At 73.9% G+C, this 57,671-nt stretch carries 42 protein-coding genes (2 of these 42 only partly in view); 29 read left to right on the top strand and 13 right to left on the bottom strand.

The genetic code is table 11. From position 1 onward, the window contains the following. On the top strand, positions 1-1,357 hold the 3' portion of the coding sequence (locus tag GSY65_RS11485) for a DUF1254 domain-containing protein (RefSeq protein WP_159767245.1). Its footprint begins 179 nt before the window's first position; the window shows 1,357 of its 1,536 coding nt (coding positions 180-1,536); its start codon lies beyond the left edge, outside the window; the stop codon is at positions 1,355-1,357. 61 nt (positions 1,358-1,418) lie between these two features. On the opposite strand, the gene GSY65_RS11480 is transcribed toward GSY65_RS11485, so the two are convergent. From GSY65_RS11480 to GSY65_RS11470, 3 genes are read right to left on the bottom strand one after another with little or no spacing between them, the layout of a single operon-like run. Further along, positions 1,419-2,186: an enoyl-CoA hydratase-related protein gene (locus GSY65_RS11480; protein ID WP_159767244.1), complete on the bottom strand. Its 768-nt coding sequence runs from the start codon at positions 2,184-2,186 to the stop codon at positions 1,419-1,421. 35 nt (positions 2,187-2,221) lie between these two features. Continuing rightward, positions 2,222-3,514 (bottom strand): hypothetical protein, encoded by a 1,293-nt coding sequence (locus tag GSY65_RS11475; protein ID WP_159767243.1) that lies wholly within the window; start codon positions 3,512-3,514, stop codon positions 2,222-2,224. Further along, a complete protein-coding gene (locus tag GSY65_RS11470; protein ID WP_159767242.1) occupies positions 3,511-5,121 on the bottom strand; it encodes an amino acid adenylation domain-containing protein in 1,611 nt (536 codons plus the stop codon). Before GSY65_RS11470 ends, GSY65_RS11475 begins: the two co-directional genes overlap by 4 nt. Positions 5,122-5,615: 494 nt before the next feature. Here GSY65_RS11470 and GSY65_RS11465 point away from each other — a divergent pair, with 494 nt between their 5' ends. From GSY65_RS11465 to GSY65_RS11430, 8 genes are all read left to right on the top strand, one after another. After that, positions 5,616-6,299, top strand: coding sequence for a TetR/AcrR family transcriptional regulator (locus GSY65_RS11465; RefSeq protein ID WP_236579747.1), 684 nt, complete (start codon positions 5,616-5,618; stop codon positions 6,297-6,299). A 263-nt stretch (positions 6,300-6,562) separates the two neighbouring features. Further along, the gene (locus GSY65_RS11460; RefSeq protein ID WP_159767241.1) at positions 6,563-8,143 is read left to right on the top strand and encodes an ABC transporter substrate-binding protein; all 1,581 of its coding nucleotides are present in this window, start codon (positions 6,563-6,565) and stop codon (positions 8,141-8,143) included. Between the two features lie 168 nt (positions 8,144-8,311). After that, positions 8,312-9,739: an amidase gene (locus GSY65_RS11455; protein ID WP_159767240.1), complete on the top strand. Its 1,428-nt coding sequence runs from the start codon at positions 8,312-8,314 to the stop codon at positions 9,737-9,739. Further along, on the top strand, positions 9,736-10,767 hold the full coding sequence (locus GSY65_RS11450) for an ABC transporter permease (RefSeq protein ID WP_159767239.1): 1,032 nt from the start codon (positions 9,736-9,738) through the stop codon (positions 10,765-10,767). The genes GSY65_RS11455 and GSY65_RS11450 overlap by 4 nt, the downstream gene beginning before the upstream one ends. Beyond that, positions 10,757-12,637: a dipeptide/oligopeptide/nickel ABC transporter permease/ATP-binding protein gene (locus tag GSY65_RS11445; RefSeq protein WP_159767238.1), complete on the top strand. Its 1,881-nt coding sequence runs from the start codon at positions 10,757-10,759 to the stop codon at positions 12,635-12,637. Before GSY65_RS11450 ends, GSY65_RS11445 begins: the two co-directional genes overlap by 11 nt. Beyond that, positions 12,637-13,461 (top strand): ATP-binding cassette domain-containing protein, encoded by an 825-nt coding sequence (locus GSY65_RS11440; protein WP_159767237.1) that lies wholly within the window; start codon positions 12,637-12,639, stop codon positions 13,459-13,461. The genes GSY65_RS11445 and GSY65_RS11440 overlap by 1 nt, the downstream gene beginning before the upstream one ends. A 256-nt stretch (positions 13,462-13,717) precedes the next feature. After that, positions 13,718-14,158 carry an Lrp/AsnC family transcriptional regulator gene (locus GSY65_RS11435; protein ID WP_159767236.1) on the top strand — a complete coding sequence of 147 codons (441 nt, stop codon included), beginning with the start codon at positions 13,718-13,720 and terminating at the stop codon, positions 14,156-14,158. 68 nt (positions 14,159-14,226) lie between these two features. Continuing rightward, a complete protein-coding gene (locus GSY65_RS11430; RefSeq protein WP_159767235.1) occupies positions 14,227-17,208 on the top strand; it encodes an aminotransferase in 2,982 nt (993 codons plus the stop codon). A gap of 135 nt (positions 17,209-17,343) precedes the next feature. Here the strand turns inward: GSY65_RS11430 and GSY65_RS11425 are convergent, their stop codons facing one another. Further along, complete coding sequence (locus tag GSY65_RS11425; protein WP_159767234.1) at positions 17,344-17,580, bottom strand: hypothetical protein; 237 nt, start codon at positions 17,578-17,580, stop codon at positions 17,344-17,346. A gap of 275 nt (positions 17,581-17,855) precedes the next feature. Between GSY65_RS11425 and GSY65_RS11420 the strand changes: the two genes are divergently transcribed. From GSY65_RS11420 to GSY65_RS11355, 14 genes are all read left to right on the top strand, one after another. Next, positions 17,856-19,799, top strand: coding sequence for an HAD-IIIC family phosphatase (locus tag GSY65_RS11420; protein WP_159767233.1), 1,944 nt, complete (start codon positions 17,856-17,858; stop codon positions 19,797-19,799). An 11-nt stretch (positions 19,800-19,810) separates the two neighbouring features. Further along, a complete protein-coding gene (locus GSY65_RS11415; protein ID WP_159767232.1) occupies positions 19,811-20,128 on the top strand; it encodes a DUF6059 family protein in 318 nt (105 codons plus the stop codon). Positions 20,129-20,293: 165 nt separating this feature from the next. Further along, positions 20,294-22,108, top strand: a complete 1,815-nt coding sequence (locus GSY65_RS11410) for a fatty acyl-AMP ligase (protein ID WP_159767231.1) — start codon at positions 20,294-20,296, stop codon at positions 22,106-22,108. A gap of 3 nt (positions 22,109-22,111) precedes the next feature. Then, positions 22,112-24,004 (top strand): acyl-CoA dehydrogenase family protein, encoded by a 1,893-nt coding sequence (locus GSY65_RS11405; RefSeq protein ID WP_159767230.1) that lies wholly within the window; start codon positions 22,112-22,114, stop codon positions 24,002-24,004. Continuing rightward, entirely contained in the window at positions 23,998-25,797 is a 1,800-nt protein-coding gene (locus tag GSY65_RS11400; protein WP_159767229.1) for an acyl-CoA dehydrogenase family protein, read from the top strand. Before GSY65_RS11405 ends, GSY65_RS11400 begins: the two co-directional genes overlap by 7 nt. Before the next feature lie 45 nt (positions 25,798-25,842). Continuing rightward, entirely contained in the window at positions 25,843-26,151 is a 309-nt protein-coding gene (locus tag GSY65_RS11395) for an acyl carrier protein (protein ID WP_055511768.1), read from the top strand. Further along, positions 26,148-29,201, top strand: coding sequence for a type I polyketide synthase (locus tag GSY65_RS11390; protein ID WP_159767228.1), 3,054 nt, complete (start codon positions 26,148-26,150; stop codon positions 29,199-29,201). The genes GSY65_RS11395 and GSY65_RS11390 overlap by 4 nt, the downstream gene beginning before the upstream one ends. A gap of 123 nt (positions 29,202-29,324) precedes the next feature. Next, on the top strand, positions 29,325-30,383 hold the full coding sequence (locus GSY65_RS11385; RefSeq protein ID WP_159767227.1) for a 3-oxoacyl-ACP synthase III family protein: 1,059 nt from the start codon (positions 29,325-29,327) through the stop codon (positions 30,381-30,383). A gap of 37 nt (positions 30,384-30,420) precedes the next feature. Further along, positions 30,421-30,648: an acyl carrier protein gene (locus GSY65_RS11380; RefSeq protein ID WP_159767226.1), complete on the top strand. Its 228-nt coding sequence runs from the start codon at positions 30,421-30,423 to the stop codon at positions 30,646-30,648. Continuing rightward, positions 30,645-31,508 carry a 2-oxo acid dehydrogenase subunit E2 gene (locus GSY65_RS11375; protein WP_159767225.1) on the top strand — a complete coding sequence of 288 codons (864 nt, stop codon included), beginning with the start codon at positions 30,645-30,647 and terminating at the stop codon, positions 31,506-31,508. Before GSY65_RS11380 ends, GSY65_RS11375 begins: the two co-directional genes overlap by 4 nt. Further along, positions 31,489-32,334, top strand: a complete 846-nt coding sequence (locus GSY65_RS11370) for a 4'-phosphopantetheinyl transferase family protein (protein WP_236579745.1) — start codon at positions 31,489-31,491, stop codon at positions 32,332-32,334. The genes GSY65_RS11375 and GSY65_RS11370 overlap by 20 nt, the downstream gene beginning before the upstream one ends. Before the next feature lie 327 nt (positions 32,335-32,661). Beyond that, complete coding sequence (locus GSY65_RS11365; RefSeq protein ID WP_159767223.1) at positions 32,662-33,870, top strand: alpha/beta fold hydrolase; 1,209 nt, start codon at positions 32,662-32,664, stop codon at positions 33,868-33,870. Between the two features lie 112 nt (positions 33,871-33,982). Then, complete coding sequence (locus GSY65_RS11360; RefSeq protein WP_159767222.1) at positions 33,983-34,264, top strand: hypothetical protein; 282 nt, start codon at positions 33,983-33,985, stop codon at positions 34,262-34,264. A 3-nt stretch (positions 34,265-34,267) separates the two neighbouring features. Beyond that, on the top strand, positions 34,268-35,302 hold the full coding sequence (locus tag GSY65_RS11355) for an alpha/beta fold hydrolase (RefSeq protein ID WP_159767221.1): 1,035 nt from the start codon (positions 34,268-34,270) through the stop codon (positions 35,300-35,302). Positions 35,303-35,760: 458 nt separating this feature from the next. Here GSY65_RS11355 and GSY65_RS11350 read toward each other — a convergent pair whose 3' ends face one another. From GSY65_RS11350 to GSY65_RS11330, 5 genes are all read right to left on the bottom strand, one after another. After that, positions 35,761-38,484, bottom strand: coding sequence for an AfsR/SARP family transcriptional regulator (locus tag GSY65_RS11350; protein ID WP_159767220.1), 2,724 nt, complete (start codon positions 38,482-38,484; stop codon positions 35,761-35,763). A 69-nt stretch (positions 38,485-38,553) separates the two neighbouring features. Continuing rightward, positions 38,554-39,597 carry an AfsA-related hotdog domain-containing protein gene (locus GSY65_RS11345; RefSeq protein WP_159767219.1) on the bottom strand — a complete coding sequence of 348 codons (1,044 nt, stop codon included), beginning with the start codon at positions 39,595-39,597 and terminating at the stop codon, positions 38,554-38,556. A gap of 204 nt (positions 39,598-39,801) precedes the next feature. Beyond that, positions 39,802-40,122 carry a ferredoxin gene (gene fdxA / locus GSY65_RS11340; protein ID WP_159767218.1) on the bottom strand — a complete coding sequence of 107 codons (321 nt, stop codon included), beginning with the start codon at positions 40,120-40,122 and terminating at the stop codon, positions 39,802-39,804. 76 nt (positions 40,123-40,198) lie between these two features. Then, positions 40,199-41,263, bottom strand: coding sequence for a 2-oxoacid:ferredoxin oxidoreductase subunit beta (locus GSY65_RS11335; RefSeq protein ID WP_159767217.1), 1,065 nt, complete (start codon positions 41,261-41,263; stop codon positions 40,199-40,201). Next, complete coding sequence (locus tag GSY65_RS11330; RefSeq protein WP_159767216.1) at positions 41,253-43,166, bottom strand: 2-oxoacid:acceptor oxidoreductase subunit alpha; 1,914 nt, start codon at positions 43,164-43,166, stop codon at positions 41,253-41,255. Before GSY65_RS11330 ends, GSY65_RS11335 begins: the two co-directional genes overlap by 11 nt. Before the next feature lie 381 nt (positions 43,167-43,547). Here GSY65_RS11330 and GSY65_RS11325 point away from each other — a divergent pair, with 381 nt between their 5' ends. The 6 genes from GSY65_RS11325 to GSY65_RS11300 all read left to right on the top strand — a co-directional run bounded on the left by GSY65_RS11325 (position 43,548) and on the right by GSY65_RS11300 (position 51,875). Beyond that, positions 43,548-44,579: an SMP-30/gluconolactonase/LRE family protein gene (locus GSY65_RS11325; protein WP_159767215.1), complete on the top strand. Its 1,032-nt coding sequence runs from the start codon at positions 43,548-43,550 to the stop codon at positions 44,577-44,579. 70 nt (positions 44,580-44,649) lie between these two features. Beyond that, positions 44,650-47,025: an MMPL family transporter gene (locus GSY65_RS11320; RefSeq protein WP_159767214.1), complete on the top strand. Its 2,376-nt coding sequence runs from the start codon at positions 44,650-44,652 to the stop codon at positions 47,023-47,025. Positions 47,026-47,643: 618 nt separating this feature from the next. Further along, complete coding sequence (locus GSY65_RS11315) at positions 47,644-48,390, top strand: HAD family hydrolase (protein WP_236579744.1); 747 nt, start codon at positions 47,644-47,646, stop codon at positions 48,388-48,390. Beyond that, entirely contained in the window at positions 48,387-50,030 is a 1,644-nt protein-coding gene (locus GSY65_RS11310; protein ID WP_159767213.1) for an FAD-dependent monooxygenase, read from the top strand. Before GSY65_RS11315 ends, GSY65_RS11310 begins: the two co-directional genes overlap by 4 nt. Positions 50,031-50,097: 67 nt before the next feature. After that, a complete protein-coding gene (locus tag GSY65_RS11305) occupies positions 50,098-51,171 on the top strand; it encodes a ScbA/BarX family gamma-butyrolactone biosynthesis protein (protein WP_159767212.1) in 1,074 nt (357 codons plus the stop codon). Between the two features lie 98 nt (positions 51,172-51,269). After that, positions 51,270-51,875, top strand: coding sequence for a response regulator transcription factor (locus GSY65_RS11300; protein ID WP_159767211.1), 606 nt, complete (start codon positions 51,270-51,272; stop codon positions 51,873-51,875). A 92-nt stretch (positions 51,876-51,967) separates the two neighbouring features. Here GSY65_RS11300 and GSY65_RS11295 read toward each other — a convergent pair whose 3' ends face one another. From GSY65_RS11295 to GSY65_RS11280, 4 genes are all read right to left on the bottom strand, one after another. Further along, positions 51,968-53,221, bottom strand: coding sequence for a sensor histidine kinase (locus tag GSY65_RS11295; protein WP_159767210.1), 1,254 nt, complete (start codon positions 53,219-53,221; stop codon positions 51,968-51,970). Positions 53,222-53,342: 121 nt separating this feature from the next. Further along, positions 53,343-54,923 (bottom strand): SagB/ThcOx family dehydrogenase, encoded by a 1,581-nt coding sequence (locus GSY65_RS11290; protein ID WP_159767209.1) that lies wholly within the window; start codon positions 54,921-54,923, stop codon positions 53,343-53,345. A gap of 58 nt (positions 54,924-54,981) precedes the next feature. Continuing rightward, on the bottom strand, positions 54,982-57,366 hold the full coding sequence (locus GSY65_RS11285; protein WP_159767208.1) for a TOMM precursor leader peptide-binding protein: 2,385 nt from the start codon (positions 57,364-57,366) through the stop codon (positions 54,982-54,984). Next, positions 57,363-57,671, bottom strand: partial view of a TIGR04351 family putative TOMM peptide gene (locus GSY65_RS11280; protein WP_236579743.1) — the 3' portion only. It continues 60 nt past the right edge of the window; the window shows 309 of its 369 coding nt (coding positions 61-369); its start codon lies off the right edge, out of view — the gene reads right to left on this strand; the stop codon is at positions 57,363-57,365. The genes GSY65_RS11285 and GSY65_RS11280 overlap by 4 nt, the downstream gene beginning before the upstream one ends.

The following is a 57,671-nucleotide window of genomic DNA, read 5'->3' as shown; positions in this document are numbered from 1 at the left end:
CTGGCAGTCGATGAAGCCCGCGCTGACCGGGCGGGTCGACGACTGGCGCCGCGAGTACGCCTACACCCTGGGTGAACAGGCATTCATCTACGGCTTCCCGTACATCTACAACGCGGGGCTCCGCCACCGCTGGGTGACCCAGAAGCCGGAGACGGACTCGACGCCCTACATGGCCGTCAACCACTTCTGGCACGCGAGCAAGCTCTGGGACGTCTCGGACCGGGAGGGCGTGTCCCCCAACATCGACACGCTGTACTCCTGGGCGTGGGTGGACCTGAGCGAGGAACCCCTCATCCTGTCCCACCCGGACATGGGAGACCGCTACTTCACCTTCGAACTGGTCTCCTTCACCTCCGACAACTACGACTACGTCGGCATGCGGGCGACCGGCTCGAAGGCGGGTGACTTCGCCCTCATCGGCCCGGACTGGAGCGGGGAACTCCCGAAGGGCGTGCGCCGCACGGCGAACGCCCCCACCCCGTGGGTCCTCGTCGTCGGGCGGACCCTCGTCGACGACGAGGAGGACCTGCCGGCCGTCCACGCGCTCCAGCAGCAGTACCGGCTGACACCGCTCCACCTGTTCGGCGAGAAGGACGTCACACTGCCGGAACGCCGCGACGTACCGGCACCGGTCGACCCCGCCGAGGACCCGCTCGGCCCGTGGAAGACACTCAACGCGATGCTGGCCGAGAACCCCCTGCCCGAGCACCACGCCGTCCTGCTCCGGCAGTTCGCGGAGATCGGCATCGGCCCGGGGCTGGACGTCGAGGCGCAGCCGGAGCCGGTGAAGGAGGGCCTGATCCGGGCCGCCGCCACCGCCGTGCCGATGCTCGAACAGCAACTGCTCAGCGGCCAGTGGGCCGAGCTGATCAACGGCTGGCGCTACGCCCCCGGGAAGGTCGGGCACTACGGGGACGACTTCCTCAGGCGGGCCGCGGAGCAGTCCCTGGTGGGCATCGCCGTCAACGACCCCGAGGAGGCGGTCTATCTGACGGCCTTCACCGACGACGCCGACCGGACGCTGACCACCGGCCGCTACGAGCTGCACTTCGACGCGGGGTCGCTGCCCCCGGTGAACGCGTTCTGGTCGATGACCGCCTACGACGAGAGCCGCAACCTGATCCCCAACCCGATCAACCGGTACGCCATCGGGGACCGCACCCGGGGACTGGTCAGGGACGACGACGGCGGTCTGACCCTCTACCTGCAGCCGGACCCGCCGGGGCCCGAGCGGGAGTCCAACTGGCTGCCCACGCCGCAGCAGGGCATCTGGTACGTCGCGCTGCGCATGTACCTCCCGCGTCCCGAGGTGATCGACGCGCGGTGGCACTGCCCGCCGATCACCCGCGTCGGCTGACGGAGGGGCGGCGGCGCCGGATACCGTCCGCCGCCCCCCCCGTGCCGTTCGGCTCGGCCCGTCAGCGTCCCTTGAAAGCAGGTGTCCTCTTCTCCAGGAACGCGTTCATCCCCTCCCTCTGGTCCTCCGTCGCGAACAGCGCGTGGAACACGCGCCGTTCGAAGAGCAGGCCGTCGCGCAGACCGGTCTCCAGGGCCCGGTCGACCGACTCGCGGGCGGCCGTGACGGCCGGACGGCCGTAGGAGGCGACGGTCGCGGCGGCTTCCGTGCTCTCGGGCAAGACGCGGTCGTCCGGGACCACCCGTGACACCAGGCCCGAGGCCTCCGCCTCGCGGGCGTTCATCGTGCGGCCCGTGAGGATCAGGTCCATGGCCTTGGCGCGGCCGACCAGGCGGGTGAGCCGCTGGGTGCCGCCGATGCCGGGGATCACGCCGAGCTTGATCTCCGGCTGGCCGAAGACCGCCGACTCGCCCGCGATGATCAGGTCGCACATCATCGCGAGTTCGCAACCACCGCCCAGCGCGTAGCCGTTGACCGCCGCGATCTTCGGTGTGCGGAACGCGGCGAACTCCTCCCAGCCCGCGAAGTAGTCCTCCGCGGCCATGTCCACGGCCGACTTCCCGGCCATCTCCTTGATGTCCGCGCCGGCCGCGAAGACCTTCTCCGAACCGGTGACCACGAAGCATCCGACGCCCGGATCCCGGTCCAACGGACGCAGCGCGTCCAGGAGTTCGGCCAGCAGTTCGCCGCTGAGGGCGTTCAGGACGTGCGGCCGGTGCAGCCGTACCGTGACGACGCGGTCATGACGTTCGATCTTGAGGGTGTTCATCGACTCTCCCTCTGTCCCTCTCTTCCGACGGTCCGCTACGAGTCCCAGATCGCGCCGTACGCGGGAATCCCGCGCCGTTCGAGACCGTGCACGACCTGCCAGGTCAGCTTCTTGTTGGAGATGCAGATGACGGCTTCGGCGCCGAAGTCCCGGTACGCGGTGTACGCGAGCCGCACCATGTCCGGCTTGCCGTGCCGGGAGGTGTCCCAGACCAGTGCGTCCGGCTGGACGGCGAGGATCTCGTCGACCAGGTCGTCGCCGTAGGTCCTGCGAGGGTCACGCGTCGCCCACACCAGCCGGGAGGGCACCTCGGCGGCCAGCAGATGGGGCAGGCAGGGGCCGATACCGCTGCCGGTGGCGACGTAGATCACCTTGCTGAACAGGGTCTCGATATTGGCGACCCCGGCCGTGGTGATGCCCTTGACCCAGACCCTCGTCGGCGCGTCGTCGATGAACGAGCCCGTCCAGTCGCCCGCGCGGGAGATGGTCAGCCGGAAGCCGGGTTCGCCGGGTGAGGGCACGTTGGCGAAGGAGTGCCACTCGGTGAGCGGACTGCGGCTGATGGCGGTGGAGGACCCCGCGAACGGGGTCACTCCATGGTCGAAACGGGCCAGCACGACGTGCGGGGAGGGCCTTTCGATCCGTACGTCCACCTTGCGCAGCCGCAGCCAGGGCAGGGCGACGCTGAAGGTGACCACGGCCAGCACCCCGAGGGCGACCGGCCCCTGCCCGCCCAGCACCGTGTGCGTCCAGAACAGGACGAGGGCGCTCCAGCCGCCGAAGCGGTGGATCTTCTCGAAGTGGTCGTGGAAGCGGGAGCGGAAGGGCGGCAGGGCGGTGGCGACGATGACGGCGAGCAGCGTGACCAGCGTCCAACTCACGGCGATGAGGGGGCGGTTGGTGCCGTCGCGGGTCGCGGCGACCGTCCCGGCGAGGAACCACGCCGATCCCGCCAGTGCCCCGCCCACATGCAGTCCACCGAAGTGGTACACCTTTGCGAGCGTCCACCGGATCTTCAGTGGCCAGCTCGTCGGAGCCGAGGTCGCCAGGCGGAAGAAGAGGTTGATGACGTACTGCTGGCGCACCACCACCGCGAGCGCGAGGTTCCCGAGGGCCGCGTAGCCCATCGCCTCGGTGCCGGGTGTGCCCCTCGCCGCCGCCAGCAGGCCGATGTTGGCCAGGACCACCAGGGCCGCCAGGCGGTTGTAGTGCATCAGGCGGGGGTGCTTGAGGAGGCGACGGGGCGCGGACGTCAGCGGCGGGAGTTCGGCGAGAGCGGCGGTCGGCGATGCCTGCCGGGTGTCCTCCCGCTCGATGGACGACGTCATCGGACCGCCCCCTCGCGTGCCGTCGCCATCGGCAGCAGGGGCGGTCCCTCGGCGGGGACCGTCAGCGCCCGCGCGGCCTCCTCCCGTTCCGCCGCCAGCCGCAGCAGTGCCCCCCGGTCGACCTTGCCCCGGTCCGTCTCCGGCAGCACGGCCACCGGGAGGACCGTGGCCGGTACGCAGTAGTACGGCAGGACGGCGGCCACCGCGCGCCGGGCCGTGTCCGGGTCGACGTCGGCCGGGCACACGAAGGAGATCAGGCTGCGGGCGTCCCGTTTGAGGGTGACGGCGCGGGAGCAGCCCGCCACCGACTCCAGCACCGCGGACACCGAGTCGAGTTCCACGCGGAAGCCGCGGACCTTGACCTGGTCGTCGGTACGGCCCAGGTGCTCCAGTTCGCCGTCCGGTGTCCAGCGGCCGAGGTCGCGGGTGCGGAACATGCGGCGCCCGCCGCCGAGGAAGGGGTCGGGGGCGTACCGCTCGGCGTTCAGCGCCTCGTTGTTCAGGTAGCCCGCCGACACGCAGTCGCCGCCGGCCCACATCTCGCCGACCTCGCCGATGGGCAGCGCCCGCCGGTGCTCGTCGAGGACGTACACGGTGTTGTTGGGGGTGGGGCGGCCGATCGTGAGCAGCGCGTCGTCCACGTGGTGGCGGCGCATCGTGTTGACGATCGTCGTCTCCGTGGGGCCGCAGGAGTTGTGGAAGGCGGAGCGCCGGGCCCAGGTGTCCGCGAGCGGGCGGGGGCACGGCTCGCCCGCGACCGCCACCGTCCGCACCCGGGGGCAGTCCGCCGGGTCGATCCCGGACAGCACCGTCGGCGTCGCGATCAGCACGTCCGCCGTACGGGCCGCGGCGGCGACGTCCTTGCCGCGGACGACGAGGGTGCCGCCGTGGGCGAGGCAGCCGAGGATCTCCCACGCGGCCATGTCGAAGGCGATGTTGAGGAGCTGGGCGACCCGGTCACCGGGGCGGATGCCCAGGTCGCCGGGGGAGGTGAGGAGGATGTTCGCGACGTTGCGGTGGGTGACCTTCACTCCGTTGGGCTTGCCGGTCGTGCCGGAGGTGAACAGGACGTAGCACCCGTCGTCGGGGCGTAGGGGCCGCGCGAGACGGACCGGCCCGTCCGTGGCGGGACCGGTGAGATCGTCGTCGTCGAGCGTGATCAGGCGCTGTCCCGCGTCGGCCGGAGGCACCCGCAGCGTGTGCTCCGACTGAGTGAGGACGACCCTGATGCCGGCGGTGCGGACGACGTGCCGCAGTTGGGCGGCGGGGGTGAGGCCGATGTCCTGCGGGACGTACGCGGCGCCGGCCTTCAGCGTGCCGAGCAGCCCGACGAGCATCGGGACGGAGCGGCGCACGAAGAGGCCGACGTGGTCGCCCGGCCGTACGCCTTCCCGTACGAGTCGGGCCGCGAGCCGGTCGGCGCGGCGGTTCAGTTCGCCGTACGTGATCGTGGTGCCCAGGTGCTCGGCGGCGACCGCGTGCGGCGCGGCCATGGCCTGCCGTTCGACGGCCTGGTGGACGAAGGGGTCGGGGACGAGGACCTCGGGGCCTTGGCCGAACTGCCGGAACAGGGCCCTGTCTCGAGGGGACAGATGGCTCAGGGGCATGCTTCACAGACCTCCTGGCTGTGTGGGGAGAAGATGCCTCGGGCTACTGAACGCTGACGTGCCTCGATCAAGTGGAGAGGTCGAGCATCGTGCGGAGGAGCGGAGGTGCGGAGGTGCGGAGCGGCGGCACCGACGTGCGGTGGCGGCTGAATCATCTTCAACGTTCAACGTGGTCTGCGTCACTGTCAAAACAAGTCACATGGCTGTACTGGCGGCACACGGGCAGCTTCCGCACGGGCAGACGACTGGAGCCTCACATACCGCTTGTACAACGGGGCGTGGGGCGGTCACGTGGTCGGCTGTCGCCGGGGGCCGGGGGCCGGGGGCCAGGGGCCCGGGGGGAAGGTGGGACCGGAGGCGTCCTGACCTGGGAGTGACCCGGTCCAGGGTGACCCGCCGGAAACCGGTCGCATAGGCTGGGCCCCGGTTTCGCCGGTGTGGCGGCGCAGGCAGCGGCGGCGTGGGCTCGCCGCCCGTCCCAGGGAGGCGTTCGAGTGGCAGCGGCTGGGGGCCGGTCGACGAAGCGGCTCCAACGGGGGACCCTCTCCCAGGGGCTCATCGTGGCGACCGCGCTGCGGATCCTCGACGAGGACGGTCCGGACGCGCTGACCTTCCAGCGGCTCGGCAAGGAGCTGTCCTCCTCCGCGACCGCGGTCTACCGGCACTTCGCGAGTCGCGACCACATCATGGTCGCCGTGGCGGAGGAACTCGACCGGCTCTCCCTGGAGGGGTACGAGCCGCACGAGTCGTGGACGGAGTCGCTGCGGGACCTGGCGGTCCGGGCCTGGAACACCGCGCTGGAGCACCCGGCTGCCGCCGCCCTGTGCATGGGGCGGGTCACCCGGGGCGTGCACGAACTGCGGGCCGTCGACGCCGTCCTGGAGGCGTTCCACCGCGGCGGCTGGCGCGGCCGGGCTGCCGTCCAGCACTACCAGGCGTACGCGAACTTCATCCTCGCCATGGCGAGCAACAACGCCTGGCGGCTCGTCAACCAGCGCTACGGCGCCGAGGTCAACTGGGTGCAGGAGTACCAGCCGGCGGACCCCGCCACGTACCCCTACGCCGAGGCGGCGAAGGAACACCTGCGCAGCATCGACATGACGGACGTCTTCCACCGGCAGATGGACATCCTCCTCACGGCCCTGGAGGCCGAGGCGGCGACGCTCCCGCGCGACTGACACGCGTCACTCCCCACGGTCGCCGGCTGGCGGCGCTCTCGCGGCCGGTAGCGGCGGCGGCCGTGGCGCGCGGAAAGATAGTGAACGCTATTGACTACGTCATTCACTAGCTGCATCCTCTCCCACACGAGTGCTCCACGGTTCGCTCCCCACGGCGTCCACCGAGCGCCGCGCGCACCGCCTCCACCACGAACTGCTCTCGCTCGTCCCGCCCGATCCGGCGCGATCCCGCGCAGAGCGCGACACCCTCCCCAGGAGCACCCATGCGCCACACCCGTACCCGCGCGCTCCCCGTGACCGCGGCCGTAGCCATGACGGCCGTGCTCGCCGGCTGCACCACCACGGGCGCGACGTCCAAGGACCCGGGCGGCGGCGACGCCGCCGGCACGACCACGATCCGGACGACGATCGACGTGCCGGCCGGCTTCGACCCGGCCAAGGCGCTGTCGCTGCCCGACTACCTCCTCGCCCGGAACAGCTACGACACCCTCGTACGCAAGGACGACGGCGGGCTCGTCGGCGGTCTGGCCACCGACTGGAAAACCACGCCGACCTCGGCCACGTTCACCCTGCGCACCGACGCCACGTGCGCCGACGGGACGCCGATCACGCCGACGATCGTCAAGGCGTCCCTCGACCGCTACACCGACCCCAGGACGGCGGCACCCGACCTCCCCACGGTCTTCGGCCCCGGCAACAAGGTGAAGGTGACCGCCGACGACGACACGAACACCGTGAAGATCGCGCTGGCCAGGCCGTGGGGCGACATGGTCACCGGCCTGTCGGTCGCGAGCACGGGCATCGTGTGCCCGGCGGGACTCAAGGACCTCAAGGCCCTCGCCGCCGGAAAGGCCGAGGGCTCGCAGTCCGGCCCCTACCTCCTCAAGAAGTCACAGTCCGGTGTCTCGTACTCCTACACGCTCCGCCCGGAGTACAAGGCGTGGCCGGCCTGGCGCACGAAGATCCCCGGCAAGGCCGCCACGACCGTGGAGTACCTGGTCTCGCCCGACCCGACCGCGACCGGCAACCTCGTCGCCAGCGGCCAGCTCGACATCGGCAAGATCGACGCCTCCGGCGTCCCGCGCTTCGACGGCGTGAACGGCCAGAGCGTCAGCATCAGCCCGTTCTCCGACTTCTACCTGCTGTTCAACGAGCGCCCCGGCACGGTCTTCGCGGACGCCGCCACCCGCCGCGCGGTCGCCCAGGCCGTCGACCGCGCCGCCTTCACCAAGGTCGTCTCGAAGGACACGGGCGAGCCGTCGACGATGTTCGTGCAGAGGGGCGTCCCCTGCAACGACCCCGACTCCTCGTTCCTCGTACCGAAGGACAAGGCCGCGGCGGCCGCCGTGCTCAAGGGCAAGAAGATCCGCCTCGTCGGCCCCCAGGTCGTCGGGCCCGCCGGCGCCGGCAACCAGTACGTCCAGGAGGCGCTGCGGGCCGCGGGCGCGGACGTCACCCTCGCCAACGTCGACCTCGGCGCCTGGGTCGGGACCGTGTTCGGCAAGCCCGACGCCTGGGACCTCACGGTCTTCGCCGACCTCAACTTCCTCGGCACCCTCGCCAACCCGCTCGGCCACTTCGTGGGCCCGACCGTGCCCGAGGGCGGCGGCAACCTCGGCGCGGTGAAGAACCCCGCCGTGAACAAGGCCTTCGCCCAGGCCGCCGAGGCGACCAACGAGGGGGCCCGCTGCGCCGCCTACCAGAAGGCGGCCAAGGCCCTGATCTCCAAGGCCGACGCGGTGCCGCTGGTCAACGACCCGTTCATCTACGCACTGCGCAAGGGATTCAGCGCACAGATGCTCGGCGGCTCGCTCGACGACCCGATCCTGCGCATCACCGGCTGACGGACACCGGCTGACGGACGAACCCTCCGCGCTCGCTCCGCGGAGACCCACGCGGCCGGGCCCGGGCCGGACCCGGCCGCCGCGTACCGAGCAGCCCGTGCCGCTTCCGACGCCCCTCGCCCCCTGGCACACCCCCCCGTGCACCCTTCCCGACACAGGAGCCCCCTGGTGATCGATCCTTTCAGCACCGCCCAGCAGATCGCCGACCTCATACGCGCCAAGGAGGTCAGCCCGGTGGAGGTGGCCGAGACCTATCTCGACCGCATCGAGCGGATCAACCCCGCCGTCAACGCCGTCGTCTGGCTCGACACCGACGCCGTGCGCGCCGCGGCCGTCCGGGCCGAGCGGGCGGTGCTGAGCGGCGAGCCGCTCGGCCCGCTGCACGGCGTCCCCGTCCCCATCAAGGACCTCAACTCCCTGGCGGGGCAGCCCAACACGATGTCCTCCCTGGCCATCCGGGACACCCCGCGGACCGTCACGGACCCCGACATCCAGCTCCTCCTCGACGCCGGCGTGATCCCCCTCGGCCGGACCAACTCGCCCGAGTTCGGCGCGCTGACCGTCTCCGAGAACGCCCGGCACGGCAAGACCCGCAACCCGTGGAACCCGGCCCACACCTCCGGCGGGTCGAGCGGCGGCGCGTCGGCGGCCGTCGCGGCCGGACTCGCGCCGGTGGCGCACGCCTCCGACGGCGGCGGATCGATCCGGGTCCCGGCGTCCGTCACCGGCCTCGTGGGCCTCAAGCCGAGCCGGGGACGCGTGCCCGCGCTCGTGCGGGGCTGGGAACACTCGACGACCGAGGGCGCGATCACCCGCACCGTGCGCGACGCGGCCCTCATGCTCGACGTCATGGGCCGCGCCGACCGGCTCGCCTGGTACAGCGCGCCCGAACCGGTGCGCCCCTTCCTCGACGAGGTCGGTGCCGACCCCGGGCGGCTGCGGATCGGCCTGCTCCTCGACGCGCCGACCGGGCTGCCCGTCGACGAGGAGTGCCGCACGGCGGCGCTGACGGCCGCGCAGGCCCTGCGCGACCTCGGGCACGACGTGTTCGAGGCCCGCCCGACCATGTTCTCGTACGAGGCGATCATGGGCTTCACCTGGACGATCATCAGCGCCTCCACGTACGCCATCGACCTCGACGACCCCGACGCGGTGGACCCCTACATCCGGCGCCGCCGGGAGACCGCCCTGGAGGTCACCGCCGGCGACTACGCCCGGACGGCGGCACGCCTGCAGGCCGAGTCACGCGACGTGGTCGCCCAGTGGGGCCGGGACTTCGACGTGCTCCTCACCCCGACCACGGCGGTCGTGGCGCCGCCCGTCGGCCCCGTCTACGACGAGGCGAACTCCGACCCGGACGGTCCGCGGGCCACCGAGACCCGGATGGTCTCGTTCACCGCGTTCGTCAACATCGCCGGGCTGCCCGCGATCTCGCTGCCCGTCCACACGACCGCGGACGGGCTGCCGGTCGGCGCCCAGCTCATCGGCGCACCCTACGACGAGGCGACGCTGCTGCGGCTGTCCGCGCAGCTCGAACCGGGGTTCCGCTGGCACGAGCGGCGCCCGGACGACGCGGCGCTCGCGGGGGCGTCGTGAGTGCCGGGCCCTCGGCCGCGACGGGGCGGCTGCCCGTCGCGGCCGTCCGGCGGGCTCCCGGACTGCGGCTCGGCGGCGGCTGGGCGGGGTTCGCCGTCCGCCGGGCGGGCGGCCTGCTGATGTCCATGCTGCTGCTCGTCGTCGTGACGTTCCTCATCGTGCCCCTGCTGCCGGGGGACCCGGCCCGCGCCATCGCCGGCACCAACTCGTCCCCGGCCACGCTCGCGGCGATACGCGAACGACTGGGCCTCGACGAGCCGATGACGACGCGGTTCGTCCACTACCTCGGCGACATCACGTCCGGGCGCCTCGGCACCTCGTTCCGGTTCGACACCCCGGTCGCGGACATCGTCTCGACCCGGCTGCCGTACACCGTGCAGCTCGTCATCCCGGCCGTCCTGCTCTCCCTGCTCGTCGCCGTCCCGCTGGGCATGGCCGTCGGCGTCCTCACCCGCGACGGACGCCGCCGCCGGCTCGGCGTCGCCTTCGGCACGATCGCCGGACTCCTCGCGTCGGCGCCGGTCTACGTCGTCGCGACCCTCCTCGTCGTCCTGTTCTCGATCAGCCTCGGCCTGCTGCCGTCCGGCGGCGCCACCACCCCGAGCGCGCTCGTCCTGCCGATCACCGCGCTGTGCATCGGCCCGGCCTTCGCCATCGCCCGGGTCGTCCGGCAGGAGACGGCCTCCGTCCTCGCCCAGGACTACATGAGGACCGCCCGCGGCCACCGCCTGGGAACGGTGCGCCTCCACCTGCGCCACGCGCTGCCCAACCTGGTGACGAGCGTCCTCACCCTCAGCGGACTCGTCCTCACGTCGCTGCTCGGCGGCACGATCATCCTGGAGAACGTCTTCACCTATCCGGGGCTCGGCACCGAGGTCGTGCAGGCGATCATCTACAAGGACTATCCGGTGATCCAGGGCATCATCCTCGTCGTCGGCATGCTGGCCCTGCTCGTCAACCTCCTCGTCGACGTCGTCCTCGGCATCGTCGACCCCCGCACTCTCGACGGAGGCCGACGTGGCCACTGACCCGACCGTGCGCCGACGGCGCCGCAACCCGTCGCTGCTGGCCGGCGCCGTGATCCTCGGACTGCTCGTGGTCGTGGCCCTCGTGGCCCCGCCGCTGCTGAGCGGTTCCGCCGAGACCCTCACCGACGACGCCCGGCTGGGGCCCGGCGCCGGGCACCTCCTCGGCACCGACGCCTTCGGCCGCGACGTCCTGGCCCGCGCCCTCGTCGCGACCCGCCTGACCCTCCTGATGGCCGCCGCCGCGACCGCCGCCTCGTTCGTCGTCGGCGTCGCGATCGGCGCGCTCGTCCACCTGGCCCCCGGGTGGCTGCGCGAGACCTGTCTGCGGCTCATCGACTCCGCGGTGGCGTTCCCGTCGCTCGTGCTCGCCCTCGTCATCGCGGCGGTGCTCGGACCGGGCACCGGGTCCGCGATCGTCGCGATCGCCGTCGCCGGCGTCCCCGGCTTCGCCCGGCTGACGGCGAACCTCGCCGCGACCGTCGCGGACAAGGACTACGTGCTCACCGCGCGGCTGCTCGGCGTGCCCGGACCGCGCATCCTGGCCCGGCACGTCCTGCCGAACATCAGCGGGCCGCTGCTGGTGCTGCTCAGTTCGAGCTTCACCCTGTCCCTGCTCGACATCAGCAGCCTGTCGTTCGTCGGCCTGGGTGTGCAGAGCCCGCAGTACGACTGGGGGCGGCTCCTCAACGAGGCGCTGCCGTCGATCTTCGCCCAGCCGTCGGTCGTGCTCGCGCCGTCGCTCATGCTCATCGTCACCGGTGTGGGCGCCATGCTCCTCGGGGACGGCGTGGCCTCGCTCGTCGACCCCCGCACCCGCGGCACGGCACCCGCACCGACCGCGGCGCCGGACGCGGCGGACGCGGCGGGAACGGCCGCCCCGGCCGTGGTGTCCCGCCCGCCGGGCGCCGCGGGGGCCGACGCCGAGCCGGACGGGCTGCTCACCGTCGCCGGGCTGACCGTGCGGGCCGGTGACCGGACCCTCGTCGACGACGTGTCGTTCACCATCGGGGCCGGCCGGATCGTCGGCCTCGTCGGGGAGTCCGGCTCGGGCAAGTCCACCATCGCCATGGCGGTCGCGGGCCTGCTCCCCGAGGGGGTGCGGGCCGACGCGTCGCGCCTGGCCCTCGGTGACCTCGACCTGCTCGGAACACCGCCGGGCCGCCGCCTCGCCACCGAGATCGGCATCGTCTACCAGGACCCGATCGGCACCTTCAACCCCGCGCTGCGGCTCGGCACCCAGCTCACCGAGGTGGCCCGGACGCACCTGGGGACGCCCCGGCGCCAGGCCCGGCGGGACATGGCCCGCGCCCTCGCCGACATCCGCGTCACCGAGCCCGAGCGGCGGCTGCGCCAGCACCCGCACGAGCTGAGCGGCGGCATGCTCCAACGTGCCTCGATCGCCTCCGCGATGACGACGAACCCGCGGCTCCTCATCGCCGACGAGCCGACGACGGCACTCGACGTCACCGTCCAGGCGGAGGTGCTGCGGCAGTTCCGCCGCATCAACCGTGAGCACGGCACGGCGATGCTGTTCATCTCGCACGACATCGGCGTCGTCGGCGAGCTGTGCGACACCGTCCTGGTGCTCCACGGCGGCCGGGTCGTCGACCGGACGACGGGCCGCGACCTGCGCCGGGGGACGGTCACCCACCCGTACACCCGCGCGTTGCTCGCGGCGACGCCCGCCGCCGTCGAGGCCGGCGCGACCCTCAGCGCGGTCCGGTGGACCGCCGACACGCCCCCGGCCCAGCCGGCCGGAACGCCGCCGTACGAGGCACCGCTGGACGGAACGCCGCCGGACGGCCTGTCGCCGGACGGCCTGTCCGACACCGCCGCGGACCGCCCGCCGGCCGCCGAAGGGAGCCGCTGATGTCCGCCACAGCCACCGCACCGGACACGGGGACCGCCGACCCGCTGCTGCGGGTCGAGGACCTCACCGTCGAGCTCGGGCGCGGCGCCGCGGCCCGCAGGGTGCTCAAGGGAGTGTCGTTCGACATCCCCCGCGGCAGCACCCTCGCCCTCGTCGGCGAGTCCGGGTCGGGCAAGACGACCCTCGCGCGGACCCTCGTCGGTGTCCACCGGCCGTCGGGGGGCCGGATCCTCGTGGACGGGGCCCCGCTGCGCGCCGCACGCGGCCGGGAGGGAGCCGCGACGGTCCAGATGATCCCGCAGGACCCGTACTCCTCGTTCGACCCGCGGCGCACCGTCGCCCAGTCGCTCGCCGAGGCGCTCGACCCGGTCCGGGCCAGGGTCGGACCGGTCCGGACCCGGATCGCCGAACTGCTCGGCCAGGTGAGCCTCGACCCGGACGGCATGGACCGCTACCCGCACGAGTTCTCGGGCGGCCAGCGGCAGCGGCTGGCCATCGCGCGGGCCCTCGCACCGCGCCCCCGGTTCGTCATCGCCGACGAGATCACCTCGGCCCTCGACCTGACGACCCAGGCCGAGATCCTCAACCTGCTCGCCGACCTGCGCCGCAGGCTGTCGCTGACGATGCTGTTCATCTCGCACGACCTGGCCGTCGTCCGGCACGTCAGCGACACGGTCGCGGTCCTGCTCCACGGCGACCTCGTCGAACTCGGCCCGACCGCGGCCACCTTCGCCGAGCCGGAACACCCGTACACCGCGCGGCTCCTCGCGTCCGTCCCGGGCGACCCGAGGTTCCGCCTCGACGGCGAGCCCGCCCCGGCCTGAGCCGCCCGGACGCCGCCCGGACGCCGCCCCGCTCCCCGCCCGCGTCCGGATTCCCGGCCCGCCGACCCCTGCCCGGTCGGCGGGCCGATTCCTGTCGTGCGCTCGATGGCGTGTGCTTGATGGCGTGCGCTTGATGGCGTGCGCTTGACGGCGTGCGCTCGATTCTGTCGTTCGTACGCTTGAATCGAGCGCGTGAATCGGGCAAGGTGCTCGAAACAAGCATCATGCTTGCCGTTCGTTCAGGGGAGAGGTCCGTATGGACGACATCGACCGGGCCATCCTGCGGGAGCTGCAGGTCGACGGCCGTATCCCGTACGCCGATCTGGGGCCCAAGGTGGGGCTGTCGCCCTCGGCCGCCAGGCTCCGGCTCCAGCGGCTGATCGACGCCAAGGCGGTCCAGGTCGTCGGGGTGACCGACCCGATGACCATGGGCCAGCAGGCGATGGCCCTGCTCGGTCTGCGCGTCGACGGCGATCCCCGCGCGGTCGCCGACGAACTGTCCCGGCACGACGAGGTCGTGTACACGGTCCTCACGTCCGGCGGCTTCGACCTGTTCGCGGAGGTGGTGTGCGCCCGGCCCCGGGACCTCCTGGACTTCATCAACGACGTCGTACGGCCAGTCGAGGGTGTCGCGGCCGTGGAGAACTTCCCCTACTTCGCGATCCACACCCACCGCTTCCTGTGGCACGTCGACTGACGGCCCCGCCGACCGAGGCACCCGAGCGCCCGAGCCCCGTCCCGCCCGCACCAGCCGAGGAACACCCCATGCCGCCCGACGAGCACCGCACCGTCGACTTCTTCACCGAGGACGCCCTCCCCGCGCCCCGCCTGACACCCGCCGAGGCCGAGCGCATCGCCGCCGAACACCTCGGCGTCACCGCCCGCGCGCAGGCGCTGGGCAGCCAGCAGGACGCCAACTTCCTGATGCGCGCCGACGACGGGACGCCCACGGCGATCCTGAAGATCGCCAACCCCGCGTTCGGCGCGGTGGAGGTCGAGGCCGCCGACGAGGCCGCCGACCTCATCGCCTCGGCCTGCCCGGACCTGCGGATCGCCACGGTCCTGCGCCGCCCCGACGGCACCCCGCGGCGCGCGACGGTGGACACCGGCCACGGCCCGGCCGTCGCCCGCCTGCTGCGCCACCTGCCCGGCGGCGCGCTCTCGGGACCGCGGCACCTGTCCCCCGGCACCGTCGCGGCCATGGGCACGCTCGCCGGGAGGGTCGGCGCAGCCCTGCGCGACTTCCGGCACCCGGGCCTCGACCGCGTGCTCCAGTGGGACCCGCGGCACGCCGACCGCGTCGTCGCCAGGCTCGCCGGGCACATCGCCGAACCCGACCGGCGCACCGCCGTCCTGGCCGCGACCGAGGAGGCATGGGCCCGGGTCCGGGCCGTGGCCGCCGCGCTGCCGTCGCAGGCCGTGCACATGGACCTCACCGACGACAACCTGATCCGCCGTCCCGACAGCCGGCCGCCCCTGCCCGACGGGGTCATCGACTTCGGTGACGTGACCACGAGCTGGGCCGTCGGCGAACTCGCCGTGTCCCTGTCCTCGATGCTCCACCACGACGGCGTCGAGCCCCACCACGTGCTGCCGGCCGTCCGCGCCTTCCACGCCGTCCGGCCGCTCTCCGCCGAGGAGGCCGAGGCGGTGTGGCCGATCGTGGTGCTGCGCGCCGCCGTCCTGGTGGTCAGCGGGCGGCACCAGGCCGCCGTCGACGAGGACAACGCCTACGCCAAGGACGCGCTCGACCGCGAATGGCGCATATTCGAAGAGGCCGTTGCCGTGCCCCTGCCGGTGATGACCCGCCTCGTCAGGGACGCCGTCGGCCTCGCCGGCCCGTCCGCCCGGACCGCGCGCGCCGACGCGCCCGAGCGCCCGCTCCTGCGGGACGTCGCCGCCGCCGACATCGCCCTCCTCGACCTGTCCACCGACGCCGACGCCCTGGACGGCGGGGCCTGGACGGACCCCGCCACCGAGGACCGGCTGACGGCCGCCGCCCTCGCCGACGGAGCGGCCGCCGTCGTCCTTCCGTACGCCCGTCCCCGCCTCACCCGGACACCACCGCTGTCGGCGCTGTCCCCGGCCACGGTGCCCACCGGGACCGACCTCCGGCTCGGCCGGGACGCCGTGCTGCAGGCCCCCGCCGCGGGCAAGGTCCTCGCCGCGGCGCCGGGCCACCTGGAACTCACCCACGGCACGCGGGTCCTGGCGCTGTCCTTCCCGCCCGCCGACCGGCCCGTGGTCACCACCGGCGCGACGGTGCGGGCGGGCGAGGACCTCGCCCACCTCGGGCCCGGCACCCCGGTCCACATCGCGCTGCGCGAGGCCGGCAGCCCCGCCGCCCCGCACCTGGTCCGTCCCGAGTACGCCGCCGGCTGGCTCGGACCGACCGCCGACCCGGCCCCGCTCCTCGGGCTCCCCGCCCGCGCTCCGGCCGCGGACGACCGTACGGACGAGGGGGACCTGCTCGACCGGCGTGACGCCGTGTTCGCCACCGTGCAGGAGCACTACTACGCCGACCCGCCCCGCATCGAACGGGGGTGGCGCCACCATCTGCTGTCCACCGACGGCCGGTCGTACCTGGACATCGTCAACAACGTCACCCCGCTGGGCCACGCCCACCCCCGCGTCGAGCGTGCGGTGTCCCGGCAGCTGCGGCGGCTCAACACCAACTCGCGCTTCCACTACGCCTCCGTGGTGGAGTTCACCGAGCGCCTCGCCGCCCTCCTGCCCGACCCGCTGGACACGGTGTTCCTCGTCAACTCCGGTTCGGAGGCGGTGGATCTGGGTCTCCGGCTCGCGATCGGCGCCTCCGGGCGGCACGACGTCGTCGCGCTGCGCGAGGCGTACCACGGCTGGACGTACGCCTCCGACGCGGTCTCCACCTCGCTCCAGGACAACCCGAACGCCCTGGCCAGCCGCCCGAGCTGGGTGCACACCGTGGACTCGCCGAACTCCTACCGCGGCCGCCACCGCGGCCCGGACGCCGTGCGCTACGCGCCCGAGGCCGTCGCGGTGATCGACGGACTCGCCGCTGCGGGCCGCCCCGCGGGCGCCTTCGTCGGCGAGACCTTCTACGGCAACGCCGGGGGAGTCGCCCTCCCCGACGGCTACCTCGCCCAGGTCTACGCGGCGGTACGCCGCCACGGCGGCCTGGCCGTCGCCGACGAGGTGCAGGTCGGATACGGCCGCCTCGGACACTGGTTCTGGGGCTTCGAGCAGCAGCAGGTCGTCCCCGACATCGTCTGCGTCGCCAAGGCCATGGGCAACGGCCACCCCCTCGGCGCCGTCATCACGTCCAAGGCGGTCGCGGACCGGTACCGCGACCAGGGCTACTTCTTCTCCTCCACCGGCGGCAGCCCCGTCTCCAGCGTCGTCGGCCTCACCGTCCTCGACACCCTGCGCGACGAGGACCTCCAGGGCAACGCGGTCCGCGTCGGCGGCCATCTGAAGAACCGGCTGGAGGCACTGGCGGGCCGCCACGGCATCATCGGCGCCGTCCACGGCTCGGGCCTCTACCTCGGTCTCGAGCTGGTCCGGGACCGGGTGCGCCTGGAACCCGCCACGGAGGAGACCGCCGAACTCTGCGACCGGATGCTCGACCTCGGCGTGGTCGTCCAGCCCACCGGGGACCACCTCAACATCCTGAAGATCAAGCCGCCGCTGTGCATCGACACCGCCGCGGCCGACTTCTTCGCCGACATGCTCGACCTGGCCCTCACCCAACTCGGCCACTCCCGCTGACGCGCGCGGCGCCCGCACCTCCCCGACGGGGACGGACGAGCCGGGTGCCGCACGCCGGCGCACGCGCCCCGGGCAGGGCGCCGGTGGCGGAGCGTGACCTCCCGCGGCGCGGTGCCGACGAGGCCGGGCCGGGGCTCAGCCCTGGCCGCCGGCCTTCTTCTCCAGCTCCTGCGCCCTCTCGACCAGCGTCAGGGCGCCCTCCAGGTCGTCGCCGAAGTCCACGGTCAGCGCACAGTCGGCGCCCGGCTCCCACAGCATGGCGACCTCGTGCTCCCTGCCCCGCACGCCGCTCACCAGCGTCGCCACGTCCTCGTCACTGATGTCGTGCAGCCCCAGTCGGACCGTGCAGTCGATCTCCTTGCTCAGCCGCATGGCGCCTCCAGCTCATCGGCCCCTGCGGCCAGTCTGCGCCTCACTCGAACGGCGCGCACACGGAGCGGCCCCCTCCTCGCCGGGCCGGCCGCAGCCGTCTCCCGGCCCCGGCCGCGCGGCGCCTCGCTCAAGGCCCGCTTAAGACCCGCTCGGCAGGCTCGGTCCGGCCACCGGCAGTGGTGGTGGGCCCGGTTCCGGGACGGGGCGGGCCCGCAGCGGCGCTCTCGGGCCACCACGAGCGCCGCGCGACGGGCGATTCAGTGAATGGAGACACCATGGCCACGGTTGTGAGCACCGCCGTGGGCGAGCGGACCGGACCGCTGGACCGGCTGCGCGCCCTCCACGCCGAAGGACGCCTCGCCGACGCGTACGACGAGGTGCCCGGTCTGCTGGCCGAGCTGGCCGCCGCGGGGAACCCCGCCGGACCGCCCGCCCCGGACCTGGCGCGGGCCGGTCAGCTGCTCTCCCGGCTGGACCGGGAGGAGGTGCTGCGCGAGCACCCCGGCACCGAGACCATCACCGTCGCCGTCACCGGCGGCTCCACGCTGAGCGGGCTCACCGCCCCGCTGACCGCCGAACTCGCCCGGCACGGCCTGCTGTCCACGCTGACCGAGGGCGACTACGGCGCATGGCGGCGCGACCTCCACGACACCTCCAGCGACGTGTACGCCGCCGATCTCGCGCTGTGCGTCCTGGACGCCGAGATCGTCTTCGCGGAACTCCCGCACCCCTGGTCGGTGGAGGACGTCCAGCGCGTCCTGTCCGGCAAGCTCGGCCTGATCGGCTCGCTCGCGGAGCGCTACGTCACCCGCGGCGCCGGCACCCTGGTGCTCAACACCGTGCCCCTGCTCCGCACCCAGCTGCGCCGCCTGGTCGACGCCCGCTCCAGGGCCCGGCTCGGCGTGATCTGGCGGGAGTTCAACGCGGGACTGCTCCGGCTCGCCGCCGTGCACGACCGCGTCCACGTCGTGGACCTCGACCCGCTGATCGCCGCCGGCGGCCCGGTCAACGAGCCGCGGCTCGCCGCCTACGCCAAGGTGCAGTTCGGCGAGGAGATCCTCGCCGGCTACGCCCGCGAGGTCGGCCACCTGGCCCGGGTGCTGCGCGGCCGTACCAAGAAGGTGCTGGTCGTCGACCTCGACAACACCCTGTGGGACGGCATCCTCGGCGACGACGGCCCGGACGGCATCGCCGCCGCCACCACCTACCGGGGCGAGGCGTTCGGCCGGTTCCAGAAGGCCGTCGGACAGATCGGCGCGCAGGGCGTGCTGCTCGCGGTGTGCAGCAAGAACGACATCGAGCCCGTCCGCGGTGTGCTGCGCGACCACCCCGACATGGCCCTGCGGGACACCGACTTCGTCCAGGTCACCGCCAACTGGGAACCCAAGGACCGGAACCTGCTGGAGATCGCGCAGCGGCTCAACCTCGGGGTGGACAGCTTCGTCTTCGCCGACGACTCCCCGTTCGAGTGCGGGCTGGTGGCCCGCAGCCTGCCCGGTGTCGCCGTGGTCCGGCTCGACGAGGAACCCGCCCTGCACATCGAACGGCTCCTCGCCGACGGCTGGTTCGACGTGCGGGAGCTGACCGCCGAGGACCGCGCCCGCACGACGCAGTACCGCACCGAGGTGGCCCGCCAGGACCTCCTGGAGAGCGCCGACTCCATGGAGGAGTACCTCGCCGAACTGGATGTCGCGGTCTCCTTCTCGCCCGTACGGGACCACGAGATCGCCCGCGTCTCCCAGGTGACGCTGCGCACCAACCAGTTCAACCTCACCACCGAGCGGCTCCAGCAGGCCGACGTACGGGCCCGTCACGAGTCCGCCGACGGGCTGGTGCTGGCCATCCGCTCCGCGGACCGCTTCGGGGACAACGGCCTCGTCGGCGCGGTCCTGGTGAGCGGCGCCGCACCGGCGGGGGAGTGGCACATCGACAACATGCTGCTCAGCTGCCGGGTGTTCGCCCGCGGCATCGAGCAGGCGTGCCTGGCCGCCCTGCTGCGCGAGGCACGGGCCCAGGGGGCGTCGGCGGTGCTGGCCCGCTACCGGCCGACGGCCAAGAACCACCGGGTGCGCGGCCTGTACCCGTCGACGGGCTTCGCCGAGACGGGTGAGGACGCGGACGGCACCGTGTCGTTCCGGCACGACCTGTCCGAGGAGAACCTGCCCACGCCGCCGGCCCACGTCCGGCTCAGCGCGGACCTCTCCCGGCGATCCTCCTGAGGCGGGGCGACATGACGGCCCCGCCCGGCATGTGGTGGTCCCCGCGCCGCGTCTGGCGGGGCGTCGTCACGTTCTTCGTGGACGGGTTCGGCGCGCTCGCCGTCATCTTCGGCATGGTGCCGCCCGCCTCCGTCGACCAGGCGAGGCAGTGGTGGCTCGGCGACCCGGACGCCGGGGCGCGGAGCGCCGCGCTCCCGCTCGACGAGCCGCCGCCCGCCCATCCCGAACGCATGGTCGCCGACGTGCCGCTCTCCCCGCGTGAACGGGAGCTGTGGGCGCAGCTGGAGGGCCACGGCCGGGTGGAGGACGGCCCTGGCCGACGGGACTGACCGCCGGCCGCAAGAGGGGCTTTAGAGACGGACCCGACGATCGGCACGACAGGTCGGGCGGACCACCGGGTCCGGCCGGCCGCCCGGCCCGACCGGTGCGGCCGGCCCGGCCGGTTCAGCCGGTTTCAACGCGATACGAGTCGCTTCGAGGCGAGGGGAAAGACGGTGGCGGAATTCGGTTCATTCGCGGAGCTCGTGCTGACGCGGTCGGACGAACGGGGAGACAAGGACGCGTTCCTGTTCCTCGCGGACGGCGTACGGGGCAAGGAGCCCGAGCGACTGCCGTACCGGAACCTGGACCGGGCGGCCAAGGACATCGCGTCCTGGCTGCAGGAGCGGGGCCTCGCGGGACGACAGGTCCTGCTGCTGTACCCCTCGGGCCTGGACTTCGTGAAGGCGTTCGTGGGCTGCCTGTACGCCGGCGCCGTCGCGGTGCCCGCGCCGCTGCCCTCCGAGCAGGGCCAGCACTTCCGCCGGGTCTCGGGGATCGTCCGCGACGCCCGGGTCGGCGCCGTGCTGACCCTCGCCGAGCACGCCCCGGAGGTGGAGGCGTGGCTGGCGGCCGAGGGCTTCTCCGACGTGGCCTGCATGCCCACCGACCAGGGCACCGTCGGTGACGCGGACGCCTGGCGCGACCCGGCCCTCGGCCCGGAGCACCTGGCCTTCCTGCAGTACACGTCGGGCTCCACCAGCGCCCCCAAGGGCGTGATGGTCTCGCACGGCAACCTGCTCGCCAACGAGGCGGCCATCGCCCGCTCCACCGGCAACACCCCCGACACGATGATCGGCGGCTGGCTGCCCTTCTACCACGACATGGGGCTCATCGGGCACATCCTCCAGCCGCTGTGGCTGGGCACCACGAGCGTGCTCATCCCCCCGGTGTCGTTCCTGCGCAAGCCCGCCCGCTGGCTCGAACTGGTCAGCGAGTACGGCGTGCACGCGAGCGGCGGCCCCAACTTCGCCTACGACCTGTGCGTCCGCCGGGTCACCGACGCGCAGCTGGAGGGCCTGGACCTGTCGACGTGGCGGACCGCCTGCAACGGCGCCGAACCCGTGCGCGCCGAGACCCTCCGGGCGTTCACCGAGCGCTTCGGACCCCACGGGTTCCGCGCGGAGACCATGTTCCCCTGCTACGGCATGGCCGAGACGACCCTGCTGGTGACCGGCACCCCCAAGACGCGGGGCGCGCTGCTGCGCGAGGTCGACGCGGCCGGACTGGAGCAGGGCACCCTCACCGGACCGTTCCTGGGCGCCCCGCGCCGCACCCTGGTCAGCAGCGGCGTCGCGCTGGCCGAGGACTTCGAGGTGCGGATCGTCGACCCCGAGACGCTCGCCGAGCAGCCCGACGGCCGCGTCGGGGAGATCTGGGTGCGCGGCGCCAGCGTGGCCTCCGGCTACTGGGAGCGGCCGGAGGTCAACGCGGAGATCTTCGGCGCCCGCATCGCCGGCCAGGAGGAGCTGGGCGCCTGGCTGCGCACCGGCGACATGGGCGTCCTCGGCGGCGGCGAACTGTTCGTGACGGGCCGGCTGAAGGAGATGGTCCTCATCAACGGCCGCAACATCTACCCGTACGACGTGGAGAGCGCGGTGCGCGGCCTGAACCCGGCGATCGGCGCCGGCGCGGTCTTCGCCGTCGACACCGGAGGCCAGGAACACCTCGTGGTGATCCACGAGATCCGGGCCGCCGCCGCGGGCGACGACCTCAAGAGCATCGCCACCGGGATCCAGCGGCACATCGGCATGGAGTTCGCCGTACCCGCCGGCAGCGTGCTGCTGGTCCGCCCCGGCACCGTCCGCAGGACCACCAGCGGCAAGATCCAGCGGACCCTGATGCGCAAGCTGTTCCTCCAGGGCGCCGTCACCGCGCTGCACTCCGTGCTGGACCCGTCGGTGCGCACCCTCGTGGAGAGCGCCGCGGCCGAAGCAGCGGGCGCGGCGGGCACCCCGGCCACCGACCCGGCCATGGCACCGGTGGGCTGAACCATGGACCATCCTCCCTACCGCGTCGCACAGGAACTGGAGTCGCTGCTCGGCGACCCCGACGACCCCGCCACGCCCTTCTCCCACGCCCGCAGCCTCGAACTCGACGAGAACGAGGAGTTCCCGTCCGACATCTGCCGGGTGCTGGAGGGCTGGGGGCTGCAGGAGTTCTACATCCCCGCCGAGTACGGCGGCAGGCTCACCGACTACGAGACCGTCATGCAGGTCATGCGGGTCGTCGCCCGCCGCGATCTGACCGTCGCCGTCGGTCACGGCAAGACGTACCTGGGCGGGGTCTGCGTCTGGATCTCCGGCACCCCCGAGCAGGCCCGCCGGCTCGCCGACGACATCCGGGCGGGCGTCCCCGTCTCCCTCGCCCTCACCGAGCGCGCCCACGGCAGCGACCTGCTCGCCGGGGACGTGCGGGGCGAGGCCGACGGCGCGGGCGGCTGGCGGATCAGCGGCGAGAAGTGGCTCATCAACAACGCCACCCGCGGCAGCCTGCTCTCCGTGCTCACCCGCACCGCCGAGGACGGCGGGCCGCGCGGCTTCACCGTGCTGCTCGTCGACAAACGGCCGATGACACCGGGCGAGCACTACCGCTGCGTCGACAAGATCCACACGCACGGCATCCGGGGCGCCGACATCAGCGGCATCGTCTTCGACGGCGCCCCGGTCCCGGCGGACGCGGCGGTCGGCGGGGAGGGCGGCGGCGTCGAGACCGTGCTCAAGGCGCTCCAGCTCACCCGCACCATGTGTGCCTCGCTGTCGCTGGGCTCCGCCGACCACGCGCTGACCATCGCCCTGGACTTCGCCGAGCGGCGCGAACTGTTCGGGCGGCGCCTCGTCGACCTGCCGCAGGCACGGCACGTGCTGGCCTCGGCCGCCGCGGACGTGCTCGCCGGGGAGGCGCTGGCCACCGTCGCCGCCCGGTCCGTGCACACCGCCCCCGACGAGCTGAGCGTGGCCGCCGCCGTCACCAAGTACCTGGTGCCCACCGGCACCGAGGGAGTGATCGCCGAACTGACCCGGCTGCTCGGGGCGCGCGCCTTCCTCAAGGACGTGCACGCCCTCGGGATGTTCCAGAAGGTCGACCGCGACCACCGCATCGTCGGCCTCTTCGACGGCAACACCCTCGTCAACCTCAACTCCCTGGTCAACCAGTTCCGTTCGCTGAACCGCGGCTGGCTGCGCGGCACCGGCGACACGGCCGGCGCCGCCCGCGCCTTCGACCTGGCGGAGCCGCTGCCCCCGCTCGCCCCCGAACGGCTGTCCCTGGTGGCCCGGCGCGGCAGCGGCATCATGGCCACGCTGCCCGCGTCGGTGGCGGCGCTGCGCGCCGAGGCCGGCCGGCGGCCCGAACTCAAGGGCGCGCTGGGCGCCGCGGAGCGGCTGCTCGCGGTGACCGGCCGGGTCCACGAGGCGATGGACGCCCACCGCGCCGTCGTCTCCGACGTCCCGCCCGCCGCCTTCGACGTGGCCCGGCAGTACAGCCTGTGCCTGGCCGGCGCCGCCTGCCTCGGCCTGTGGACGCACAACCACCGGGCGGCGCAGAGCGGGAGCACCGGGCCGCTGTGGCGCGACGGGGTGTGGCTGTGGCCCGTCCTCGACCGGCTGCTGACGCGGCTGGGCGAGCCCGACGCCGGCGACCCCGACGCCTACCCCCCGCTGCTGGAGCGGCTGCGCGCCGCGCGGGCGGCGGGCGAGCTGTTCTCCCTGTTCCCGTTCGCGCTGCACGGCCCCGCCGACCGGCCGGACGGCACCCCCGGCGACGCCGCCGCGCCCACGCACGCCTCCGGCGCACCCGGCGGCCCGCCGGCCGCCGCACCGCACGCACACACCCACACCCGGGCCGCCGTCGGCGGCACCCGGACTTCCGAGGGGACGTCATGCTGAGTGATCCCGCGGTCCAGGGGCTGCCCGGCGCGGCAGCCCCGAACGGCACCGCCCCTGCCATCGCCCCGGCCGCCCACCAGGCCCAGGAGGCCGCGGTCCGGGCGAGGATCGCCGACCTGGAGAGCCGGTTCGGCGACCCCCAGGACCCCGCCAACCCGCTGGGCGCCGCCGGACTGCTGGCCGCCGACGAGGCCGGGGAACTGCCCGCCGCCGGTGAGCGGCTCCTCGACGACCTGGTCCTCAACGCCGAGTTCGTGCCCACCGGCCTCGGCGGACGGCTCGACCGCCTCGACACACTCGTCCGCGTGATGCGTCAGGTGTTCCGCCGCGACGTGGCGCTCGGCCTCGGCTACGGCATCACGTCGTTCATGGCGGCCGTCAACGTGTGGACGGCCGGCAACGAGGAGCAGCGCCGCCGGGTCGCGGACCTGCTGCTCGGCGGCTCCAAGGTCTCCGTCGCCTACCACGAACTGCCGCACGGCAACGACTTCGTACGCAACGAGTTCCGCGCCGACGCCGTGCCCGGCGGGTTCCGCCTCCACGGCCGCAAGGAGGTCATCAACAACGCCGACCGGGCCGACGCCTTCGCCCTGTTCAGCCGCACCGACGACAGCCCCGGCAGCCGCAGCCACTCGGTGCTGCTCGTCGAACGGGACCAGCTCGACGCGGAGCGCTTCGCGGTCCTGCCCCGCTACCACGCGGTCGGCGTGCGCGGCTGCCGGCTGTCCGGGCTGGACTTCACCGACTGCCCGGTGCCCGACAGCACCCTCGTCGGCGCCCGCGGCCAGGGCGTGGAACTGGCGCTGCGCTCCTTCCAGATCACCCGCAGCGCCGTGCCCAGCATGGCCGTCGGCGCCCTCGACACCAGCCTGCGCACGGTCGTGCGGTTCGCCCTCGGACGTCAGCTGTACCGGCGTTCGGTGATGGAGATCCCGCACGCCTCCGCCACCCTCACCGGCGCCTTCCTCGACCTGCTGATCTGCGACAGCATGGCGACGGTCGGCACCCGTGCGGTGCACCTGCTGCCCGACGAGACCAGCGTGTACGCGGCCGCGGTGAAGTACCTGGTGCCCAAGATGCTCACCGACACCATGTACGACCTGTCGATCGTGCTCGGGGCCCGGTTCTACGTCCGGGAGGGCGAGTTCGGCCTGTTCCAGAAGCACGTCCGCGACCTGCCGGTGCTCAGCCTCGGCCACGCCGGCTCCGCGGCCTGCCAGGCCACGATCATCCCGCAGCTGTCCCGGCTGGCACGGCGCGCCTGGTTCTCCGGCGACGAGGCTCCGCCGAGCCTGTTCCGCCCCCGCGAGGCACTGCCCGGCATCCCCTTCGACCGGCTGGCCCTCGCCAGCGGCCGGGACAGCCTCAGCGCCTCCCTCGTCGCCGCCGCCGACGACCTGCCGAGCGGCTCCCCCGAGGAACTCGCCGTCCAGGCACTCGTCCTGCGGATGCTGGACCAGCTGCGCCAGATCCAGGAGGACAGCCTGAACCTGTCGCCGCAGGACCGCACCGCCCTCGCCAGCCCCGCCAGCTTCGCGCTCGCCGACCGCTACGCGGTGTTCCTCGCGGCGGCGTCCGTCCTGGGCGTCTGGCGCGGGGCACAGGGCGGGGACGACCCGTTCCTGGCCGACCCGGCCTGGGTGGCCGCCGCACTGCACCGGCTGGCGCGACGGCTCGGGCAGCGCCCCGCCGACCTGCCGCCCGGCTGCGAGGCCCGGGTGCACGAGGAAGTGCTCCGGCGCTTCCACGAACGCCGCAGCTACGACCTCTACGACACCCCGCTGGCCGGCTGACCGCCGGCCGACCGGACCTGACGCGCCTTCACGAGGAGTTGCACCATGTCTGTTCCCGCGACCGACCGCACCGCGAACAACGAGCACACCGCACACACCGTCGAGTCGCTGAGCAGCTGGCTCGCCGACCGGATCGCCCTCTACCTCAAGCGGACGCCGTCCGAGATCTCCCCGACCGTGCCGCTGGCCGAGTACGGGCTGGACTCGGTGGCCGCGCTGAGCCTGTGCGGTGACATCGAGGAGGACTTCGACCTCGTCCTCGAACCCACCGTGGCCTGGGACTACCCGACCGTCGAGGCGCTGGCCGGGCACCTGGTGGAGGAGCTGGGAGAGATGGGGGGAGAGAATCGATGAGGCCCATCGCCATAGTCGGCATCGACTGCCGGTTCCCGGGGGCGCCCGACACGGCCGCCTACTGGGACATGCTGATGCGCTCCGGGGACGGCGTGGACAAGGTGCCCCGGCAGCGCTGGGACGCCCGGGACTTCCACTCGCGCGCCGGAGCCGAGGGACACTCCAACACCACCGAGGGCGGCTTCATCTCCGACCCGGACGCCTTCGACAACGAGTTCTTCACCGTCTCCCCGCGCGAGGCGGCCGCCATGGACCCGCAGCAGCGGCTGCTGCTCCAGTGCGCCTGGCGTGCCGTCGAGGACGCCGGGATCGCCCCGCAGAAGCTGGCCGGCACCGACACCGGCGTCTTCGTGGGCGTCATGGGCAACGAGTGGGCCCACCTGCACATGACCGACTACGCCCAGGTCACCGCCCAGCTCGGCTCCGGCAACGGCTACTGCATGACCGCCAACCGGATCTCGTACCACCTCGACCTCAAGGGCCCCAGCCTCGCGGTCGACACCGCCTGCTCCTCCTCCCTCGTCGCCGTCCACCTGGCGTGCAACGCGCTGCTGGCGGGGGAGTGCGGCACCGCCATCGCCGCCGGGGTGAACGTGGCGCTCACCCCGGCGCTCGGCATCTTCTACACCCAGGCCGGGCTGTCCGCGCCCGACGGCCGGTGCAAGCCCTTCAGCGCCGACGCCGACGGCATCGGCCGGGGCGAGGGCGTCGGCGCGGTGGTGCTGCGTCGGCTGGAGGACGCCGTCGCCGACGGCCAGCCGGTGTACGCGGTGATCCGCGGCACCGCCGTCAACCAGGACGGCCGCAGCAACGGCATCACCGCCCCCAACCGCTGGTCGCAGCAGGACGTGCTGGCCGCCGCCTACCGCCGCGCCGGCGTCGAACCGTCCGACGTCACCTTCACCGAGGCCCACGGCACCGGCACCGTCCTCGGCGACATGATCGAGATCAAGGCGCTCGGCCATCTGCACGCCGGCCGCTCCGGGCGCCCGCTGGCCCTCGGCTCCGTCAAGGGCAACATCGGGCACACCGAGGGCGCCGCGGGCATCGCGGGCCTCATCAAGGTCGCCCTGTCGCTGCACCACAAGACGGTGCCCGCCAGCCGGTTCGCCGCCAAGGAGAACCCCGCGCTGAAACTCGCCAAGCAGGGCATACGGCTCCTCAAGGCCCCGCTGCGGCTGCGCTCCGGGCCGGCGATCGGCGGCCTCAGCAGCTTCGGTATGGGCGGCACCAACGCCCACGCCGTCCTGGAGTCCGCGCCGCCGTACGCCGCCCGCCCCGAGGAGCGGGACCCGGAGGCCGCCGGGCGCACCGGCCGTACCACCGGCGCCACCGGACTCGGCGCCGGGGTCTTCACCCTCACCGCCCCCTCCACGGCCGCGCTCCGCCGCAACCTGCTCGTCCAGGCCGACGCCCTGGAACGGCGCCGGGTCCCGGCCGGACCGCTGTGCTGGAGCAGCAACCGGACCAAGACCGGGCACCGCTACCGCTTCGCGCTGCCCGCCAAGGACACCGGCGAACTCGCCGCCACCCTGCGCGAGGCCGCCGGCGACGACGACCTGCTGGCCCGGCTCGTCGGCAACGCCACCGGCAGGCCCCAGGTGGGACTGCTGTTCACCGGTCAGGGATCCCAGTACCCCGGCATGACGGCACGGCTGTACCTGCAGTCGCCGCTGTACCGGCGGTTCCTCAACGAGGCCGACGAGGCGCTCGCCCCGCACCTCGGCGGCTCGGTCCGCGACCTGCTGCTCTCCGGCGACGAGGCCGTGCACCGCACCGGCTGGACCCAGCCCGCCCTGTTCGCCGTCGAGTACGCCCTCGCGGCGAGCCTGACCGAACTCGGGGTGCCGCCGGCGCTGCTGCTCGGCCACAGCGTCGGTGAGTACGCCGCCGCCGTCCTCGCCGAGGTCTTCCCGCTGGAGCAGGCCGCACGGCTGATCGCCGCCCGCGGCGCCCTGATGGAGCGGCTGCCCGAGGGCGGCGGCATGCTCGCCGTACGGGCGCCGCTGGCGGAGCTGACCGAACTCGTCGACGCGGAGCCCCTGGTCGGGGTCGGCGCGGTCAACGGCCCCCGGGCCACCGTCCTGTCCGGGGACCTGGCGGCGCTGGGACGCATCGACGACACGCTCGTACGACGGGGCGTCAGGACCCGGCGCCTGGAGGTCTCGCACGCCTTCCACTCCCCGCTGATGGAACCGATGCTCGACCGGTTCGCCGCGATCGCGGACGACACCGGCGGCGGGGTCCCCAAGCTCCCCGTGTACTCCACCGTGCGCGGGCGGCTGCTGGAGGCCGAGCCGATGGACGCCAAGTACTGGACCGAGCACATCAGCGCGCCCGTGCTGTTCGGCGACGCGATGAACCGGCTGCTGGAGGCGGGCCCCACCCACCTCGTGGAGGTAGGCCCCCGCCCGGTGCTCAGCGGCATGGCGCGCGCCCTGCGCTCCGCCGCCGGAGCCGGCGTGCACACCGTGGCCCCCGTGTCCGGGGAGGAGGCCGACGGCCGCACCTTCGCCGAGGCGCTCGCCGAACTCTTCCGCAGCGGCCTCGACCCCCGCTGGGACGCCGTCTACCCGCAGGAGGAGCGGCAGCCGCAGCGGCTCGCCCCGTACGCGTTCTCCGACGCCCACCGGTTCTGGACCCGCACCGCCGTACGGGCCGCCCCGGCGGACCTCAGCGTCGTCCCCGACCGCGCGGACACCGCCCCGGCGCACCCGCGGGACGACACGGCCGCGCACGGGCACGGCGCCGTGCTCACCGCGGTCCTGCCCTCCGCCGCGGAGGAGACGGCGGTGGACCCGGTGACCCGCGCCGTCATCGAGGCCGTCGCGGAGGTCGGTGGCTACGCCACGGGCGAGGTCTCGCGCCTGTCCCTGCTCTACGAGGACCTCGGCTTCGACTCGGTGATGATCATGGAGTTGAAGGACCGGCTCCAGGAACGGCTCGACGGGCTGGAGACGATCAGCGTGCAGGACCTGCTCCCGCGGCTGTCCTCGGTCGGGGACCTCGTCGACTACCTCCAGGACCGCGCCGGTTCGGCCGTCGCCTAGGACCGTGACCGGAACGGTTCACCGGCGCGCGACGCCGGCAGACCGTTCCGGTCACGGCACCAGGCGCCCGCGCGGCCGGCCGCTCCCCGCTCCCGTCACGGACCTCAAGGAAGGACCGCTCGCATGCAGTCGGAACACTCACCCCAGCACGGCTCCGCCCCGCCCGGCCCCGTCTCCTACCTCGCCTCCGTCGGCACCGCACTGCCGGGCGACCCGGTCGACAACGCGGCGCTGGCGAGGACACTCGGCGTCAACGAAGAGTGGATCGACGTGTTCATCGGCACCCGGACCCGGCACTTCGCCCGCGACCTGGAGACCGGCGAGGTCCGCTGGTCGCTCGCCGACCTGTGCGCCCGCGCCGCCGAGCAGGCACTCACCGCCTCCGGACTCGCCCCGCACGAGATCGACTTCGTGGTCATGGGCACCGCGACCCCGGACCACCTGATGCCCGCCACCGTCAACCACGTCGTCGACCAGCTCGGCCTCGACCAGATCCCCACCTACCAGCTCCAGTCCGGCTGCGCCGGCGCCGTCCAGGCCCTGCAGCTGGGCCACACCCTGGTCACCGGCGGGGGCCACACGGCGGGGCTGGTCATCGGCGGGGACGTCTGCAGCAAGCACCTCGACCTCGACCGGGACCTGTCCTCGGCCGCCCCCAGCGACCTCGTCAACTACGTCCTCTTCGGCGACGGGGCGGGCGCCGCCGTGGTCACCTCCACCCCGCGCGGGCAGCGCCTCGCCCTGCGCACCGTCCTCAACCGGTTCACCGGTCTGGGCCGCGAGCCCGGCCAGGTCATCGACTGGTTCGGGCTCGCCGACCGCCACGAGGACCGGCAGGCCGTACGGGAGGACTACAAGGCCATCGAGGAGTCCGTCCCCACCATGGCCGTGGAGATCCTCTGGGAGCTCCTGGAGGAACTCGACTGGACCCCCGAGGACGTGGACTTCCTGCTGCCGCCGCAGCTGTCCGGCCGGATGACCCGGCGGATCGCGGACGGACTCGGCCTGCCCGACGCCGTCGAGGTGTCCTGCGTCGCGGACACCGGCAACAACGGCAACGCCCTGCCCTTCCTCCAGCTGGAGGCGCTGCTGGGCAAGATCGGCCAGGGGCAGCGCGCGCTGGCGGTCGCCGTCGAGTCCAGCAAATGGATCAAGTCCGGTTTCGCGCTCGAGAAGATCTGACCCCCGCACACACCCGCCCCTGGGAGGGCCGTACAGAATGCACACCATCGACGATTTCGTCCGCCTCGTCAGGGACGAGCTCGGCATGCCGCTGGAGGAGCACCAGGTCTCCGCCGACCTGGACCAGCTGCCCGCATGGGACTCGCTGTACCTGCTGAAACTGGTCACCGCGCTGGAGCAGGCCACCGGCCGCCCGCTGCCCGTGGGCAGGCTGCTGGAGGCCCGCAGCCTCGGCGAGATCTACCAGCTGGCGGCCCGGACATGACCGCCGCCGGGGCCGGCGGGAACCCGCCGGCCCCCGCCCGCGCGCACCCCGAGCGCCGCCGCCGGCACACCCTGTACTTCCTGGAGCACGCCGCCCGGCAGCGGCCCGTCCACCTCGACACCGACATCGACATGACCCGCGTCGAGGCCCACCGCGGGACCGCGCGGGCGGCGGGCCGCCGCTACTCCGTCGTCACCTATCTGCTGCACGCCACCGGCCGGGTGCTGCACCGCCACCCGGAGGCCAACGCGGCCCTCGCCCCGGCCCGGCTGTTCGGGCTGCGCGGACCGCGCACCGTCCGCTTCGGCGGCGTCACCGCCAAGCTGGCGCTGGACCGCACCGTGGACGGGGAACGGACCGTGCTGTCCGCGCTGATCCCCGCCCTGGAGAGCGCCGGCCTCGACGAGATCCAGCGGCGCGTCGACCGCTACCGGGGCCCCGGCACCGAGCGGCTGGCCGAGTTCCGCGGGGTCCGGATGCTCGGCCGGCTGCCGGTGCCGCTCGGCCGGCTGGCCTTCGCCGCCGCGGTGCGCGACCCGGCCAGACGCCCGGCCGTCCTCGGCACCGTCGCGGTCAGCTCGCTGGGCCACCGCCCCGTCGACGGTTTCCACTCCAGCGGGGGCACCGCCATCACGCTGTGCGCGGGACGCGTCGTCGACCGGCCCGTCGTCAAGGACGGGCGGCTCGCCGTCGCCCCGGTGATGCGGCTCGGACTCACCTTCGACCACCGGGTCCTCGACGGCGCGGCCGCCGCCGACGTGCTCGGGGATCTCAAGCAGGAATTGGAGGGCTTCGATGACGCGGAGGAGGACGGCACCCAGCCCATCGCTCGGGGAGCCGGTGCGGATCTCCGGCCGTGACGGAGCCTGGGACCAGGTGCGCGCCGACCTGGAGGAGCACGAGGTCGCGGTGTTGCACGCCCGGCTCGCCGACTGGCGGCCGGACCGGGCGGGCGCCCCGCGCCTGCGCGCCCTGCTGGGCCGGGACTGGGAGCGCTACCTGGAGATGACCCACCCGGACGTGCGGACCCGGTTCGCCGCGTCCCGGGTGCTGCTGAAGTTCGCCGCGTCGGTGGCCCTGCGGGTGCCCCCGCAGGCCGTCGAACTCGGGTACGGCCCCACCGGCCGCCCCTATCTGCGCGGCTACGACGCGGTGGACATCAGCCTCAGCCACACCGAGGACCTGCTGCTCATCGGGCTCACCACCAAGGGACTGATCGGAGTGGACGCGGAGCGGGCCGACCGCCCGCTCTACACGCGCGGGCTGCACCGCCATGTCTGCACGCCGCACGAGCTGACCGTCCTGGAACGGCTCCCGGCGCAGCGGCGGGGCGCCGCGCTCGTCCGGATGTGGACGCTCAAGGAGGCCTACAGCAAGGCGATCGGGCAGGGTCTGCGGTTCCGCTTCACCGACTTCGGTTTCAGCGGCGACGGCCGGCCCGCCCGCGTGCTGGCTCCCGACGGGGCACCGGGCACCGGGGTCGAATGGCAGTTCCGCACCTTCTCCGTCGACGACGGCTACGTCGTCAGCGTCGCCGTCAGCGACGCCGGATTCGGCGGCACCCGGGACACCGCCGCCCGCACCATGCTCGATCCGCGTGTCGTCGCCGCCGTGGCCGAGGCCCTGGGCGACGACGCGGAGTCCGACGACCGGGCCGGGGACGAGGACGCCCTCCTGGACTGGTGAGGGCGGGACCACGACGGCGCGCTGGTGCGAAGAGGGCCTCCTCTTCGCACCAGCGCGCCGCCGCGCGCCGTGCGCGTCACACCGCGCGCGGCGCGCGGCGCTTAGCGGGGCGCAACCCGTGCGCCAGCACGGCTTAAGGGACGGCGGCCAGGATCTCTCCGGGCGGGCCACCCGGCCGGGGGACATCCCCCGCTCCCGGCCGGGCAGGCCCGCCGCCGTACGACCGGACAGCCCCGCCCGCCGCCGGTACGACCAGGAAGGCCCCGAGCCCTCCGGCCGCATCCCCCGGGCATCGGACCCGCACCCCGGAGGAGACGGAGAACAGCGATGGACCATCTCGCGGAACTCAAGGAGTTCGCGCGGCTGCACGCCCGCGGCCAGGGCGTCGGCGACCGCCAGGTCGCGGCCGTACTGCCGAGGATCACCAACGACGAGCCGGGGCACCCCGCGTCCTGGGCCCGGGTGTGGACCGGCGAGGCCGACCGGCTGGCCGTCGCCGGCCGCACCCTCGACGCCTGCCGGCACTACGCGCTCGCCCGTTTCCCGTACCACGGCGACGACGTCCGGCGCCGGGCCCAGGACAACTGCGTCCGCACCTTCGACGACTGGCGGCGCCGGCACGGCGTCGAACGCCTCGTCCTCGACCACCCCGACGGCACGGTCGCCTGCTGGGCGAGCGGGCTCGACGAACGCCGCCGGCGGCCGCTGCTGCTGGTCATGGGCGGCATCGTCAGCGTCAAGGAGCAGTGGGCGCCCCTGCTGCCCCGGCTCGCCCGCCTCGGCTGGGCGGCCGTGGTCGGCGAGATGCCCGGCGTCGGCGAGAACACCCTGCGCTACCACGCGGACTCCTGGCGGCTGCTGCCGTTCCTGATGGACCGCCTCGCCGGCCGCGCCCGGGTCACCGACACCTCCGTCCTCGGCCTCAGCTTCAGCGGCCACCTGGCGCTGCGCGCGGCGGCCGAGGACCCGCGCATCCGCTCCGTCCACACCGTCGGCGCCCCCGTCGCCGGGTTCTTCGCCGACCCCGACTGGTGGCCCCGCGTCCCCGGGATCACCGTCGCCACGCTGCGCCGGCTCACCGGAGCCCCCGACGACGACGCCCTGCGCGCGCTGCTCGCCGACTTCCCGCTCGGCCCCGACGTGCTGGGCGCGGTCGATATCCCCGTCGGGTACGTCGTCAGCTCGCGGGACGAGATCATCCCGCCCGGCGAGCGGCAGCTGCTCGGCGCCACGCTGCCCCGTGTCCGTTTCAAGGAGTTCGACGACGTCCACGGCTCCCCGGCCCACCTGGGCGCCCTGCGCACGTGGCTGATCGCGTCACTGCTGCGGGCCCGCCTCGGCCACCGGCTCGGCCGCCCCCGCGCCCTGCCCGCCACCGGGGCGGGGCGGCGGCGCGGCGCGACCGGCGCGTCCGGCGGCGCGGCCGGTGCCGCCGCCCGGTCCAGGAACGACCTCGCCGTCGCGGCCGGCCCGTCCGGTACGGCGAACGCGTCCGACGCCGCACCCCGCGCGCCGCGCAGGTCTCCCGTCGAGTAGAGCCCCGCGCCCCTGCGCGGGGTCCTCGCACCGGGCGCGCCCCGCCGAACGGCGGTGGTACCGCGCCCCCTCCCGGTGCGCTTCCTCGCACACCTACCCAGAGGTGGCTGTCATGTCCTCCGTGCACACCCTCCGCGCTCCCTCCTCCCCGGCCCAGGCGTACACCCCCTGGCGGACGAGAACACCCGGCCAGGCCCAGCCCTGGCGTTCCCTCACGTCGCTCGGCCTCGACCCCGACCCCGAGGGCGTCCCCGGTGACCCGGTCCTCTTCCGCGCCCAGCGCGTCCCCGGCCCCGCCGTCGGCGAGGCCCCGGGCGCCCCGGACGTCGTCGAGTCCGCGCCGGTCCCGCGCCGCCCCGTCCGTGACCACCACCCGACTCCGCAGGAGGCCTGACCCATGGCCGACGACCCCTTCACCGCCCGCTCGCCCTTCCGGCCCAGCCTGCAGCCGGGGCGGCCCGGGCCGCGGGCGGTGGGCCGCAACGAGGTCCGCGTCCGCACCCGTGAGCTGCACGGGTACCGCTTCGCCTACCGCATGGCGGGCAAGGGCGAGTCCGCGGTGGTGCTGATCCACGGCATCGGCGACTCCTCCGCGACCTGGGCCGACATCATCCCGGGCCTGGCCGCCCGCTACCGGGTCCTCGCGCCCGACCTCCTCGGCCACGGGGCGTCCGCCAAACCGCGCGGCGACTACTCTCCCGGCGCGTACGCCAACGGGCTGCGGGACCTCCTCAGCGCCCTGGGCATCGAGCGGGCCACCCTGGTCGGCCACTCCCTCGGCGGCGCCGTGGCGGCCCAGTTCGCCTACCAGTTCCCCGAGCGCACCGAGCGGCTGGTCCTCGTCGGCAGCGGAGGCATCGGCCGCCAGGTCTCCCCGCTGCTGCGGGCCGCCACCCTGCCGGGCGCCGAGCTGCTGCTGTCGGCTTTCCAACTCCCCACGGTGCGATGGCAGTTGCAGATGTTCGTACGGATCATGAAGACGCTGAACACCGGGCTCGGGGCCGACGCGCCGGATCTGCTGCGGGTGGTGGACGCCCTGCCGGACGCGAGTTCGCGCAGCGCCTTCGTCCGGACCCTGCGGGCCGTCGTCGACTGGCGGGGCCAGGTCGGCACCCTGCTCGACCGCTGCTATCTGACGCAGGGCATGCCGACCATGCTGGTGTGGGGCGGGCGCGACATGGTCGTCCCGGCCCTGCACGCCGGTCTCGGTCACGTGTCCATGCCGGGCAGCCGGCTGGAGATATTCGAGGACGCCGGGCACTTCCCGTTCCACACGGACCCGGAGCGCTTCCTCGGTGTGCTCCACGACTTCATCGGCCGCACCCGGCCCGCCCGGTTCAGCCCCGAGGAATGGCGGCAACTGCTGCGTACCCGCCGCGCCCACACCCGGACCCGGGGTGCCCGTCCCCTCCAGGGGCGGGCCACCGGCTGACGGCCGGCCACGCGGGGGACCGGCCGGGAGAACCGGGCCCCCGCCGCTGCCGTCGCCGGCCGTCCGGGAGCCGCGTGCCGGACGTCACGCGGCTCCCCCCGCCTGTGACCGTCCGGTGGGGAGGCCGACCGAGCGGGTCGTACGGCTCCCGCCGGGACGACGCCACGCCGCCCCGCTCCCTGAACGACCTCGCCGCCGCCTCGCTCCCCGGACGACCTCGCCGCCGCCTCGCTCCCTGAACGACCTCGCCGCCGCCTCGCTCCCCGGACGACCTCGCCGCCGCCTCGCTCCCTGAACGACCTCGCCGCCGCCTCGCTCCCTGAACGACCTCGCCGCCGCCTCGCTCCCTGAACGACCTCGCCGCCGCCTCGCTCCCCGGACGACCTCGCCGCCGCCTCGATTCAGGAACCGCCTCGCGGCTGCCCCGCTCCCGGAGCCAGCGCATGCTCCCGCCGGGGTCAGGCGGCCGTGGCCGTCCCGATGAGCCACATGCCGGGGCCCACCTCGACCGCGTGGCCGACGGGGGAGAGACGGTGGGCGGGGTCCGGGGCCAGCCGGGCCGCGGTGCGGCGGACGTACTCCGTCCAGCGGCGGTCACCGAGGCGTTCCGCGGCGCGCCCGCACTGCTCCAGCTGCCGCCGCGCCACCTCCACCCGGCCGCGCCGCAGGTTGACCAGGGCGAGCCCTTTCAACGCGGCGACCTCGCCCCGCAGATCCCCCTCGGCCGAGCACAGTGCCAGCGCGCGCCCGTACCGCCGGGCGGCGTGTTCCAGCAGGCCCTGGCCGAGCAGCACGTCGGCCGCGCCGATCCGGCAGCGCGCCACCCCGGTCCGGTCGCGGACCAGCTCGAACGCCTGCTGGGCGGCGGTGTGGTAGCGCAGCGCCCGGTCGGCCTGGCGGCGCTGCCAGGCCAGGTCGCCCAGCGCGTACCGGACCGCCGCCTCGGCCTGCGTGTTCCGGGCCCGCCGCGCGGCGTCCAGGGCGAGCCGGTGGGTCTCCTCCCACTCCTCCCACGCGGCGCAGGCGTGGAAGTACCCGGCGGCGCTGCCCGCGAGGTCCCCCACCAGCGGCCACAGCCCCGCCGCGTGCGTCTGCCGCACCGTCTCCACCAGGCCCGTGGCCTCCTCGCGGAACCATCCCAGCGGACTCGCGCCGACGATCGCGGCCGCGTCCGGGCCGGGGTGCCCGGTGCCGGGCCGGGCCCGCCAGTCCCGTCCGGGGGCGAGGCGCCGGTCGGCGTACCGGGCGAGGCCCGCGTAGGCCAGGCCCAGCCGTTCCACGGCGTCCCGCCGCGTCCGGGCCGCGTCGGCCTCCGCCTCCCGCAGTTCGGTGGCCAGCACCCGCAGCAGCGAGTGGAAGCCGTAGCGGACGGACCGGCCGTCGGAGCGGGCCTCCAGCAACTGGGCCCGGACGAGTTCCTCGGCGATCTCCTCCGCCTCCGCCTGCCCGGTGCCCAGCAGGGCCGCGACGGTCCACCCCGTGAAGTCGGGGGCCGGCGCCAGGGACAGCAGCCGGAAGGCGCGCCGCAGCGGGGGCCCGGCCTCCTGGTACCCCGTCAGCAGACTGGAGCGCAGGTCGAGGTCGCCCTCGCGCAGCACACCGAGCCGGGTCCGCTCGTCGCGCAGCCGGCCCGCCAGCGCGGCGGGCGTGGTGTGCGGGCGCGCCGTCAGGGCCGCCGCGGCCACCCGCAGCGCCAGCGGGAAGCAGCCGCACAGCCGGGCGATCTCGGCGACCGCCACCGGGTCCTGCGCCATCCGCTCGCCCCCGGCGGCGAGCAGCAGCTCCACCGCCTCCTCCGGCCGCACCGCGTCCAGCCGCAGGTGCTCCGCCCCGTCGAGGGCGGCGGCCCGGCGGCGGCCGGTGACGATCACCGAGCCCTCCGTGACGGCCCGCAGCAGCGGCCGGATCTGCTGCTCGGACGCGGCGTCGTCCAGGACGAGCAGCATCCGGCGCCCGTGCAGGGCCCGCCGTAGCCGGTCGGTCAGCTCCTCCGGGTCGGTGAGCGGCCCGCCGGGCACGTCGTCGGTGAGCCGGCGCAGCAGGGACGCGCCCGCCTGCGCGGCACTCAGCGGACGCCCCTGCGGCCCGCGCAGCCCGAGCAGCAGCCCGCCGTCGGGGAACAGGTCCGCCGTGCGGTGCGCGAGCCGCAGCGCCAGCGCGGTCTTGCCGACGCCGGCCGGCCCGGAGACGGCCAGCACCCTGACCGCCGGCCGGCCGACGCCTCCGCGCAGCGCCCGTTCCCCGTACGCCAGTTCCTCGTCCCGCCCGACGAACCCGGGTGGTGCGGCGGGCAGCGCCGGGGGCGGGCCGGGCAGCGGCCGCGGCCCGTCGGCCGGTCCCGCCGCCCGCCGGGGAGCGCCCGGGGGCCCCGGCGGGCCGGCCGCGCCGCCCGGGTCGTCGCCGGTCGCGCGGCGCGCGGTGCGGGGCGGCTGCCAGTCCAGGGAGGGCTCGCGGCGCAGGACGCGCTCGTGCAGCCGGGACAGGCCCGGACTCGGTTCGACCCCCAGCTCCTCCACCAGGGAGTGGCGCAGCCGCCCGTACACCCGCAGCGCGTCGGATCCGCGGCCCGTCCGGTACAGCGCCACCATGAGGTGTCCGTGCAGGGTCTCCCGCAGCGGGTGCTCGTTGGCGAGGGCCAGCAGTTCCCCGGCCAGCTCCTGGTGGCGGCCCAGCCGCAGGTCGGCGACGATCCGCTGTTCCAGGACCTCCATCCGCAGCTCGTCCAGCCGGATGGCGGCGGACTCCAGCCGCACCCCGTGCGGGATCCCGGACAGGGCGGGGCCGGTCCACAGCGCGAGCGCCTCGTGCAGCAGTTCGGAGGCGCGGCCGAAGTCGCCCTCCTGGTGGGCGGCGCGGCCCGCGGCCCGCAGCCGTTCGAAGCAGGGCAGGTCGAAGTCCCGCTCGGCAACGGCGAGGAGGTAACCGGGGGCCCGGGTCAGCAGTTCCCCGGAGCGCGCGGAGCCGTCGGCGCCGGCGAGGACCTTGCGTAACTGGGAGACGTACACCTGGAGGGTGGTGGTCGCGGTGCGCGGGGGCTCCGTCCCCCACAGCTCGTCGATCAGACTGTGCACGGGGACCACCTCACCGGCCTGCACGAGCAGGGTGGCGAGCAGCGCGCGCGGTTTCGCGGCGGAGGGAGTGCGGGGCGACAGACTCACCGGCCCCAGTACCCGGAAACGCATCGGAGAGCTCCTTGATCATGAGGACGAGGGGAGAGGAGAGCGTCGGCCGGTCCGGGCGGCGGCGTACGGTCAGCAGTCCTGGAGCAGGACGGCCGAGGCGGTGCACAGGACACGGCTGCCCTGGCTGAAGGCGAGCCGGGTGCGTACGGTGGGACGGCCCGCGTCGTCGCGGACCGGGTCCTGCGCCACGACCGTGCAGGTCAGCGGAAGGTCGGCGTCCCCGAACCCGCGGAACGACGCCCGCCAGCGGGTCAGCAGGGCGTGGGCGGGCCGCAGCCCGTGCAGTTCGGCGGCGGCGAGCAGCGACGCCTGCCGGGACGCCTCCAGGAACACCGGGCCGGGGACATGGTCGCCGGCCACGGCCGTGAAGACCTCGTGGCCGGGGTCGGCGGACACCGGCAGCACGAACTCCCCGTACGGCGCCCGCAGCGGCGGTCCCACGACGACGTTGCGCGGGTCCCCGCGCCCCACCGACCCGGGCGCCACGGCGGCCGGGTCCTCCCGCGTGACCACCGTCAGGGAGGCCGGCGGGCGCACCACCGGAGCGGTGCTCCGCAGGCTCTCCTGGCGTCCCACCTCACGGTGCGACCGGTACACCCCCGGCATCAGGAACTGCAGCCGCGCGGAAGCGCTCCCACAGCGGACGCCGTCGATCGCCACGTCACTGCGGCAGTCCAGGCCGCGCGGGACGCCGTTGACCACGTCCAGGGGCGTCAGGGTGAGGTCCAGCGTCAGATGGGCCGGCCTGCCGGTGCGGCGCCACGGCGCCGGGTCGAGGACGTCGAGACCGCTGGAGACGAACACCGCGGGGCGTTCGACGGGCACCCGGAAGTACTGGTGCGCGACGAAGTGCGTCGCCTGGCGCAGGGTCTCGGCGATGTAGAGCAGATCGTGGAAGGTGCCCGGCCCGTCGTTGAACGTCCCGTGCTCCCGCGGTAGTTCGGCGGAGAGCGCGAAGTGCTGCTCCACGGGAGCGGCGGCGTCCAGCAGGAACCCCTCCGGTGTGACGGGTCTGTGCAGCAGGTGCAGCGGTGCGACGAGACCTCTGGTGTCCGGGGCGGACGGGGCGGACGGGGCGGACGGGGCGGGCTGGGAGGTGAAGGTGATGTCCATTGCAGCTCCTTCTGGGATGGCCGGCCCGGCGTGCGCGCGGGGCGCGGCCGGCGCGCACAACGCCGCGGGGCGGTGGCGAAAAGATTCCGCCACCGCCTCCACGGTGTCCTGGATCACTGGTATCGGCCTGTACCTGGCCTGGAACCGGGCTGGACCACCGCGGAATCGGGCCATCCGGCGACCGGACACCGGGCGGTGCGAGGGTTACGCGGCCTGCGCGGCACGCGCGGCGACCAGGGGATGGTCGGCGGCGAGCGGCCCCGTCGCGCTCGCCCCGCCCGGCGACCCGAGCTCGGCGAAGACCTCGGCGTCCGCGGTCCGGTAGGCGCCCCACTCGGCCGGGACGTCGTCCTCGAAGAAGATCGCCTCCACCGGGCAGACGGGTTCGCACGCGCCGCAGTCGACGCATTCGTCGGGCTGGATGTAGAGCTTCCTCGGTCCCTCGTAGATGCAGTCGACCGGGCATTCGTCGATGCACGCGCGGTCCTTGACGTCGACACAGGGCTGAGCGATCACATAGGCCATCTGCTGTCCCTCCCCGGGGTGCTGCGGTCGAACGGTGACGGTGGTGCGGTTCGCGGGCTTGCGGTGGTGCTGCGGTTCACGGCCGGGCGGCCGTGGTCGAGCGGGGGTGCCGGGCGGAACGCCCGACCTTCCAGGTGTCGTTGCCGGCGAGGAGAGCGCCGAGGTCGCCCTTGCCGTTCATCTCGACGGCCTGCTCCAGCTGGTCGGCCATCTGGGTGTCGTAGACGGGGCGGTCGACGGAGCGGAACACGCCGATGGGGGTGTGGTGGAGGGTGTCGGGGTCGGCGAGCCGGGAGAGGGCGAAGGCGGTGGTGGGGGAGGGGGTGTGGGCGTCGTGGACGAGGACGCGGGCCTCGTTGTCGGGGGTGACGGTGACGGCCTTCAGATCACCCGTGGTCTCGTCGCGGACGATGCCTTGTGCGTGGTCGGTGCCGAAGCGGATGGGTTGGCCGTGTTCGAGGCGGATGACGGCTTCTTCGGCTTGTCGGCGGTCTTTGAGGATGTCGAAGGCGCCGTCGTTGAAGATGTTGCAGTTCTGGTAGATCTCGACGAGGGCGGTGCCGGGGTGGGCGGCGGCCTGGCGCAGGACGTCGGTGAGGTGTTTGCGGTCGGAGTCGACGGTGCGGGCGACGAAGGTGGCTTCGGCGCCGATGGCGAGGGACACGGGGTTGAAGGGTGCGTCGAGGGATCCCATGGGTGTGGATTTGGTGATCTTGCCGACTTCGCTGGTGGGGGAGTACTGGCCTTTGGTGAGGCCGTAGATGCGGTTGTTGAAGAGGAGGATCTTGAGGTTGACGTTGCGGCGGAGGGCGTGGATGAGGTGGTTGCCGCCGATGGAGAGGGCGTCGCCGTCGCCGGTGACGACCCAGACGGAGAGGTCGCGGCGTGAGGTGGCCAGTCCGGTGGCGATGGCGGGGGCGCGGCCGTGGATGGAGTGCATCCCGTAGGTGTTCATGTAGTACGGGAAGCGGGAGGAGCAGCCGATGCCGGAGACGAAGACGATGTTCTCGCGGGCGAGGCCGAGTTCGGGCATGAAGCCCTGGACGGCGGCGAGGATCGCGTAGTCACCGCAGCCGGGGCACCAGCGCACCTCCTGGTCGGACTTGAAGTCCTTCGGCTGGAGTCGCAGTTCAGTTCCCACGGATCGTCTCCCGCAGTGTGTGGGCGAGCTGGCCCGCCGTGAACGGTGTACCGGCGACCTGGGTGTAGGAACGGGCGTCGACCAGGTACTTCGCCCGGATGAGCGTGGCGAGCTGCCCGAGGTTCATCTCCGGCACGACGACCTGCTGGTACCGCGCGAGGACCTCGCCCAGGTTCTTCGGGAAGGGGTTGATGTGCCGCAGGTGCGCCTGCGCGATCGGCTCCCCGGCCTCCCGCAACTGCCGCACCGCCGCGGTGATCGGCCCGTACGTCGAGCCCCAGCCGAGGACCAGGGTGTCGGCCCGGTCCGGGTCGTCGACCCGCAGGTCCGGGACGTCGATGCCGTCGATCTTGGCTTGTCGGGTGCGGACCATGAGGTCGTGGTTGGCGGGGTCGTAGGAGATGTTGCCGGTGCCGTCCTGTTTCTCGATGCCGCCGATGCGGTGTTCCAGGCCGGGGGTGCCGGGGACGGCCCAGGGGCGGGCGAGGGTGTGCGGGTCGCGTTTGTAGGGCCAGAACACCTCGGTGCCGTCGTCGAGGGTGTGGTTGGGGCCCTGGGCGAACTGGACGGTCAGGTCGGGCAGTTCGCCGGGTTCGGGGATGCGCCAGGGTTCGGAGCCGTTGGCGAGGTAGCCGTCGGAGAGCAGCAGGACCGGGGTGCGGTAGGTCAGGGCGATCCGGGCGGCCTCGATGGCGCTGTCGAAGCAGTCGGCGGGTGTTCTGGGGGCGAGGACGGGGACGGGGGCTTCGCCGTTGCGGCCGTACATGGCCTGGAGCAGGTCGGCCTGTTCGGTCTTGGTGGGCAGGCCGGTGGAGGGGCCGCCGCGCTGGATGTCGATGACCAGCAGCGGCAGTTCGAGGGAGACGGCGAGGCCGATGGTCTCGGATTTGAGGGCGACGCCGGGGCCGGAGGTGGTGGTGACGGCGAGGGAGCCGCCGAAGGCGGCGCCCAGGGCGGCGCCGATGCCGGCGATCTCGTCCTCGGCCTGGAAGGTGCGCACGCCGAAGTTCTTGTGGCGGCTGAGTTCGTGGAGGATGTCCGAGGCGGGGGTGATGGGGTAGGAGCCGAGGTAGAGCGGCAGGTCGGCCTGGTGGGAGGCGGCGATCAGTCCGTAGGACAGGGCGAGGTTGCCGGAGATGTTGCGGTAGAGGCCGGGGGGGAAGGCGGTGGCGGCGGGGGCGACCTCGTAGGAGACGGCGAAGTCCTCGGTGGTCTCGCCGAAGTTCCAGCCGGCGCGGAAGGCGGCGATGTTCGCGGCGGCGATGTCGGGTTTCCTGGCGAACTTGGTCTTCAGGAACTTCTCGGTGCCTTCGGTGGGGCGGTGGTACATCCAGGACAGCAGGCCGAGCGCGAACATGTTCTTGCTGCGTTCGGCTTCCTTGCGGGTGAGGCCGTAGTCCTTGAGTGCCTCGACGGTGAGGGTGGTCAGGGGCACGGGGTGGACGTGGTAGGCGTCGAGGGTGCCGTCGTCCAGGGGGCTGGTGGTGTAGCCGACCTTCTGCAGGGCGCGTCTGGTGAACTCGTCGGTGTTGACGATGATCTCGGCGCCGCGGGGGATGTCGGTGATGTTGGCTTTGAGGGCGGCGGGGTTCATGGCGACCAGGACGTCGGGTGCGTCGCCGGGGGTGAGGATGTCGTGGTCGGCGAAGTGGAGCTGGAAGCTGGAGACGCCGGGCAGGGTGCCGGCGGGGGCGCGGATCTCGGCGGGGAAGTTCGGCAGGGTTGACAGGTCGTTGCCGAACGAGGCGGTCTCGGAGGTGAAACGGTCACCGGTGAGCTGCATACCGTCACCGGAATCACCCGCGAACCGAATGACCACCCGGTCCAGACGGCGCACCTCCTTGGCGCGGATCCCGGCCGACGTCGGCTCGGCCTCTTCGATGTCCACGGTGTCTACCGTCACGCGACTCGTCTCCTCTGGCTTTCCGCTGTCCGGCGCCGCTGCGTGGGCCGGACCCCGCCGGCGCGTTCCCGCACTCCGGGACGCCGGACACGCTCCGACGGGACCTGGCAGGCCGGGACGTTAGGCAGCCCGCCTTGCGCCGGACCAAAGCGCCCCACGGGCGCCGCACACCGCGTCCGGCCGCCCCCGGCCGGTTCAGCGCAGGTTCAGCGGTTCTCCAGAGCGGCTCGCGACCCTTGCCCCACGTCCGCCGGACAGCCGGACCCGGCGCCTCCCCCAGCGGGGCATCAGGTGCGCCCACACACGACCCGGCCCGCCGCGACCACACACCGGCCCAGCCCGCCTCACGACAACTCGTCACCCTTTTCCTAGGAGCACACCTTGGACGCGTCAGCCCCGGCCTCCCGCCGCACACTGCTCAGACTCGCCACCGCGGTCTCCCTGGGCGGTGCGCTCGCCACCGCCCCCGTGCCGGCGTTCGCGAAACCAGCCCGATGCCCGCTGCCGCGCAGCCTCAGCGTCACCGCCCCCGGCGTGTACCCGGAGGGCGTCGCCTGGGACCCCACGAGGAAGGCGTTCCTCGTGGGGTCCAGTGCGCAGGGCACCATCTCGGTGGTCCGGGCCGACGGCTCCGTGACCCCGCTGGTGGCCCCGTTCGCCCGCGTGTCCGTCCTCGGCATCGCCGTCGACGCGCCCCGCCGCCGCGTCCTGGCCGCCTACACCGACTACTTCTTCCGGCTGATGGGCATCGTCGACCCCACGCTGCCCCCGGTGTCCGGAGTGGGGGTCTTCGACCTCGCCACCGGTGCCGTCCAGCACCTGGTCGACCTGTCCGACGGACAGGACCAGCCCCGCGCCAACGACGTCACCGTCGACCGCGACGGCACCCTCTACGTCACCGACACCGGGGTCGACACGATCAGCGTCGTCAGCCGGGCCGGCGAACTCCTCCGGGTGATCCGCGACGACCGTTTCCTCACCGACGCCACCGGCCCCAACGGCATCGTCCACCACCCCGCCGGGTTCCTCCTCATGGGCAAGTACGACGGTGGCCGCCTCTTCCGCGTCGACCGGCCCCGCTCGGCGCGGCCCAAGGTCAGCGAGGTCCGCCTCGACCGGGCGCCCGCCTCCATGGACGGCATCGCCCTGCGCCCGGACGGCTCCCTGGTCGTCGTGTCCAACGACCTGTCGCCGGCCGACGGCCGCCCGGGCCGCGACGCCGTCCTGGAGCTGCGGTCCACCGACTGCTGGCGCACCGCGCGCACCGTGCGGGACCAGACCTGGCCGCTGGAGGACCCCACCACCGTCGCCGTGACCCCGTACGGCGACTACGTGGTCAGCGGCGGGCTCCGGGAGATCCTCACCGGCGTCCCCTCCACCACGCCCGGCCAGTTCCACCTGCGTCGCCGCTGACGACCCGGTCGGCCTCCCCGGGCGTACGGCCCGGCCCGCACCTCACCCACCCCGACCACCGGGAGCCCCCATGTCCCCCGCCACCACACCCACCCCGCCCCCCGAAACCGCCCCGCCCCGGGGCCTGTTCACCGCGCTCGCCCGGCTGGCCGTCCGCCGGTCCCGGCTGCTGCTCGTGCTCACCGTGGTCCTGCTGGCCGGTGCCGTCGTCCTCGGCAGCGGCGTGGCCGACCGGCTGCGCAGCGGGGGCAGCGGCGGCGTCGTCGACCCGACCTCCGAGTCCTCGTACGCCGCCGACCTCCTGGAACGCGAGTTCCCCGGGGCCCGTCCCAACCTGGTGCTGCTGGCCCGTGCCGACGGCGGGGTCGACGACGCCGACGTGGCCCGCCAGGGCCGGGAACTGGCCGCCCGGCTCGCCGACGAGCGGGGCGTCACCGGCGTCACCTCCTACTGGGACACCGGCGCCGGGGCACTGCGCTCCGACGACGGGCGGGAGGCCCTGGTGGTGGCCCGGCTCACCGGGGACGAACTGGAGGCCGACCGCACCCTGGAGGACCGTATCGTCGGGCACTTCGACGGACGGCAGGGCGATCTCACGGTCCGCGTCGGCGGCAGCGTCGCCGTCCAGAACGAGCAGCAGACCTTCATCCGCGAGGATCTCGTGCGCGCCGAGGTCATCGCGCTGCCGATCACGCTCCTCATCCTCATGGTCGTGTTCGGCAGCGCCGTGGCCGCGCTGCTCCCCGTCGGCATCGGTGTCATCGCGATCCTCGGCACCAACGCGGTGCTGCGGGTCCTCACCTCCTTCACCGACGTCTCCGTCTTCGCCACCAACCTCACCACCGCGCTCGGCCTCGGCCTCGCCATCGACTACGCCCTGCTGATCGTGCGCCGCTACCGCGAGGAACTCGCCGCCGGCCGCGACCTGCCCGCCGCGCTCGCCGTCACCCTCAACACCGCCGGGCGGACCGTGCTGTTCTCGGCGGCGACCGTCGCCGTCTCGCTCGCCGCGATGATGGTGTTCCCGCTGTACTTCCTGCGGTCCCTCGCCTACGCCGGGATCAGCGTCGTCGTCCTCGCCGCCGTCGCCGCCCTGGTGGTGCTGCCGGCCCTGCTCGCCGTCCTCGGCCGGCGGATCGACGCCTGGGACGTGCGCAAGCTGGTCCGGCGCGGCTCCCGCCGGGCCCCGGGGACCGCCGCCTCCGGGGCCGGCTGGGCCCGGCTGGCCCGCGGGGTGATGCGGCGCGCGCCGCTGGTCGCCACCGGCACCCTGGCCGTCCTGCTGCTGCTCGGGGCGCCCTTCCTGAACGTCGACTTCGGCACCGCCGACTACCGGCAGCTGCCGTCCTCCGCCGACTCCCGCGTGGTGCAGGAGAACATCAGGGACCACTTCCAGGGCAGCCCCACCGGAGCGATCGAGGTCGTCACCCGCGACGCGCCCGCCGGCGGACTCGGCGCCTACGCCGAGCGGCTGTCGCGGCTCGACGGGGTGATCCGGGTGGACGGGCCGACCGGCACCTACCAGGACGGCCGGGCCACCGGACCGGCGCAGCCGGGCCGCACCGCCGGCGAGACCGCCTACCTCACCGTGGTGCCCGGCGTGGAGGCCGTCTCCGACGAGGGCAAGGACCTGGTGCGGGACGTGCGGGCCGTCGACGCCGACTTCCCCCACCACACCTCCGGCACGACCGCCGCCCTGATCGACAGTCAGGCCGCCATCGGCCGCGGCCTGCCGTGGGCGATCGGCATCATCGTCCTCGCCACGCTGGTCCTGGTGTTCCTGCTCACCGGCAGCGTGCTGGTGCCGCTGCAGGCCGTACTGCTCAACGCGCTGAGCCTGACGGCGATGCTGGGCGCCGTGGTGTGGGTCTTCCAGGACGGGCACCTGTCGGGGGTGCTGGGCTTCACCCCGACCGGGAGCATCGAGACGGCCCTGCCGGTGCTGATGTTCTGCCTCGCGTTCGGACTCTCCATGGACTACGGCGTCTTCCTGCTCTCCCGGATCAAGGAGGAGCAGGAGCGGACGCTCGACCACAGGGCCGCGGTCGTCGAGGGCATCCGCTCGACCGGCGGCGTCATCACCGCCGCCGCGCTCGTCCTGTCGGTGGTCATGGTGGCCATCGGCACGTCCCGCATCACCAACACCAAGATGCTCGGGCTGGGCGTCGCCCTGGCCATCCTCATGGACGCCATGGTGATCCGTACGCTCCTCGTGCCCGCGGTGCTGTCGCTCACCGGCCGGGCGACCTGGTGGGCGCCCGGCCCCCTGCGCCGCCTGCACGACCGCTTCGGCATCCGCGAGGGCGGCCCGGCCCCGACGGCCCCGGCCCCGGCCGCGTCGGACACACCGGATGCCGCCGCCCCGCCGGCCGTGGCGGACACCGCGCCGCCGGTGCCGCAGGAGAGGGAACGGGCGGGCGCGGCGGCCGGGAAGCAGCCCGGCTGACACAGCGTCGGCCACACGGTCATACGGCTACGCACGGCGACTTGGCCACACGGTCATACGGCTACGCACGGCGACTTGGCCACACGGCCATACGGCCGCGCGCGTCCGCGTAGATGCGACGCGCGGGAAACAGGGTGCGGGAGGACCTCGACGGGTCCTCCCGCACCTCTTTGGCGGGGCGCAAGCGCCCGCCGTTAGCGTCCGGGCAACGCGTCGGGCGGACGCCGCGGGAACGCCGCACGGACCCCCGGCCCGGCCGGGGGCCGACGGTACCGCCGGGCCCGCCCCGAACCGCCCGGCACGCCGCGACGGCCCCCACGGACCGGCGGCCACCGGCCCGACCCGGTTCGGCCCGACCCGGCACGGCCCGACCGGTACGGCCCGGTCGGCCGCTCACCGGTCTACCGGCCCACCGGTCCATCCGGCCCAATCCGGCCCACCTGTCCATCCGGCCGCCCCGGCGCCCGCCACCCACCACCCCGATCCCGATCCCGGCCCGAGGGATCAGCCAGACCACCAGAACACCCAGATCACCAGATCACCTGAGCAACCCCAGCACCCTGAGCAACCCCAGCACCCAGAGCGAGCAGATCGACCAGAGCAAGGGGGAACAGCCCGATGACATCCACACACCAGACCGGGCCGCAGGCGCGGCCCGTACGCCGCGTCGCGGTGGCCGAGGGGAGCGCAGCGGCCGTCGACACGGTCGTCGTCGACTACGGCGGAGTGCTCACCAACCCGCTCGTGGAGACCTTCGCCGCCTTCGCCGAACTCGCCGGCATCGACGCGGGCGACCTGGCGCAGGCGTTCCTGGCAGCGACGGAACGCCACGGGGAGACCCCCATGGCCGCCCTGGAGACCGGCGCGATCACCGAGCGGCAGATGGTGGACCGGATCCTCGCCGAACTCCCCGAGGGGGCGGGCCGGATCCTCGCGGACGGCCGGAGCTTCGGCGAGCTGTGGTTCCGGGGCCGTCGCCCCAACGAGCCGTTCGTGTCCTTCCTGCGCGCCCTGCGCCGCGACGGCCACCGGCTCGCCCTGCTGACCAACAACGTCCGCGAGTGGGAGCCGCTGTGGCGCGCACAGCTGCCCGTGGACGAACTCTTCGACGTGGTCGTGGACTCGCACCGGGAAGGCGTACGCAAACCGGACCCGGAGATCTACCGGATCCTGCTCGACCGGCTCGGCACCCCGGCGCGGCGCTGCCTGTTCGTCGACGACACGGAGGAGAACTGCCGGGCCGCCGCCGAACTCGGCATGCGGGCCGTGCGGTTCGCCGACACCGACAGCGCCGTCCGTGAGATCTCTGCCCTGCTCCACCGTCCGCTGGCCGTGGCCGCCGGTGCCGCGGGAGGTGCCCGATGACCGCCCCCGTCCTCGTCGTCGGCGCCGGGCCCACGGGACTGTCCGCCGCGTGCGCGCTGTGGGACCTCGGGGTGCCCTGCCGTGTCGTCGACCGGCGTCCCGGCCCCGGCATCGCGCCCAAGGGGCTGGTGCTGTGGAGCGGCGCGCTCGAATGCCTGGACCGTCTGGGCGTCGCCGAGAAGCTCACCGGGACGGCCCTCCCGCTGGCCGGGGCGTCGTACTGGTCGAAGGGCCGGCGGATCGCCGGCGTGCGGTTCGGCGGACTGACGGGCACCGCGTTCCCCGGTCCCCTCTGCGTACCGCAGCCCGTCACCGAACGGGCGCTGCTGGAGCGGCTGACGGAGCTGGGCGGCAGCGTCGAGTGGGAGACCGACGCCACGGCGGTGACCGTGCACCGCGGCGGCCCCGAGGAGTCCGTGACCGTGACGCTGAGCGCGGGCGGCACGCGGGAGACGGTGACGGTGCCGTGGCTCGTCGCCGCCGACGGCGCCCGCAGCCTGGTGCGCGACAGCGTCGGCATCCCCTTCGAGGGCCACACCTTCGACCGTACGTTCCTCATCGGGGACGGCCGGCTGGAGGGCGCGCCCGAGGAGGCCGAGGTGCAGCACCACATCACGCCCGACGGGGTGCTGGTGATCGTCCCGCAGCCCGAGGGCCACCGGGTCTTCTTCGACACGGAACCGGACGAGCGGACCGATCCGCCCTCCGAGGAACTGCTGCAGCGGCTCCTCGACGAGCGGGGGCCGGGCGGGCTGCGCCTGCACGGCACCTGGTGGACGAGCCGCTTCCGGGTGCACGCCAAGGTCGCCCCGCGCTTCCGTGAGGGCCCGGTGCTGCTCGCGGGCGACGCGGTGCACGCCCACACCACCGCCGGCGGGCAGGGCCTCAACACCGGTGTCCAGGACGGCTACGACGTGGGCTGGAAGCTGGCGACCGTGGTGCGCGGCGGCGACCCGGCGCTCCTCGACAGCTACGAGGCCGAACGGCGTCCCGCGTCCGTCCGGGCGGTCGCCAACGGCGACCAGCAGACCCGGATGTGGCTGCTGCGCCGTCCGGCGGCCCGGCTCCTGCGGAACACGGTCATGCGGGTGCTGTCGGCCACCGGGCTGCTGGAGCGCAAGGCGATCCCGCTGCTCGCCCAGCTCGACCTCGACCACTCCGGGAGCCCGGCGGTGGACGCCTCCGGCGCCGTGGCCGGCGCGCCGCGGGCCCTGAGGCCCGGCCGGCGGTCCCCCGACGCGGCGCTGGCCCCGGTGCGGGGCACGGCCGCGACGTCGCTGCACGACCACCTGGCGGCCGGGCGGCACACCCTGCTGGTGTACGGCGCCGAGGCGGCCGGTGAGGTGGCCGCACGGGCCGCGCAGGCCGTGCGCGAGCGGGGCGTCGGCGACACGGCACAGGTGCTGTGGGTCCAGCCCGCCGACCTCGCAGCTGCACAAGTACCGCACGGAGAGGACGAGTTGATCGTCGCCCGGGAGCAGGGCCGCACGCTCGGCCCGGCCGGCTCGCCGTGGGTCGCGTATGTGCGGCCGGACGGTGTCGTCGCGGCCCGCTCCGCCCCGGCCGGCCTCGACGCGCTCCTCGCCCGGCTGCCGTCCCGTCAGCCCCTGACGGCGCCGGTGCCGTCCCTGCGGCCCTGAGCGGGCCCGGCCGACCGGCCGCGAGCCAACCGATCGCGGCACCGAGACTCCCCTGGAAGGACCGACCATGAGCATGTCCACGTCCGCCCCCGCGTCCGCCACCGTGGCCGCCCCCGCCCCCGCCCCCGTCGCCGCGTCCGGGACGGTCCCGGCGCGCCCGCCGGCCGCCGAGGTGGAGCTGAGCTACGACGCGACCGTCCCCCGCACCCTCGTCCACCGGGCCTCGATCGCGGAGGTCTTCGTCACCGACTCCGCCGAGACGGGCGAGGACACCTTCGCCGTCGCCGCCCAGCTGCCGCGCGGCCACCTGATCGGGGAGAGCTCCCCGTCGTACGACTTCACGCTGCTGGTGGAGGTGGTGCGGCAGGCCGGCGTCCTGATCGCCCACCGTCATCTGGGGGTGGAGCTGGGCTCGGCGTTCATCTTCCGGGACCTCAGACTGCGGGTCACCGCGTTCGAGCCCTTGCGCATCGGCCCGCGCCCGGCCGATCTGCGGGTCGAGGTGACCGTGCGGACCCGGCGCAACCGGGCGGGCCGCGTCCAGGGGTTCACCTTCACCGGCGACGTCGTGGTCGACGGGCGGCCCGCGATGCGCGGGGAGGGCGGGCTGCTGATCCTGTCCCGGACCGCCTACCGGGCCATGCGGAGCAGGCGGCAGCTGCCGGACCACCCCGGTTTCCTGCTGCCGCGCTTCACGGCGGCCGAACCGTGCGCCGTGGGCCGCCGTGACGCCCGGAACGTGTTCGTCACCGAGCCCGTCGCGGACGCCGAACAGGGCCGCTTCTCCTGCCAGTTGGTGGTGGACACCAGTCACCCGCACGTCTTCGACCACCCGCTGGACCACGTGCCGGGCCATCTGCAGATGGAGGCGGCACGGCAGTTGGCGGTGGCCTCGGTGGCCCGGCTGCACGGCCTCGACCCGTGCAGTCTGTCGATCGCGTCCATAGAAACCGACTTCACCGACTACGCCGAGCTGGACCGCATCACCAGTCTGCGGGCGACGGTCGGAGGGTTCCGTTCCGACGAGGAACTGGGCACCTTCACCATCCCGGTCGAGGTGCAGGCCGTCCAGGAGAGCACCGTCACCACCGCCATGCGGATCGAGGTGGCGCAGTGGACCCAGAATGAAGGTGAAGTCTAAAGGAAATCGCTCTCTGATCTTTTACGGGCACCCTCTGTCAAGTAATGTCCTCGTCAATCGGGCCGACGTGACCTTCTCGGCCCACCGGGGGGAGCACTGTGATACGCATCCTGCTCGCCGAGGACATGCACATGGTCCGTGGGGCCCTGGTGGCCCTGCTGGCCCTGGAGGGTGACCTCACGGTCGTCGCCGAGGTCGAGCGGGGGGACAGGATCCTCCCCACGGCACTGGAGCACCAGCCGGATGTCGCCATCATCGATGTCGACCTGCCCGGCCTCGACGGCCTGAGCGCGGCGGCCCAGCTGGCCCAGCAGCTGCCGTCGTGCCGCACGTTGATCCTGACCAGCCTCGGCCGGCCGGGCACGCTCCGCAAGGCCCTCGCGGCCCAGGTGGGCGGGTTCCTCCTCAAGGACGCGCCGCCGGACCGGCTGGCCGACGCGGTCCGGGACGTCGCGGTGGGCAAGCGGGTCATCGACCCCCAGCTCGCCCTGGCGGCCCTGGACAACGGGGAGAACCCGCTGACGCCGCGTGAGACGGAGGTGCTGCGGCTGGCCGCGGACGGGGCGGAGGCCGCGGACATCGCGCGTCTGCTGTTCCTGTCCGTCGGGACGGTGCGCAACTACCTGACGACGGTCGTCACCAAGCTCAACGCCCGCAACCGGGTCGACGCGATCCGGGTCGCCAGGGAGAGCGGCTGGCTGTGAGGGGCCGCGGGCCGGGCGGGACGCGACACCCCCGCCCGGCCCGCGCTTCCTTGTCCCTGCCCGGTCCCCGCCCGGTCCCGCGGCCGCAGGTCTCAGTCGGTCTGGAGCGCGGTCCGGCGCAGCGGGGCCGCGGCCCGCAGGACGAACCAGCCCGCCTCGTCCAGCCCGGACTGCAGATGGCCCCCGATCGAGGCCAGCCGGAACTGCAGGTTGCCCAGTCCGCTGCCGTCCGAGCCGTCCGACAGCTCCCGGAAGGCCGTTGCGGCCTTCTGGACCCCGTCGTTGGCGATGGTGAGGACCAGCTCGCCCGACGGCGTCCCGCGGAACTCGATCCGGCAGTGCTCCGCCTTGCTGTGGCGCAGCAGGTTGGTGATGGCCTCGCGGAGCACGGTCGCCATGATGGTGCTGACCTCCCCCTCGGGCAGGTCCAGCCGGCACTCCACCTCCGCCTGGATGCCGGCGGCGGCCAGGACCGCCTGCGCCGACACCGCCTCGGTGGACAGCGACATGTCCCGGTAGCCGCGGGCGACCGTGCGCACGTCGGACAGCGCCTGCCGGGAGATCTCCAGGATGCTCTTGAGCTCCTCCAGGGCCCGCTCGGGGGCCGCGGGCACCAGACGGCACGCCAGTTCGCTCTTGAGGGTCACCGCCGACAGGCTGTAGCCGAGCAGGTCGTGCAGGTCCCGGGCGAAGCGGAGCCGCTCCTGGGTGACGGCCAGCCGCGCCAGCTCCGTCTGGGCCGCGTGCACCTCGACCACGAGCTGCGCGAGCCGGTTCAGGCCGTACACGATCAGCCCGGTCAGCACCGTGGACACGGCGATGTACACCGAGCCGACGACCTGCATGCCCAGCAGCGGGCCGGTGGCCGCTGCCGCCGCGGCGACCAGCCCGAACAGCGGCCAGGCCACCGTGGGCCGGAGCACGAGCAGCAGGGAGGCGCCCAGGAAGCCGGCCATGCCGCCCCAGCCGAACCCCAGCACGAACAGCGGGAGATAGGTCAGCAGGGCCTGCAGGGTGAGCGTCCACCGGTACCAGCGGGCCCGGAACCGCCGCAGCCGCTGGGCGGTGTGCACCAGTTGAAGGAGGAAGACCAGGCTGAACCCGAGGGCCGAGGCGACGAGGGTCAACGGCCCCGGCCTCGCGTCCGCGATGTTCAGGAAGCCGGTCAGGACGAAACCGCACTCGACGATGAGGACGACACTCCGGGCGAGCCGGGGCGGTGGGGCACTGAGGCCCAGCGCGCGCACCGCCGCCGACAGGGTGGGATTGCCGCCGACCCCGCCGGTGGCGGTTTCCCCTAAGGAGCGGTCGACCACTGTCTCCGCGCCCGGCGCGGCTGCCTCCATGAAAGCCCCTCACCAGAACGGGATCAAGGAGCGACCAGTGTATGCGGGATCATTGAACTGTAAGTATTAAATGCAGGACTCATGGACCAACTGTGCGATTTTGAGGGACGGTTGGTGACAGTCACGGGGCCGTGCCCAGGACGAAGCCCCCGACGCTCGGCTCCGTCAGCCAGTCCGTGCCGGTGGTGCGGGCGGCCAACTCGACGTCACCGCTCCCCAGCGCGCAGGCGGCCAGGCCCATCGCGGTGCCGATCAGGTACAAGTTCTGGATGACCGCCCCGACGTGCCTCAGCGTCAGCGCGTAGGGGAGCCCGCTGTACTTCCAGGACAGCCGGTGGATGCGCGAGGTGATGGTGATGACCACCGCGGGCGGGTCCGTCAGCCCGGCACTGATCCGCGCTTCCGCGAGCAGCTCCGCCGTCGCCGAGTCCGCCCCGCCGTCGCCGATCTGCACCAGGCAGTGCTCCAGCGGCGCGTAGTAGTGCGTGCCCGGCGGGATGCCGGCGCAGTCCCGGACGGTGAGATAGAACTCCAGCTCGTAGGCGCGGCCCCCGCTGGGGTACGGCCGGTCGGTGTACGCCTCCTCGTGCCGGCCCTCGCCCTGCCGCTCGTGCAGTCCCCGGACCCGCAGCGCCCGGTACAGGAACTCGCCCAGCACGGCGGCGGTGAGCTGCTGCGAGCCGTAGCTCCGGATGCTGTGGCGCCGTTCCACCACGTCGGTCAGCGGCGGGTCCGCGGCCGTCACCTCGCTCAGGGAGGGCCGGGGGAGGGCGATGCGCGGGCCGTCCGGCAGCGGCTTGAGGGCCGGGGCCGGGGGCAGCCGCCCGGCGAGCGGATAGGTCGCGCCGAAGTCCGCGTCGTGCCGGCCGAGCGTGGAACGGCTGTGGAAGAGCAGGTCGACGGCCCCCCACGACAGCAGCGCCGGGTCCCGGTCCTCCGCGAAGCACGGGACCGGGGCACCGCCGCCCCGGCTCTCGTCGTCCCCGCCCGGTCCGCCGCGGTCGGCCGCGGGCGACGGCTGCTCCGCCGCGAGCACCATGCCGGTCCCCAGCAGATGGCCGACGATCTCCGCGACCACCGCCGCGGGCAGCGGCACGGCCGCGGCGATCTCGTCGACCGTGAGCGCGCGGCCGAGCATGCTCACCACCCACGCCGCCTCCGGGCCGTGCAGCACGACCCGGTACAGCGACACCGGCCCCTCCAGCACGAACCCCTCGCCCTCGCTGCGCAGGAACGCGAAGCGGGACAGCCGCACCGGGCGCTGCCGGTCCACGGCGTCCGGCCGGTACCGGGCCGACTGCGCGATCGGCACCACCGACAGCAGGGGCTGGTCGGCGCCCTCCAGCGTCAGAGAGCGCACCACCATGTGCTGCAGCCGGTGCAGCACCATCAGGATCTCGGCCTGCGCACCCGTGACCGTGGCCGTGCGCGCCCCGGGGGAGGAGGGGCGCGCGGAGCCGGCGGCCATCTCCGCCGCCACGTTGGCCAGCGAGATCGGGCCGAGGCTCATCCGCCGCAGCGCCTCGCGGACCAGCGGGCCCGCCCGGTGCAGCCGGGTCTCCCCCCACCGCCCGGAGAGCACCACGGGACTGGTCGGGCCGCCCATGTCCACCAGGACGTCCTCACGGAGCGACCACAAGGCGACGCAGCGCCTTTCGCTCTGCGGTGTCACGACGGTGCTCAACGGCCTCTCGGCGGTCATAGGGGGCTCCTGTGGGGCATGGGGGGACGGCGGTGGGGCGCCGCGTGCAGATGAACAGTCAGAGGAACAAGGGGACGGGATTGAGGTCGTCGTACGGTGTCGGCGCGGACAGCCGGCCCAGCCGCACCGGCACGTCGAACAGCCGGCCGGGCGCGAACCGCGCCCAGAAGTGCCGCAGTCCGGGAACGACCACCTTCACCACCGGGATCCCGATGTCGGGCCTGGTCTGGTCGAGCACCAGCAGGTCCATGCCGTGCCCGCGCAGCAGCTCGACGACGGCGTCGACGTCGTCCCGCAGGTCCGGCCGGTGGTGGAAGGTGAAGTCGGCCGGGCCGCGCGCCGGGAGGGAGGGGTCGGGCAGCAGGTACGGCTGCGTCGTCACGGTCGCCCCCCACCACCAGCCGAGCGGTTCGGGCGCCGTCGTGCCGTAGCCCGTGCCGTCGGGCCGTGCGCCGATCACCGCGGGCAGCAGCTGGTTCATCTCGGTCAGCGCGCGGCGCAGCGCCACCGCCGGGTCGAAGTGCGCCCCGAACCCGAACATGATGTCCTCGGCGGGTTTGTCGGTGCGCCGCGACACCGCCGCGAACACCGGGACGCCCAGGTCGGAGGTGAGGTCCAGGACCCACACCGCACGGTTCATGTGCCGGTACAGGTCGAGGAGTTCGTCGGTCCAGGCGTCGCCGAAGCCGCCGGTGCCGTGCAGCCGCACACCGGGCTGCCGGGTGCGGTTGTACCACCACAGGGCGACGGCGTCCCGCTCCACCAGCTCCAGGAAGCCGTGCAGGATCGCGTCCTCCGGGCTGCTGCCCGCGGCGTTGCCGTTGGAGTCGGCGCGCAGCGAGCGCCGCCCGGCCACCGGCCGGGACGAGCCGTCGGCGGCGCCCGGGAAGTACAGCATGCCGGTCGGCAGCAGCCGCTGCCGCTGCTCGGTGAGCGACCACACGGGCGTCCAGTCGACCGGAGCCCGGTCGTCGAAGGGCTCGGGAACGTACTGGAACGCGTCGTGCAGGGCGTTCCACCGCTCACGGTCGCGGAACTGCCGGGGGGCGAACAACTGGCAGGCGTCCGGGGAGACGGCCACGTCCCCCAGGCCGCGCAGGCTGTCCCTGGTGCGCGGTTCGTCCCCCTGGAGGGTGCCGCTGTACCGCTCCAGCGCCTCGCACATGGCGCTCACCTCGGCGTCCAGCGCGGTGGCGCCCTTGCCGCCGCTGAGGTGACGCAGCCCGGCCCGCAGCCGTGCCAGGTCGGTCGCGCCCAGCGCGGCGTTGCGGCCCGCCAGGTAGCAGTGCAGGCCCGACGGTGCCCGCGGGTCCCTGCGGATCTCCTCGATCACCCCGGTCACCGGGCTGACCAGGTGCGCGTACCGGTCGCGGACCTCCTGCGGGGAGAGCGCCCGGTGCCCGCCGCCCCCGTACGGGGCCTTCGGCCGGGAGACGATGGTCACCGGCCGGCCCACCTGCCGTGCGACGAGGCCGGGGTCACCGCAGTCCGGGCACTGGGGGCGGCGCCGCAGCTCGTGGTGACGGGTCGTCAGGGCGAGCGTGTCCAGGGTCAGGACGGCGGACTGGCCCGGATAGCGGTAGCCGGCCAGCCACTTCGCCGTCTCCAGCGCGGTGAGCTGCGCGGCCGCCGCCGCGGACGGCGGCACCTGCGCGGCCGGCCTGGGCACCGGACCGGTCAGGCCGAGCGCCCGCCGCACCGGTGCCTCGCACAGCCGGTGGCCGCGCAGCCGGTGCGCCAGACACGACCAGCAGGGACCGGAGTCCGGCTGGAACACCGGGCCCACCCACGTGGTGGAACCACCGGGCCGGGACAGCAGCCAGGGCCGCCCCGTGGCCCGGTGCAGGGCGTCGATCTCCCGCAGTTCGGGGTTCAGGTAGTCGTCGCACACGACGAGGGACAGCGGGGCGAGGTCGTTCCCGGCCACACGGTGCGCGCCGTGGGCCCCGCCGTCCGCGGCCACCGCGAGTCCCGCGGCCCGGCACGCCTCCAGCACCCCCTCGGCGTTCGCCCCGCCCACCGTGAGGATCTCCAGCCGGGCGCCGGCCAGCCGGCGCAGCGCCACCGTGCCGTCCAGTCCGGCCAGCTCCCAGAACGCGCGGGCCGGCCGGCCCGCCTCCGCGGGGCCGCCGGTGACCGCGACCGGCGTCGAGTAGCCCACCAGACCGGCCTGCGCGAGCCGCCCGATCAGCCGGCCGACCTGCTCGGGCGGTATCTCGGGGGCCGCGTCCCGCAGCAGCGACGGCAGGTCCCTGGTGCCGTCCAGCAGGGGCACCAGGGCCTCGATGTGATCGCCCTGCAGCGCGGTCACCCCCCGGTCGGACAGGAGGTACGCGGCGTCGTCGGCGACGACCTCCGCCCTCAGGTGACTGCGGAACCCCACGAGCCGCGGATCGTGCGTTCTCGGCGGGTGCGCCGGACGCTCACCGAAGACCGCGGTCACCGCACGACCCTCCGGCTGCCGGGCCCCGACGCCGTGGACCGGGCCTGCGGGGACACGTCATCGGTCAGGCAGAAGCAGAGGAACGCGTGCGCGGTCGTCGGCTGGGAGAGCTCCTCGATGGTCAGGTCGCCCAACGGGTTCTCGGGCAGCGAGGGCGGCAGCTGCCCCTGGGCGAGCGTGACGCCGAACTCGTCGAGCACGGATGTGGCGTCCACCTGGTAGCGCCGGGACAGCTCCGGCTCCAGCCACGCCCGTGCCACCAGTTCCATGAAGCGCAGTTCCTGGCCGGGCAGCCGGTCGTCGAG

The organism is Streptomyces sp. HM190 (assembly GCF_009857135.1).
In the GTDB taxonomy this organism is placed as follows: Bacteria; Actinomycetota; Actinomycetes; order Streptomycetales; family Streptomycetaceae; genus Streptomyces; species Streptomyces heilongjiangensis.
This window is presented reverse-complemented; position numbering and strand designations above follow the sequence as displayed.

Bases quoted from the DNA above. Each gene is read 5' to 3' on its own strand.
- GSY65_RS11480 (WP_159767244.1), bottom strand. From the start codon at position 2,186: ATGAACACCCTCAAGATCGAACGTCATGACCGCGTCGTCACGGTACGG.
- GSY65_RS11475 (WP_159767243.1), bottom strand. From the start codon at position 3,514: ATGACGTCGTCCATCGAGCGGGAGGACACCCGGCAGGCATCGCCGACC.
- GSY65_RS11470 (WP_159767242.1), bottom strand. From the start codon at position 5,121: ATGCCCCTGAGCCATCTGTCCCCTCGAGACAGGGCCCTGTTCCGGCAG.
- GSY65_RS11460 (WP_159767241.1), top strand. From the start codon at position 6,563: ATGCGCCACACCCGTACCCGCGCGCTCCCCGTGACCGCGGCCGTAGCC.
- GSY65_RS11440 (WP_159767237.1), top strand. From the start codon at position 12,637: ATGTCCGCCACAGCCACCGCACCGGACACGGGGACCGCCGACCCGCTG.
- GSY65_RS11435 (WP_159767236.1), top strand. From the start codon at position 13,718: ATGGACGACATCGACCGGGCCATCCTGCGGGAGCTGCAGGTCGACGGC.
- GSY65_RS11430 (WP_159767235.1), top strand. From the start codon at position 14,227: ATGCCGCCCGACGAGCACCGCACCGTCGACTTCTTCACCGAGGACGCC.
- GSY65_RS11425 (WP_159767234.1), bottom strand. From the start codon at position 17,580: ATGCGGCTGAGCAAGGAGATCGACTGCACGGTCCGACTGGGGCTGCAC.
- GSY65_RS11420 (WP_159767233.1), top strand. From the start codon at position 17,856: ATGGCCACGGTTGTGAGCACCGCCGTGGGCGAGCGGACCGGACCGCTG.
- GSY65_RS11415 (WP_159767232.1), top strand. From the start codon at position 19,811: ATGACGGCCCCGCCCGGCATGTGGTGGTCCCCGCGCCGCGTCTGGCGG.
- GSY65_RS11405 (WP_159767230.1), top strand. From the start codon at position 22,112: ATGGACCATCCTCCCTACCGCGTCGCACAGGAACTGGAGTCGCTGCTC.
- GSY65_RS11400 (WP_159767229.1), top strand. From the start codon at position 23,998: ATGCTGAGTGATCCCGCGGTCCAGGGGCTGCCCGGCGCGGCAGCCCCG.
- GSY65_RS11395 (WP_055511768.1), top strand. From the start codon at position 25,843: ATGTCTGTTCCCGCGACCGACCGCACCGCGAACAACGAGCACACCGCA.
- GSY65_RS11390 (WP_159767228.1), top strand. From the start codon at position 26,148: ATGAGGCCCATCGCCATAGTCGGCATCGACTGCCGGTTCCCGGGGGCG.
- GSY65_RS11385 (WP_159767227.1), top strand. From the start codon at position 29,325: ATGCAGTCGGAACACTCACCCCAGCACGGCTCCGCCCCGCCCGGCCCC.
- GSY65_RS11380 (WP_159767226.1), top strand. From the start codon at position 30,421: ATGCACACCATCGACGATTTCGTCCGCCTCGTCAGGGACGAGCTCGGC.
- GSY65_RS11375 (WP_159767225.1), top strand. From the start codon at position 30,645: ATGACCGCCGCCGGGGCCGGCGGGAACCCGCCGGCCCCCGCCCGCGCG.
- GSY65_RS11365 (WP_159767223.1), top strand. From the start codon at position 32,662: ATGGACCATCTCGCGGAACTCAAGGAGTTCGCGCGGCTGCACGCCCGC.
- GSY65_RS11360 (WP_159767222.1), top strand. From the start codon at position 33,983: ATGTCCTCCGTGCACACCCTCCGCGCTCCCTCCTCCCCGGCCCAGGCG.
- GSY65_RS11355 (WP_159767221.1), top strand. From the start codon at position 34,268: ATGGCCGACGACCCCTTCACCGCCCGCTCGCCCTTCCGGCCCAGCCTG.
- GSY65_RS11350 (WP_159767220.1), bottom strand. From the start codon at position 38,484: ATGCGTTTCCGGGTACTGGGGCCGGTGAGTCTGTCGCCCCGCACTCCC.
- GSY65_RS11345 (WP_159767219.1), bottom strand. From the start codon at position 39,597: ATGGACATCACCTTCACCTCCCAGCCCGCCCCGTCCGCCCCGTCCGCC.
- fdxA (WP_159767218.1), bottom strand. From the start codon at position 40,122: ATGGCCTATGTGATCGCTCAGCCCTGTGTCGACGTCAAGGACCGCGCG.
- GSY65_RS11320 (WP_159767214.1), top strand. From the start codon at position 44,650: ATGTCCCCCGCCACCACACCCACCCCGCCCCCCGAAACCGCCCCGCCC.
- GSY65_RS11315 (WP_236579744.1), top strand. From the start codon at position 47,644: ATGACATCCACACACCAGACCGGGCCGCAGGCGCGGCCCGTACGCCGC.
- GSY65_RS11310 (WP_159767213.1), top strand. From the start codon at position 48,387: ATGACCGCCCCCGTCCTCGTCGTCGGCGCCGGGCCCACGGGACTGTCC.
- GSY65_RS11305 (WP_159767212.1), top strand. From the start codon at position 50,098: ATGAGCATGTCCACGTCCGCCCCCGCGTCCGCCACCGTGGCCGCCCCC.
- GSY65_RS11295 (WP_159767210.1), bottom strand. From the start codon at position 53,221: ATGGAGGCAGCCGCGCCGGGCGCGGAGACAGTGGTCGACCGCTCCTTA.
- GSY65_RS11290 (WP_159767209.1), bottom strand. From the start codon at position 54,923: ATGACCGCCGAGAGGCCGTTGAGCACCGTCGTGACACCGCAGAGCGAA.